Here is a 51,683-nt window from a genome sequence, read left to right as displayed (position 1 = left end):
CCCCCCCCCCCCCCCCCCCCCCCCCCCCCGACCTGGTAGGCCGCAGGGCCTACTTGGCCTTCTCGAGGATCTCCACCAGGCGCCACCGCTTGGTCGCGGACAGCGGGCGGGTCTCCATGATAAGGACGAGGTCACCGACACCAGCAGCGTTCTGCTCGTCGTGGACCTTGACCTTGCTCGTGCGTCGGATGACCTTGCCGTAGAGCGGGTGCTTGACCCGGTCCTCGACCTCGATCACGACGGTCTTGTCCATCTTGTCGCTCACCACGTAGCCGCGCCGCGTCTTGCGGTTGGCGCGCTGCTCAGCGGCCGTCTCGGTCACCGGTGCGGCGTTCGTTGCGTTCTCGCTCATTCCAGCCTCACTCACTCACGCTCGGTGCGGTACGGATACCGAGCTCGCGCTCGCGCAGGATCGTGTAGATCCGCGCGATGTCGCGGCGCACGGCCTTCAGGCGACCGTGGCTCTCCAGCTGGCCGGTGGCCGACTGGAAGCGGAGGTTGAAAAGCTCCTCCTTGGCCTTCTTCAGCTCGGCGACGAGCTTCTCGTCGTCGAACGTGTCAAGCTCGCTCGAAGCCAGTTCCTTGGTTCCGATAGCCATCAGTTGCCACCACCCTCGCGCACCACGAAACGGCACTTCATCGGGAGCTTGTGGATCGCGCGGCGCATGGCCTCGCGAGCCAGGGGCTCCGGGACACCGGCCAGCTCGAAGACGATGCGGCCGGGCTTGACGTTGGCGATCCACCACTCGGGCGAACCCTTACCAGAACCCATGCGGGTCTCCGCCGGCTTCTTGGTCAGCGGGCGGTCCGGGTAGATGTTGATCCAGACCTTTCCGCCTCGCTTGATGTGACGGGTCATCGCGATACGAGCAGCCTCGATCTGGCGGTTCGTGACGTACGCAGGCTCGAGAGCCTGGATGCCGAACTCGCCGAACGCGATCTGGTTGCCACCCTTCGAGGCGCCGGAGCGCGAGGGGTGGTGCTGCTTACGGTGCTTCAGCCTGCGCGGGATCAGCATGCTCAGGCCTCCGTTCCGGACTCAGGAGCCTTCTCGGCGACAGGTGCCTCCGCCCCTGCAGCTGCAGGTGCCTCGGACTGTGCCGGACGCTCGTTGCGACGGCCGGCGCCACGACGGTCTCCACCACGGTCAGGACGGTCGCCACCGCGGGGGCCACCACGGCCCTGGCGGGGAGCGGCGGTCGCCTGCTGCGCAGCGAACTCCTTCTCGGTCATGTCGCCCTTGTAGATCCACACCTTGACGCCGATACGGCCGAACGTGGTGCGGGCCTCGAAGAAGCCGTAGTCGATGTTCGCGCGGAGCGTGTGCAGCGGCACACGGCCTTCGCGGTAGAACTCGGAGCGGCTCATCTCGGCGCCGCCGAGACGGCCCGAGCACTGGACACGGATGCCCTTGGCGCCGGCGCGCTGCGCGGACTGCATGCCCTTGCGCATCGCACGGCGGAAGGACACGCGGCTCGCGAGCTGCTCGGCGATCCCCTGGGCCACGAGCTGAGCATCGATCTCAGCGTTCTTGACCTCGAGGATGTTGAGCTGGACCTGCTTGCCCGTGAGCTTCTCGAGCTCGCCGCGGATGCGGTCTGCCTCTGCGCCACGGCGGCCGATGACGATGCCCGGGCGTGCCGTGTGGATGTCCACACGCACACGGTCACGGGTGCGCTCGATCTCGACCTTGGAGATGCCGGCACGCTCGAGGCCGGTGGCCATGAGCTTGCGGATCTGCACGTCCTCACGGACGTAGTCGCGGTACCGCTGTCCGGGCTTGGTGCTGTCGGCGAACCAACGCGACCGGTGGTCGGTGGTGATGCCGAGGCGGTACCCGTGCGGGTGAACCTTCTGTCCCACTATCGGGCCCTTCCCTTCGTGTCTTCGCGCGGAACGAGAACCACGGTGATGTGGCTCGTCCGCTTGAGGATCTGGCTCGCGCGCCCCTGAGCGCGAGGCCGGAACCGCTTGAGGGTCGGGCCCTCGTCCACGAACGCCTGGGCAACGACGAGCTCCTGCTCGTCGAATGCCACGCTCGCGCGGTCGGCCTTCACCCGTGCGTTCGCGATCGCGCTCTCCACGACCTTGCGGATCGGCTCACTCGCGGCCTGCGGTGCGAACTTCAGCACCGCGACGGCCTCGGTGGCCTGCTTGCCACGGATGAGGTCCACGACGCGCCGGGCCTTCTGGGGCGTGACACGGACGAACCGCGCCTGCGCCTTGGCTTCCATTGCTGTCCTGCCTTCTTGTCTCGTCATGACGTTCGGAGTCGTCGTCTCGTGATCTGCGTCTGCACGCAGATCAGCGACGACGGCCCTTCTTGTCGTCCTTCACGTGGCCGCGGAAGGTCCGGGTGGGTGCGAACTCGCCGAGCTTGTGGCCAACCATCGACTCGGTGACGAACACCGGAGTGTGCTTGCGCCCGTCGTGCACGGCAAAAGTGTGACCGAGGAAGTCGGGCGTGATGACCGACCGACGGGACCAGGTCTTGATGACGTTCTTGGTCCCCTTCTCGTTCTGGACGTCCACCTTCTTCTGAAGGTGTCCGTCGACGAAGGGGCCCTTCTTCAGGCTGCGTGGCATCTGTCAGGCTCCTATCAGCGCTTCTTGCCGGTACGGCGACGACGCACGATCAGCTTGTCGCTCGGCTTGTTGGGACGGCGGGTACGGCCTTCAGGCTGGCCCCAGGGGCTCACCGGGTGGCGTCCACCGGAGGTCTTGCCTTCACCACCACCGTGCGGGTGGTCGATCGGGTTCATGGCGACACCACGGACGGAGGGGCGCTTGCCCTTCCAACGCATACGGCCAGCCTTGCCCCAGTTGATGTTCGACTGCTCGGCGTTGCCCACCTCGCCGACCGTGGCGCGGCAGCGCAGGTCGACGTTGCGGATCTCACCGGACGGCATACGCAGCTGGGCGTAGGGACCGTCCTTGGCGACGAGCTGCACCGACGCACCAGCCGAACGGGCGATCTTCGCGCCGCCACCGGGCTTGAGCTCGATGGCGTGGATGACCGTACCGGTCGGGATGTTGCGCAGCGGCAGGTTGTTGCCGGGCTTGATGTCGGCGCCTGCGCCGTTCTCGATGACGTCGCCCTGCTTCAGCTTGTTCGGCGCGATGATGTAGCGCTTCTCGCCGTCCGCGTAGTGCAGGAGCGCGATGCGTGCCGTGCGGTTGGGGTCGTACTCGATGTGAGCGACCTTCGCGGGCACGCCGTCCTTGTCGTGACGACGGAAGTCGATGACTCGGTATGCGCGCTTGTGGCCACCACCCTTGTGACGGGTGGTGATGCGACCGGTGCTGTTGCGGCCACCGCTCTTGGTGAGCGGACGGACCAGCGACTTCTCCGGCTGCGAGCGCGTGATCTCGACGAAGTCGGCAACGCTCGAGCCGCGGCGGCCGGGCGTCGTCGGCTTGTACTTACGGATTCCCATGGGGATCTGTCCTCAATCTGCTCTCGTCCGGCCTCAGCCGACCGGCCCGCCGAAGATGTCGATCGTGCCCTCGCGGAGGGTGACGATCGCACGCTTGGTGTCCTTGCGCTTGCCCAGCCCGAAACGCGTCCGCCGGGTCTTGCCCTTGCGGTTGATCGTGTTCACGGAGGCAACCTTGACCGAGAAGATCTGCTCGACGGCGATCTTGATCTCGGTCTTGTTGGCCCGCGGGTCCACGAGGAAGGTGTACTTACCCTCGTCGAGGAGCCCGTAGCTCTTCTCGGAGACCACCGGCGCGAGCAGGATGTCGCGGGGGTCCTTCGTCACGGCGGTCACTTCGCGGCCTCCTCGGCCTCGTCAGCTGCTTCCGACTCGGACGCGACGGCCTTGACCGAAGAGCCCGTGGCGGGTCCGGCGAGGAACGCAGCAAGTGCGCCCTCGGTGAAGACCACGTCGTCGGAGACGAGCACGTCGTAGGTGTTCAGCTGGTCAGCGACCAGGAGGTGCACCTGCTCCGCGTTGCGGAGGGACTTGCTCGTCAGCTCGTCGCCGCGCTCCAGCACCACGAGCACGTGCTTGCGGGGAGAGAGGTTGGCGAGCGAGTTGATCGCGGCCTTGGTCGACGGCTGGCCGTCGATCCCGAAGCCGGTCACGACGTGGACACGGCCGGCACGAGCCCGGTCGGAGAGGGCGCCGCGCAGTGCAGCAGCCTTCATCTTCTTGGGGGTGCGCTGGCTGTAGTCGCGCGGCGTCGGGCCGTGAACGACCCCACCACCGGCGAACTGAGGTGCACGGGTCGAACCCTGACGGGCGCGGCCGGTGCCCTTCTGCTTGTACGGCTTGCGTCCACCACCGCGGACCTCGCCGCGGCTCTTGGTGTCGTGCGTGCCCTGACGGGCTGCAGCGAGCTGCGCGACGACAACCTGGTGGATCAGCGGGACGTTCGTCTGGACGTCGAACACCTCGGCGGGAAGGTCGGTGGTGCCGGCCTTCTTGCCCGTGGCGTCGAGGACGTCGACAGTGAGAGCTGCCATGAGTGTCATGCTCCCTTCACGGCGCTACGCACGAGGACGACGCCGCCCTTGGGGCCGGGCACTGCGCCCTTGACGAGCAGCAGACCCTTCTCTGCGTCGACCGCGTGGACGGTCAGGTTCTGCGTGGTCTGACGGTCGAAGCCCATCCGACCAGCCATGCGCACGCCCTTGAAGACTCGCGACGGGGTCGAGGCCCCACCGATCGAACCAGGCTTGCGGTGGTTGCGGTGCGCACCGTGGGAGGCACCCACGCCGTGGAAGCCGTGACGCTTCATGACACCGGCGGTGCCCTTGCCCTTGGTGGTGCCCACGACGTCGACCTTCGCGCCGGCCTCGAAGGCCTCCGCGGTGATCTCCTGGCCGAGGGTGTACTCACCGGCATCGGTGGTGCGGATCTCGGTCACGTGACGGCGCGGCGTGACGCCGGCCTTCTCGAAGTGGCCCTTGAGGGGCTTCGTGACCTTGCGCGGGTCGATCTGGCCTGCGGCCAGCTGGACCGCGGCGTAACCGTCGGTCTCCGCGGTGCGGACCTGGGTCACGACGTTCGTGCCCACGGCGACGACCGTGACGGGGACCAGGCGGCCTGCCTCGTCCCAGAGCTGGGTCATGCCGAGCTTCGTGCCGAGCACGGCCGTGACGGGCCGCTCGTTCTGCTGGGGCGTAGTCATGTTGTCCTCCCGCCTCAGAGCTTGATCTCGATGTTCACGTCCGCAGGCAGGTCGAGACGCATGAGCGAGTCGACGGCCTTCGGCGTGGGATCGATGATGTCGATAAGCCGCTTGTGCGTGCGCATCTCGAAGTGCTCGCGGCTGTCCTTGTACTTGTGAGGCGACCGGATGACGCAGAAGACGTTCTTCTCCGTCGGCAGCGGCACCGGGCCCACGACCGTTGCACCAGCGCGGGTGACAGTGTCGACGATCTTGCGCGCCGAGCTGTCAATCACCTCGTGGTCGTAGGACTTGAGCCGGATGCGGATCTTCTGTCCCGCCATGGCGTCGTCTGACTCTCTCTCTCGAACCGCTAGCTGTCCGACCCCCGCGCTCGGGCGTGTCGCCTATCGCGACCTACCGAGCGCACGCACCGAGAACGGTGCAGGGCCGTTGGATATGTGAACCGCTGACACATCGGGCCAACTGCTGGCGCCCGACGGCGTCACCGCCGTTCACAACGTTGTCGAGCCTGTGCAGAACCTGAGCTCCGCGGGGTCCTCGATCTGTGTCGACAGAGAGTTCAACCCGCGGCAACCTCGGAACACCGAGGTCCGCATGCTTAGCGGTTCAACACACTGTTCGACACATGAAAGAGCGCACCCGTAACAGGCAACCTGAACAGTCTGCCACAGGAATCCGTGGAAGACCAATCGTCGTGCGTGAGGCACCAGCCGCTCGGGCCGACCGTCACGCGGCGACCGACGTGCTCACGCGTCGAGCGGGGCACGTCGTTCATCCAGGGTAACCGCACGTGGCGCTCTCGCCGAACTCTGTGACCAGAACCACCGGCCGACGGGACGCGGCAAGACCTGCCGGCTCACTCCGGCACGGCGGTCCGCACACCCCTCACCAGCACGGATGCCCGCTCGGGCGCTTTCCGGGCATCACCACGCTGAAGCACTTCGCCGATCACAGATTCTCGGCTCGACCGGACTTCGCTCCGCTCGCTCCTCCGCCCGGAAGGCGCCCGATCTGGCGAGCACCGAGCGAGCCCCGTGCGCCGCTCGACCCTGCGACCGCCGCGGGCGCACCCGAAGACCTCGGCGAGCGGCGCCGTCGGGCACGCATCCGCCCCGGAACGGGCGCCACTCCCCCGCAGCCCTCCGTGCCGCTGCCCGGCAGGGCAGGGCAGGCCACGAGACGCGCGGCGTCCGTGCACCACGAGGGCACTCCCCGGGGCGACGAGCGGCCCCGCGCCCTCGCTGCCGCGCCTCCCGTGCGGGGCGACCCCGCGGGAGCCCCCGCCCCGACCGCGTCCTGCTCCCCCGGGTACGCCGAAGGGCCCGGGTACCTTGCGATACCCGGGCCCTTCGGTCCATCCTCCCCGGGCCCCCGAGCGCGAGGCTCAGGTGCTGCCGGGATGGATCAGGAGATCAGAAGATCACTTGATGATCTTCGTGACACGGCCCGATCCGACCGTACGGCCGCCCTCACGGATGGCGAAGCCGAGGCCCTCCTCCATGGCGATCGGCTGGATCAGCTCGACCGTCATCTCGGTGTTGTCGCCGGGCATGACCATCTCGGTGCCCTCGGGCAGCGTGATGACGCCGGTGACGTCCGTGGTGCGGAAGTAGAACTGCGGGCGGTAGTTCGAGAAGAACGGGTTGTGACGCCCACCCTCGTCCTTGCCCAGGATGTAGACCTGAGCCTCGAAGTCGGTGTGCGGGGTGATCGAACCCGGCTTGACGACGACCTGGCCGCGCTCGACGTCCTCGCGCTTGATGCCGCGGAGCAGCAGACCGGTGTTGTCGCCGGCCTGAGCCTCGTCCATCTGCTTGTGGAACGTCTCGATACCCGTGACCGTGGTCTTCTGCGGGTTGCGGATGCCGACGATCTCGACCTCGGAGTTGACCGCGAGGGTGCCGCGCTCGACCTTGCCGGTGACGACGGTTCCACGACCGGTGATCGTGAAGACGTCCTCGACGGGCATGAGGAAGGGCTTGTCGAGCTCACGGACGGGCTCGGGGACGTTCTCGTCCACGGCCTCCATGAGCGCCTCGACGGACTTGACCCACTCGGGGTCGCCCTCGAGAGCCTTCAGACCGGAGACGCGGACCACGGGGGCCTCGTCACCGTCGAAGCCCTGCGAGGAGAGGAGCTCGCGCACCTCCATCTCGACGAGCTCGAGGATTTCCTCGTCCTCGACCATGTCGGACTTGTTCAGCGCGACCAGCAGGTAGGGGACACCCACCTGGCGGGCGAGCAGAACGTGCTCACGCGTCTGAGCCATCGGGCCGTCGGTGGCGGCGACCACGAGGATCGCGCCGTCCATCTGAGCAGCACCGGTGATCATGTTCTTGATGTAGTCGGCGTGACCGGGAGCGTCGACGTGAGCGTAGTGACGCTTCTCCGTCTCGTACTCGATGTGCGCGATGTTGATCGTGATACCGCGCTGCTTCTCTTCCGGAGCCTTGTCGATCTCGTCGAACTTGAACTCGGGGTTCACGTCCGGGTACTTGTCGTGCAGCACCTTGGAGATCGCTGCCGTCAGCGTGGTCTTACCGTGGTCGACGTGACCGATGGTTCCGACGTTGACGTGCGGCTTGGTCCGCTCGAACTTGGCCTTCGCCACTGGGGTCCTCCTGGGACTTGGGTAGTTGTGCCGAACGATGCAGATGCGCAAGACATCTGCGGGGCGTGCGGGTCGCTACAGGTTGATGGTTGTTACAGGGTCTTCGACCTGTGGGGACTCACTCGCCCCGGGTCTTCTTGATGATCTCTTCGGCAACGTTCCGAGGGACCTCGGCGTAGCTGTCGAATGACATCGAGTACACAGCGCGACCCTGGGTCTTCGACCGCAGGTCACCGATGTACCCGAACATCTCGGACAACGGTACTTGAGCACGGACGACCTTGACACCCGTCGCGTCCTCCATGGACTGGATCATGCCGCGACGAGAGTTGAGGTCGCCGATCACGTCGCCCATGTACTCCTCGGGCGTACGCACCTCGACCGCCATGACCGGCTCCAGCAGAACCGGGTCCGCCCGCTTGACGCCCTCCTTGAGGACCATCGAGCCGGCAATCTTGAACGCCATCTCCGAAGAGTCGACATCATGGTACGCGCCGTCGATGAGCGTAGCCTTCACGCCCACGAGCGGGAAGCCGGCGAGGACACCCAGCTGGAGGGCGGCCTGGATACCGGCGTCGACCGACGGGATGTACTCACGCGGGATGCGACCACCGGTGACGGCGTTCTTGAACTCGTAGAGCTCGCCGCCCTCGGTCAGGTCGAGAGGCTCGAAGGTGACCTGCACCTTGGCGAACTGACCCGAACCACCGGTCTGCTTCTTGTGCGTGTAGTCGATCTTCTCCGCGGTACGGCGGATGGTCTCGCGGTACGCGACCTGCGGCTTGCCGACGTTGGCCTCGACGTTGAACTCGCGACGCATGCGGTCGACGAGGATGTCGAGGTGGAGCTCGCCCATGCCGCCGATGACGGTCTGGCCGGTCTCCTCGTCGAGCTTGACGCGGAAGGTCGGGTCCTCCTCGGCGAGCTTCTGGATGGCGACCGAGAGCTTCTCCTGGTCGGCCTTCGTCTTGGGCTCGATGGCCACGTCGATGACGGGCTCCGGGAAGGTCATCGACTCGAGGACGACGGGGTTCGCGATGTCACACAGGGTGTCACCGGTCGTCGTGTCCTTGAGGCCGATGAACGCGTAGATGTGGCCGGCGCTGCCGAGCTCGACCGCGTTCTCCTTGTTGGAGTGCATCTGGAAGATCTTGCCCAGACGCTCCTTCTTGCCCTTGGTCGCGTTGAGCACCTGGGTGCCCGGCGTGACCTGGCCGGAGTAGACGCGGACGTACGTCAGCTTGCCGAAGAACGGGTGCGAGGCGACCTTGAACGCGAGGGCCGAGAACGGCTCCGTGGCGTCGGGGTGGCGCTCGACGACCTTCTCCTCGTCCTTGACGTCGTGGCCGTTGATGGCCGGGACGTCGAGGGGCGACGGCAGGAAGTCGATGACCGCGTCGAGCATGGGCTGGACGCCCTTGTTCTTGAACGCGGAGCCGCAGAGCACCGGGAAGGCCTCGCCCGAGACGGTGAGCTTGCGGATCGCGGACTTGATCTCCGCGACCGTCAGCTCTTCGCCGTTGAGGTACTTCTCGAGGAGCTCCTCGTCGGCCTCGGCGACGTTCTCGACGAGCTCGGCACGGTAGGTCTGCGCCTTCTCGAGGAGGTCCGCGGGGATCTCCTCGATCTCGTAGGCCTCGCCCATCTTCGTCTCGCCGCGCCACACGAGTGCGCGCATCTCGAGCAGGTCGACGACGCCCGTGAACTCGCTCTCGGAGCCGATCGGCAGCTGGATGACCAGCGGCTTGGCCTTGAGGCGGTTCACGATGGTGTCGACCGTGAAGTAGAAGTCCGCGCCGAGCTTGTCCATCTTGTTGACGAAGCAGATGCGCGGGACGTTGTACTTGTCGGCCTGGCGCCAGACGGTCTCGGACTGGGGCTCGACGCCCTCCTTGCCGTCGAAGACAGCAACAGCGCCGTCGAGCACACGCAGGGAGCGCTCGACCTCGACCGTGAAGTCCACGTGGCCGGGGGTGTCGATGATGTTGATCTGGTTCTTGTTCCAGAAGCAGGTCACGGCGGCAGACGTGATCGTGATGCCGCGCTCCTTCTCCTGCTCCATCCAGTCGGTCGTCGATGCGCCGTCGTGCGTCTCACCGATCTTGTAGTTCACCCCGGTGTAGAACAGGATGCGCTCGGTGGTCGTGGTCTTACCGGCATCGATGTGGGCCATGATGCCGATGTTGCGGACCTTGTTCAGGTCGGTCAGCACGTCAAGTGCCACGGGTACTTCCCCTTTGTGTGGGTTGAGTCGGGGGCGCTGCTTCTACCGAAGCCGGCCGGACCCGCCGACGGCCCCGGGGGTGAACCCCCAGGGCCGGTCGGGCGGACTACCAGCGGTAGTGCGCGAAGGCCTTGTTGGACTCGGCCATCTTGTGCATGTCCTCACGACGCTTGACCGCGGCACCGAGGCCGTTGCTGGCGTCGAGGATCTCGTTCATGAGGCGCTCGGTCATGGTCTTCTCGCGACGAGCGCGCGAGTAGTCCGTGAGCCAGCGCAGCGCCAGCGTCGTGGAACGCGTGGGGCGCACCTCGACGGGGACCTGGTAGGTCGCGCCACCGACACGGCGCGAACGGACCTCGAGGGCCGGGCGCACGTTCTCGAGAGCACGCTTGAGGACGACGACGGGGTCGCCGTCGGTCTTCGCGCGGACACCCTCGAGGGCACCGTAGACGATCGCCTCGGCGGTCGACTTCTTGCCGTCCAGGAGGACCTTGTTGATGAGCTGGGTGACGACCGGGGAACCGTAGACAGGGTCGACGATGAGCGGCCGCTTCGGGGCGGGGCCCTTACGAGGCATTAGCTCTTCTCCTTCTTGGCACCGTAGCGGCTGCGAGCCTGCTTGCGGTTCTTGACGCCCTGGGTGTCGAGTGCGCCACGGACGATCTTGTAGCGGACACCGGGGAGGTCCTTCACACGACCGCCGCGGACGAGCACGATGGAGTGCTCCTGGAGGTTGTGGCCGACACCGGGGATGTACGCGGTGACCTCGATCTGGGACGAGAGCTTCACGCGTGCGACCTTGCGCAGTGCGGAGTTCGGCTTCTTGGGGGTGGTGGTGTACACACGCGTGCACACACCACGCCGCTGCGGGGAACCCTTGAGGGCGGGAGTCTTGGACTTCCCTGCCTTCGAGGTCCGCCCCTTGCGGACGAGCTGCTGGATCGTAGGCACTACGTCTCCGTGTCTTCTCGAGCTGGACCGGGGTGATCCCCGGCGGTGGTCTCAACGGGCTGTGGGCGCCGACGGCAAACGGCACCTGCGACGCAGAGCGTCGCAATCGCCACGTACCACCGGCTCGATGGTCCGGGCTGGGCTCGCGACCGATCCGAGGATCGGCCGAAGAGATCAGCTCCGGAATGCTCGCGCACTCACATCGGCACGCTGGAATCGACACAGCGTGCACGACGGCGCGGGCACGGTTTACTACGTTACCTGCCACGTGGCAGGTAGTCAAAGAGCGAGGGGGTGATCCCGGCGCGTCCTGCGCGCCGGAACCACCCCCTGTGCTACTCGGTCCGCCGTGACCCGACGACGCAGGGTCGCCGGGTCATGGCACCGGGATCAGCGGTAGTCGCCGAAGTCCAGGTCCTCGAGCGGGATCGCCTCGCCGGAGCCCATGCCGAGCCCCTGGAAGTCGATCTCGTCGTAGCCGAAGCTCGGGTAGAGCTCCGTCTTGGCCTGCTCGGTCGGCTCGACCTCGACGTTGCGGTAGCGGGGCAGACCCGTACCGGCCGGGATGAGCTTACCGAGGATGACGTTCTCCTTGAGGCCGAGGAGCGGGTCACGACGACCGCTCATCGCCGCCTCGGTGAGGACGCGCGTCGTCTCCTGGAAGGAGGCCGCCGACAGCCACGAGTCCGTCGCGAGCGACGCCTTCGTGATGCCCATCAGCTCGGGACGGCCGGAAGCCGGCTGGCCACCTTCCGACACCGCGCGACGGTTGGCGTCCTCGAAGCGGCCACGCTCGGCGAGCTCGCCCGGCAGGAGCTGCGAGTCGCCCGAGTCCAGCACGGTCACGCGACGCAGCATCTGCCGCACGATGACCTCGATGTGCTTGTCGTGGATGTCCACGCCCTGGGAGCGGTAGACCTCCTGGACCTCGTCCACCAGGTGCTTCTGGGTGGCGCGGGGGCCGAGGATGCGCAGGACCTTCTTCGGGTCCACGGCGCCCTGGACGAGCTGGGTGCCGACCTCGACGTGGTCGCCGTCGCTGACGAGGAGGCGCGAACGCTTCGTCACCGGGTAGGCCAGCTCCTCGGAGCCGTCGTCGGGGGTCAGGACGATGCGGCGCGTGCGCTCCGCCTCGTCGATCGTGATGCGACCCGAGAACTCCGCGATGGGGCCCTCACCCTTCGGGGTACGTGCCTCGAAGAGCTCGGTCACACGGGGCAGACCCTGCGTGATGTCGTCCGCGGAGGCCACACCACCGGTGTGGAAGGTACGCATCGTCAGCTGCGTGCCGGGCTCACCGATCGACTGGGCCGCGATGATGCCGACGGCCTCGCCGATGTCGACGAGCTTGCCGGTGGCCAGCGAGCGGCCGTAGCACTTCGCGCACGTGCCGACGCGGGACTCGCAGGTCAGGACCGAGCGGACCTTGACCGTGTCGATCCCGGCCGCGAGCAGGGCGTCGATGACCAGGTCACCGGCGTCGTCCCCCGCCTTGGCGATGACGTTGCCGTCCGCGTCCTCCACGTCGGAGGCGAGGGTGCGCGAGTAGATGCTCGTCTCGACCTTGTCGTGACGGACCAGACGGTCGCCGATCTTCTCGCCCACGGGCAGCGTCAGGCCACGCTCGGTGCCGCAGTCCTCCTCGCGGACGATGACGTCCTGCGACACGTCGACCAGACGACGGGTCAGGTAGCCCGAGTCGGCGGTGCGCAGAGCGGTGTCGGCGAGACCCTTGCGGGCACCGTGCGTCGCGATGAAGTACTCGAGGACCGAGAGGCCCTCGCGGTAGTTGGACTTGATCGGGCGAGGGATGATCTCACCCTTCGGGTTCGCCACGAGGCCGCGCATACCGGCGATCTGACGGACCTGCATCCAGTTACCACGAGCTCCCGAGCCGACCATCGTGTAGACGGTGTTGCGCTCCGGGAAGCTCGCACGCATCGCGGTCGCGACCTTGTCGGTGGCCTGCGTCCAGATCTCGATGAGCTCCTGGCGACGCTCGTCGTCGGTGATCAGACCGCGGTCGTACTCCTGCTGCACCTTCAGGGCACGAGCCTCGTGCTCCTCCAGGATCGCCGCCTTCGCCGCGGGGGTCGCGACGTCGGAGATGGCGATGGTGACACCCGAACGGGTGGCCCAGCGGAAGCCGGCCTCCTTGAGCGCGTCGAGCGAGGCTGCGACCTCGACCTTGGGGTAGGTCTCGGCGAGCTCGTTGACGATCGTCGAGAGCTTCTTCTTGTCGACGATGCCGTTCACGTAGCCGTAGCTGACGGGCAGCGTCTCGTTGAAGAGCGCGCGGCCGAGGGTCGTCCCGAAGACGAAAGGCTCTCCGGGGACGAAGCCCTCGGGGGCCTCGCCCTCGGCGAAGACCAGACCGTCCATGCGGATGCTGACCTCGGCGTTCAGGTCCAGCGAGCCGGCGTCGAAGGCCATGATGGCCTCGGCGACCGAGCTGAACGCGCGCCCCGCGCCCTCGGCGTCCTTCTTGTCGTTCGTCAGGTGGTACAGACCGATGATCATGTCCTGCGAGGGCATGGTCACCGGACGGCCGTCCGACGGCTTCAGGATGTTGTTGCTCGAGAGCATGAGGATGCGCGCCTCGGCCTGGGCCTCGGCCGACAGCGGCAGGTGCACGGCCATCTGGTCACCGTCGAAGTCCGCGTTGAACGCGGCACACACGAGCGGGTGCAGGTGGATGGCCTTGCCCTCGACCAGCTGGGGCTCGAAGGCCTGGATGCCGAGACGGTGCAGCGTGGGTGCACGGTTGAGCAGCACGGGGTGCTCGGTGATGACCTCTTCGAGGACGTCCCACACGACCGGACGGGCACGCTCGACCATGCGCTTGGCGCTCTTGATGTTCTGCGCGTGGTTCAGGTCCACGAGGCGCTTCATCACGAAGGGCTTGAAGAGCTCGAGGGCCATCTGCTTGGGCAGACCGCACTGGTGCAGCTTGAGCTGCGGGCCGACCACGATGACCGAACGGCCCGAGTAGTCGACACGCTTGCCGAGCAGGTTCTGACGGAAGCGACCCTGCTTGCCCTTGAGCATGTCGGAGATCGACTTCAACGGACGGTTGCCGGGGCCCGTGACCGGGCGACCACGACGGCCGTTGTCGAAGAGCGAGTCCACAGCTTCCTGCAGCATGCGCTTCTCGTTGTTGACGATGATCTCCGGAGCGCCCAGGTCGAGCAGACGCTTGAGGCGGTTGTTCCGGTTGATCACGCGGCGGTACAGGTCGTTCAGGTCCGAGGTCGCGAAGCGGCCACCGTCGAGCTGCACCATGGGGCGCAGGTCCGGCGGGATGACCGGGACGGCGTCCAGCACCATGCCCGTGGGCGAGTTGGTGGTGGTCAGGAACGCGTTGACGACCTTGAGGCGCTTGAGCGCACGGGTCTTCTTCTGGCCCTTGCCGCTGCGGATGATCTCGCGCAGGAGCTCGGCCTCGGCGACCAGGTCGAAGTCCTGGAGACGCTTCTGGATCGCCGCGGCGCCCATCGAGCCCTCGAAGTAGTTGCCGTAACGGTCCTGGAGGGCGCGGTAGAGCATCTCGTCGCCCTCGAGGTCGGCGACCTTGAGGTTCTTGAAGCGGTCCCAGACCTGGTCCAGGCGGTCGAGCTCGGCGTCGGACCGCTTGCGGATCGACGCCATCTCGCGCTCGGCCGAGTCGCGGACCTTGCGGCGGGCGTCGGCGCGAGCGCCCTCGGCCTCGAGCGCGGCCAGGTCGGCCTCGAGCTTCTGGGCACGGGTGTTGATGTCGTTGTCGCGACGGTCCGTGATCTCCTTCTTCTCCAGGTCGATCTCGTTCTGGAGGTTGGGGAGGTCTTCCTGACGGCCCTCGACGTCGACCGACGTGATCATGTAGGCGGCGAAGTAGATGACCTTCTCGAGGTCCTTCGGCGCCAGGTCGAGGAGGTAACCGAGGCGGGAGGGCACACCCTTGAAGAACCAGATGTGCGTGACGGGGGCGGCGAGCTCGATGTGGCCCATACGCTCACGGCGCACCTTCGAGCGCGTCACCTCGACGCCGCAGCGCTCGCAGATGATGCCCTTGAAGCGCACGCGCTTGTACTTGCCGCAGTAGCACTCCCAGTCCCGGGTGGGGCCGAAGATCTTCTCGCAGAAGAGTCCGTCCTTCTCGGGCTTGAGGGTGCGGTAGTTGATGGTCTCAGGCTTCTTGACCTCGCCGTGAGACCAGTCACGGATGTCGTCTGCCGTGGCCAGTCCGATACGCAGCTCGTCGAAGACATTGACGTCGAGCAAGGTGGTCCTACTTCCTTCGTCTGCCGGCCTGTCCGGGGTTCGTCCCGGCCGGCGCGGTGGAGGTGCTACAGAGTGTCGGGTGGCGGTGGGGGCGTTCGTTCACGCCCGCCCCCCCCCCCCGCTTCCGAGATCAGATCTCGTCGATCGTGGATGCTGCGTTGGGGCGACGCGACAGGTCGATGCCGAGCTCCTCGGCAGCGCGGTACACGTCGTCGTCGGACTCACGCATCTCGATGGAGACACCGTCGCTCGAGAGCACCTCGACGTTCAGGCACAGCGACTGCATCTCCTTCAGGAGAACCTTGAAGGACTCCGGGATGCCCGAGTCGGGGATGTTCTCGCCCTTGACGATCGCCTCGTAGACCTTCACGCGGCCCGGGACGTCGTCGGACTTGATCGTCAGCAGCTCCTGGAGGGTGTACGCCGCGCCGTATGCCTCGAGCGCCCACACCTCCATCTCGCCGAAACGCTGTCCACCGAACTGTGCCTTACCACCCAGCGGCTGCTGCGTGATCATCGAGTACGGGCCGGTCGAGCGGGCGTGGATCTTGTCGTCCACCAGGTGGTGGAGCTTCAGGATGTACATGTAGCCCACGGAGACCGGCTCCGGGAACGGCTCGCCGGAGCGGCCGTCGAACAGACGTGCCTTGCCGTCGCGGCCGACCATGCGGTTGCCGTCACGGTTCGGGAGCGTCGTGGAGAGCAGACCCGTGAGGGCCTCCTCCTCGAGCCCGTCGAAGACCGGCGTCGCCACGGGGCGGCCCGGCTCGGACGAAGCAGCGACCGCAGGGACGTGCTCCTTCCAGGACAGGTCGCCCTCGCCGGCTGCGCCGTCGGTCTGCGAGATGTCCCAGCCCTGCTTCGCGACCCACCCGAGGTGGGTCTCGAGGACCTGGCCGACGTTCATACGACCGGGGACACCCAGCGGGTTGAGGATGACGTCCACCGGGGTGCCGTCCTCGAGGAAGGGCATGTCCTCGACGGGGAGGATCTTCGAGATGACACCCTTGTTGCCGTGACGGCCGGCGAGCTTGTCGCCGTCCGTGATCTTGCGTCGCTGCGCGATGTACACGCGGACCAGCTGGTTCACGCCGGCGGGCAGCTCGTCGCCGTCCTCGCGGTTGAACTCGCGGACGCCGATGACGGTGCCGGACTCGCCGTGGGGAACCTTGAGCGACGTGTCGCGGACCTCGCGGGCCTTCTCACCGAAGATGGCGCGCAGGAGGCGCTCCTCGGGGGTCAGCTCGGTCTCGCCCTTGGGCGTGACCTTGCCGACGAGCACGTCGCCCGCGCCGACCTCTGCACCGATGCGGATGACACCGCGCTCGTCGAGGTCCGCCAGGACGTCCTCGGAGACGTTCGGGATGTCCCGCGTGATCTCCTCGGGGCCGAGCTTCGTGTCGCGGGCGTCGACCTCGTGCTCCTCGATGTGGATCGAGGACAGGACGTCGTCCTGCACGAGGCGCTGCGACAGGATGATCGCGTCCTCGTAGTTGTGGCCTTCCCAGGACATGAACGCGACGAGCAGGTTGCGGCCGAGCGAGAGCTCGCCCTCGTCCGTCGCGGGGCCGTCGGCCAGCACGGAGCCGACCTCGACGCGAGCGCCCTCGTCGACGACGACGCGCTGGTTGTACGACGTGCCCTGGTTCGAGCGGCGGAACTTCGCCGCGCGGTAGCTCGTCGTGGTCGCGTCGTCGTTCGCGACGACGATCAGGTCCGCGGAGACCTCGGTGACGACACCGGGCTTGGTGGCGACGATGACGTCACCGGCGTCGATGGCTGCACGACGCTCCATGCCGGTACCCACGAGCGGGGCCTCGGAACGGACCAGGGGCACGGCCTGACGCTGCATGTTGGCACCCATGAGTGCGCGGTTCGCGTCGTCGTGCTCGAGGAACGGGATGAGGGCGGTCGCGACCGACACCATCTGGCGCGGCGAGACGTCCATGTAGTCGACCTCGGTGCCGAGGACGTCAGCCGTCTCGCCACCCTTGGTGCGGACCAGGACGCGCTCGGCACGGAACGAGCCGTCGGCGTTGAGCTCGGTGTTCGCCTGGGCGATGACGTAGCGGTCCTCGTCGTCGGCCGTCAGGTAGACGACCTCGTCGGAGACCTTGCCCGCCTCGACCTTGCGGTACGGCGTCTCGATGAACCCGAACGGGTTGATGCGCCCGTAGGAGGCGAGCGAGCCGATCAGACCGATGTTCGGGCCCTCAGGGGTCTCGATGGGGCACATGCGGCCGTAGTGCGACGGGTGGACGTCACGGACCTCCATGCCGGCACGGTCACGGGACAGACCACCCGGGCCCAGCGCGGACAGACGACGCTTGTGCGTCAGGCCGGCGAGCGGGTTGTTCTGGTCCATGAACTGCGAGAGCTGCGAGGTGCCGAAGAACTCCTTGATCGACGCCACCACGGGGCGGATGTTGATCAGGGTCTGCGGCGTGATCGCCTCGACGTCCTGGGTCGTCATGCGCTCACGCACGACGCGCTCCATGCGGGACAGGCCGGTACGGACCTGGTTCTGGATGAGCTCGCCCACGGCGCGGATACGACGGTTGCCGAAGTGGTCGATGTCGTCGGTCTCGACGCGGATCTCGACGGGCTCGCCGGCACGCGTGCCGGGGAGGGTCGTGACCTCGGCGTGCAGGGCCGCGAGGTACTTGATCGTCGCGACGATGTCCGTGACGGACAGCGTGGAGTCACCCAGGGGCGCGTCGACGCCGAGCTTCTTGTTCGCCTTGTAGCGGCCGACCTTCGCGAAGTCGTAGCGCTTGGGGTTGAAGTAGAAGTTCTCGAGGAGCGAGCGACCGGCCTCGACCGTGGGCGGCTCGCCCGGACGGATCTTGCGGTAGAGGTCGACGAGCGCCTCTTCCTCGGTGTGGACATGGTCCTTCTCGAGCGTGTCGAGCACCGACGGGAAGTCAGCGAACTCCTCGCGGATCTGCGACTCGGTCAGGCCGAGGGCCTTGAGCAGGACCGTGACGGACTGCTTGCGCTTGCGGTCGACGCGGACGCCGACGGCGTCGCGCTTGTCGATCTCGAACTCCAGCCACGCACCGCGCGACGGGATGATCTTCGCGGAGTAGATGTCCTTGTCGCTGGTCTTGTCGGCCTGGCGCTCGAAGTACACACCGGGCGAACGGACGAGCTGCGAGACGACGACGCGCTCGGTGCCGTTGATGATGAAGGTGCCGCGTGCGGTCATGAGCGGGAAGTCGCCCATGAAGACCGTCTGGCTCTTGATCTCACCGGTGTTGTAGTTCACGAACTCCGCGGTGACGAAGAGCGGCGCGGCGAAGGTGAAGTCCTTCTCCTTGCACTCCTCGGCCGAGTACTTCGGGGGCTCGAAGCGGTGGTTGGAGAAGGAGAGAGACATGGAGGAGCCGAAGTCCTCGATCGGGGAGATCTCCTCGAAGATCTCCTCGAGACCCGACGTCGCGGGGACGTCCTGGCGACCGGCGGCGGCCGCGGCGTCGACGCGTGCGCGCCACGCCGGGTTGCCCAGCAGCCAGTCGAAGCTCTCGGTCTGGAGCCCGAGCAGGTCGGGCACCTCGAGAGGCTCGTAGATCTTGGCGAAAGATACGCGCCGGGAAGCGGTGCGGTTCGCGATAGCGTCGGCGGACGGAGCAGAAGGGGTGCGCGAGGCAGCCAAGAGGGGTCCTTCCCTGCAGATCGATTGCACGCTGTACGCTGCGTGGCTGGAGGACCTCTTCCCCCTGAGGCTGCCGTGGTGCACGATGGACGCACACCGAAGACGGTCCGGGCAGTTCAGAGGGTGCCGAGGGCACACGCGAGCGCAAAGCGCTAGCATACCCGGCCCAGTCAAGCGTGTCCAGCGACGCGAAATCGCGGCCTGTCAAGACCGTCGTCACGCCCACTGCACTCCCCCACCGGGCCGGTGAGGACATCTTCTCGGTGGCCGCCATATGCCGCCCAAGAACACGAAGAAACTCCCTGCCCGACGGCGTCCGCCACCTTCCCGTGGAAGGTGAGCTCCGGCGTCGGGCCGGGAGACGAAGAGGCGACGAGAGGCCCGCACCCCGGGGGGTACGGGCCTCGTCGCCTGTGCTACCTGTCAGGCCGCGCGAGGCGACCTGTCATGCGATACCGCCCCGAAGGGCAGTGATCACTTGACGGTGACGGTTGCGCCGGCGCCCTCGAGGGCAGCCTTGGCCTTGTCAGCAGCGTCCTTGGCAACGTTCTCCAGGACGGGCTTGGGGGCGCCGTCAACGAGGTCCTTGGCCTCCTTCAGGCCGAGGCTCGTGAGGGCACGCACCTCCTTGATGACCTGGATCTTCTTGTCGCCGGCAGCCTCGAGGATGACGTCGAACTCCGTCTTCTCCTCGACCTCCTCGGCGGCAGCGGCCGCGGGGCCTGCAACGGCGACGGCGGCCGGAGCGGCCGCGGTGACCTCAAAAGCGTCCTCGAACGCCTTCACGAACTCGGAGAGCTCGATGAGGGAGAGGCCCTTGAACTGCTCGATGAGCTCTTCGGTGCTGAGCTTCGCCATGATGGCGGTCCTTTCGGTTGGTGCTCGGCAGCAGCCCTGTCAACGATCCACAGAGCCCTGCTGGAAGCAGAGGGGGTGGGTGCGTGCTGCGTGATCCTCCGAGGAGGGTCAGGCGGCAGCGCTCTCCGATTCCTGCTTGAGGCGCAGGGCATCGATGGTGCGGACGGCCTGCGAAGCGGGCGCGTTGAACAGGTATGCCGCCTGGTAGAGCGGCTGCTTGAACGCGCCGGCCAGCTTGGCCAGCAGGACCTCGCGGGACTCGAGGTCCGCGAGCTTGGTGATGTCCGCAGCGGTCAGGGAGCGTCCGTCGAGGACACCGCCCTTGATGACCAGTGCGGGGTTCGCCTTGGCGAAGTCACGCAGGCCCTTGGCCGCCTCGACCGGGTCACCGGTCACGAAGGCGATGGCCGAGGGGCCCTTGAAGTCGGCGTCGATCTCGATGCCGGCTTCCTTGGCCGCGATGGCGGTCAGCGTGTTCTTCACCACGGCGTAGGTTGCGTTGCCGCTGAGCGACCGACGCAGCTGCTTGAGCTGCGCGACGGTGAGCCCGCGGTACTCGGTCAGCACGGCCGCGTTCGACTCGCGGAAGTTCTCCGTGAGCTCTGCGACTGCGGCTGCCTTGTCCGGCCTCGCCATGGCAATCCTTCCGGTGGTGGTGCCACCGGTCTCCGCAGGGCGGGGGCCCTGGGGGGTGAGGTCCTGCGGAGACGAGAAGAGCCCCGCGCAGGCGCGGGGCTCGAAGTGCAGGCTCTCGCCCGCTCCGTGAACTCTCACCTGCGCTGGCCTCCGCACTTCTGCGGGACTTCGGTCCGGACTGCAACTGACGAGTCAGTGGGCAGGACGGTACGACCGGCGGTCTTGGGTACTGGAACAGGGTACGTGAGGTCGGCGCCTGGTCCAAATCCGGTCCGACAGCGCCGCAGGGCGCCGCGCTGTGCGGCGCAGCGCCCGCAGTCGGGGCGCCGAAGGACACGCCTCCGCGCAGGCCCCCTCAGACCGCGAGCGGCCCGAAGCAGACCAGGGGAACCGGTTCCTCCTCGCTCGCGACCGCGGCCGCGAGCGCGTCCCCCGGCGTGGCCCCCGCCCGCAGCTCGCCGTGAAACTCGGGCATGACCCGCGCGGCGACGTCGTCCCGCAGCGGGGCGACGCTCGACACGACGGCCGCTGCCCCCAGCCGGAGCAGGACGCTCGTGAGCCCCAGCGGCTCACCACCGATCCGGACCGTCGACAGCCCCGCCTCGCAGGCCGAGAGGACGACCACGGCGCCTCGGAGGTCCACGCCGTCGAGCTCGTGCGCGAACAGGGGGCCGTCCGCGAGCCGCAGCGAGGAGAACAACGGGTTGTCGGTCTCGTGCCGGCCGTGCGTCGCGAGGTGGACGACCGCGGCCGACGGGAGCCTCTCGACCGTGGCCGAGCAGGTGGCCTCCTCGCCGGTCAGGACCGTGGCGCTCTCCCACGTCCTCGCCACGGCCTCGGCCTCGGCCTCCGCCGCCCGTAGTCCCGGTCCCGCCACGACCACGACGTCGGGCTTGGTCTGCTCGACCGTCGACTCCTGCAGGTCGATCCACGAGTTGACCCACGTCCGGCGTCCCGCGCGTGAGGGCAACGAGGACCACGGCACGGCGAGCAGCAGGTCGCGCGCGGCGATGTGCAGGTCGCCCTGCGCGTCGATCGGCGCGAGGACCTCGCGGTCGAGCCACGCCAGGCTCCGGTCGAGCGACGCCCGGGCGGCGGCCCGCATGGGCGCCGGGATCAGCCCGTTCGACAGGACGTCGAGGTCCGCACGCGCACGCCGGATGCGCTCGCCGACCTCCACCATCGGGGCCAGCCGGATCATGCTCAGCCCCGAGGCGTCCGCCCGCAGGACGCGGAGCGTCTCGTCCGCGACGACGAAGTCCGCGACGACCGTCGACGCGCTCGCCGTCGACAGCGCGCGGCGCAGGCGGCGTGCGGTGACCGCGGTCGGCGTCTGCGCTCCCCCTCCGTCCTGCCAGGCCCGACGCCGAGCAGCCTCCTGCAGCCGTCGCGCCTCGCTCAGGTGCGCACGCCGGCGCTCGAGACGTTCACCCGAGGGGTTCGCCCCCAGGAGCCTCGCAGACTCGATCTCCTGGCGCGCACGGGTGAGGAGCTCGGCGGACTCGGCGTCGGACGGCGGCACGACCCTCCCGCTGCCGGCGACGGTCGCACGTCCACGCTCGACGGCGTCGAGCAGCGCCGCGGCGCGGCCGGTACGCAGGGCCGCGGCCACGTCCACGTGCCCCAGGCGCACCCCGTGGACCGCGGAAGCCGTCACGGCGTCGACCGACCCCAGCCCTTCGCGGTGCTCCGCCAGCATGCGCTGCCCCTTGCGCACGGCACGGAGCGCAGCGCCACGCTCCCCGGTGGCGAACGCCAGCTGGGCCGCCACTGCCTGGTGCTGCAGACGCAGCGGCAGCGCCACCCGCCCGAGGTGCCCCGGGACCCGCGAGAGGACCTCGCGCGCGCCCGCCGGGTCCTTCGCCGCCAGGAGCCACTCTGCCGCGAGGAGCTGTGCGGGGACGGTCACCCCACGCCCACCGGCCTCACCGAGCGCGGCCCCCACGTCCGCGAGAGCGAGCGCACGGGCCGCCCGACGGCGTGCCACGCCGACCGAGAGGCCCGCCGAACGGTCCTCGGCGAGCCGCGCCTGGAGCTCGGCGACCCGAGCCCGGGCAGCCCAGGGGTCGTTGCCGATCCGGTCGAACCTGGCCGCGGCCGCGCGGGCCTGACGCTGCGCCTCGGTGTAGCGGCGGAGCCCCACGAGGCACTGTGCACGCAGCAGCTCGACCTCGGCGACGTCCCTGACCATCCGGTTGCGGACGAGGTGCTCGCGCGCCTCGGCGAGCGTCGAGTCGGCGTCCGAGAGCAGTCCGGCCTCGAGAAGAACCTGCGCCTTGTCGATGAGGCCCACGGAGGCGTGCCGTTCGGGAGCACCGCGCTCCGCCTCCTCCATGGCGCGCAGGGCTGTCGGCAGGTCGCCGCCGAGGTACTTCGCGTAGCCGAGGTTGTGCTGCGCCTTGGACGCGAGCAGCGCGTCCCCCATGTCCTCCGCGCGCCGCACCACCTCGGCAAGGTCCGCCTCGGCCCGATCGAGGTTGCCCAGCTCGAGGTGCAGCGACCCCCGGTTCAGGAGGAGGACGGCGGCGTCGAGCGGCGTCGCCACGTCGATGAACCGAGCGGCAGCGTCCATCTCCTCGACCGCCTCGACGACCCGGCCGGTGCGCAGCCGGAGCAGGCCACGCTGTCCGCCGACCACGAGCTGCAGGTCCTCGGGCCCATGGGCCTCTACCCACGCCTGGGCCTGCTCGAGCAGCTCGAGCGAGCGATCGACGTCACCCTCGTACTCGAACCTGGAGATCGCCAGACCGATCAGCGCACGGACGTGGGCGTAGCTGTTGTCCGGGTCGTCCGCGAAGGTCGGTTCCTCGAGATCCGCGAGGATGGTGCGGAAGAGCTGGGCGGCCCGGGCATGACGCCCCCGCGCGTTGGTCCCCGACGCGAACTCGAGGCGTGCGCGCAGGGTCCGGCCACCGCTGCGCGCCACGCCGTCACCTCATTCCGCGGTCACCTCCGTGGGGACCAGTCCAGTGGCCAGGGTAATGGACTGCCACAGCCATGCGCAGCGTCCGGGCGCTCCTTCACCCGGTACCACGGCGCTCGGCGACGTCGGGTCGGCCGCGGCGTCGTCGAGCAGGTAGGACGCGAGCTCGCCGGCCAGCACGGGCCCTGCGAAGGACGTACCGCTCCAGGTAGCGAACCCGCCCTGAAACCCCTCGGGGTCGATCGTGGCCCGGTTGCCGTCCGACCAGAGCTCCTTGAGCCATCGGCTGGGGGCCACCGCGCCGTCCATCGTCGTCGGCGCCGTCGAGACGAGAGCGGCGCCGGGACGCACGCACGTGACCCATGGCCCGTCGTTGCTGAACAGGGCGGTGGTCCCGTCCGGGTTCTGCGCCCCGACCGTGAGCACCGGCGGCTCGTCGCGCAGGAGCGTGACACCCTGCAGCGGCACGGGCGGCGTCTGCCGACGGTCGATGCGCGGCGCGAACGCCGCAGGGTAGCTCGGCCTGGTCTGCCCGTCGTTCCCGGACGAGACGACGACCAGCACCCCGTAGCGCCGGAGCGCCCGCAGGACGGTGCCGAAGGGAGCGTCGAAGTCCGCGTCCTCGGGGCGCTCGTGGTAGTACCCGAGCGAGAGGACCAGGACGTCGATCGGCGCGTAGCCGTCCCGCCCGACGAGTCCCAGCACGTGCCACAGAAGCACACGACGCAGGGAGCGCAGGAGGTCTCGTTCGGGGATGACCCCGGCACCGCCGTAGAGACGAGGAGCCAGGATGACCGCGTCGGGGCACTTCTGGTGGACGAGCCCGGCGATGAACGTGCCGTGCCCGGCGACCGGGTCGAGCGGGCCCGTCAAGGGAGAGATCGACACCCCTCCGATCTCGGGGTCCTCGTACTCGTACTCCGTCTCCGGGAGGACGGACAGCGGCTCTCCGAGGAGCTCGGGGTCTCGCACGACGATCGTCCCTCGAGTCTCCGGGGCGGCGTCGAACCAGGGGTGCGCGCCCACCCCGGTGTCCAGGACCGCCACGACGGGTCGGCGGGTCCCGTCCGCGGCGGTGAAGTCGTCGGCACCGACGGCGAGCCGCCGTGCGGGGACGGGACCGACCCAGTTCACGGGGGTCCGCCCGCCCGAGCCGGGTGTCGCGTACTCCGCGGTTCCCGTGACGGGGAAGGGCTGGGTGTAGGGGAACGGCTGGGTGTAGGGGAACGGCTGCGTGTACGGGAACGGCTGCGTGTACGGGAAGGGCTGCGTGTACGGGAACGGCTGCGTGTACGGCTGGCCACCGATGGCGGGCCCCGCCGCGGGCGCGATCATGTGGTCGAGGCCCACCCGCGGGCTGCACCTGTCATCGGGACACAGGCGTCCACCGAGCTTCTCGATGACCTTCCAGGCGTCGGGGAGCTCCCCCTCGCTGCCGCCCTTCTGCCGCAGGCGCGCCGACAGCCCGAAGACGCGTCGCAGGTCACGGGTCGTCTCGCGGTCCAGCCCCGCCCGGGTGATGAGCTCCGCGTCACTCCTGCTGGCCTCCTCGACCTCGACCGTCAGGTCGAACTTCGCCGCGGCCTCCTCGAGCCAGCGCAGCGAGCGGTTGCCGGTCAGGTCGTCCGGAGACTCGGGAACCAGGACCCGGTCCCCCACGTACCAGGTGGGGTGCGGCGAGGACTGCCCGGCCCGACGCGGTGCGGTGATCGGGTCGAGGGTCCGCGTCCGCCACTGCAGCCGGTTCGGTCGGTCTCCGAAGGGCCGCCCGCCCGGCGGGACAGGCGGCGTGGCCGACTGCTCAGGGGTCTCACTCATCGGTGCTCCAATGCACGAAGGGGACTACCGTCGGGTCGATCGGCCCGGCGTGCCGAGATGACGAAGGGGCGGGGCGGCTAGAGCTCGATGATCGGTGTCGTCACGGCGTCGCCGCCAGCACCCGGGGCTCGCAGCAGCAGGCTCGCCGGACCAGGCCCGACGGCGTCGAACACGAACCGGCCGTCCTCGTCGGCGACGGTCGAGACCATCCCGTCCGGGCGGTGCAGCTCGACCGTCAGCTCGCCGGCCGGGGCGGCCCATCCGTCGATGCGGATCCGGCCGTCGTCACGAGCGGACAGCGTGATCATGACGGTCAGGGACTCGGCCGTGAAGGTGATGGTGCGCGCCTCGATCGGCGGCGCCTCGCCCCGGACCGACATCTCCGGCACACGGACGTACTCGAGCTCCATGACCTCGGCCTCCAGGCCTGCGAGCGTGATCGCGAACAGCGACCGCTCGACGAGCCCGTCCGGTACCGGGTCGAGCATCGTGTGGATACGGGCGAGATCCGCCAGGATCTCGAGGTCGACGGCGTCCAGTGGTTCCTCGGGGCTGTACCCCGACGGTGCGCTCATGATGTTTCCCATGTCCTGTCCCCCTGCTCGCTCTCGATGATGTCGCGGAGCTTTGCCAAGCACCGCCCACGGTTGGACCCGATGCTGCCCACCGGCATGCCGATGGCGCTCGAGATGTACTTGTAGTCGGGTCGGTCCGCCAACGAGATCAGCCGGAGGAGCTGCTGACAGCGGTCCGGCAGCTGGAGGACAGCGCGCCACAGGTAGCGGTCGCGCTCCACCTCGAGGACCTGGGTCTCGGGGGTGGGGTCGGAAGAGGGAAGGGTGCCCGTGGGCCCGTCGAGCATGTCGTCGGGCAGCTCGGTCCGGCGCTTCTGGTCGTCACGGTGCTTGCGGACGGCCTCCCACGCGCCGCGCTTGGCGGTCACGAGGAGCCACTTGAGCACGGCGTGCGGCTCCTGGATGGTGTGAGCGTTGCGTACGAGGGCCATCCAGGTGTTCTGGACGATGTCGTCCGCCTGCTCGCGGACGACTCCCTGGGCCCTGACCGTGTGCCACAGCAACGGCGTGGCCTCTCTCACGAAGTCGGCCAGTGCCTGGTGCTTGCCCTCGCGGTAGTCGAGCAGGGCGGCCGCGGCACGATCCCCGAGGCTCACCTCCGGCTCGTCGACTTCCGGGACGTCCTCGGTGATCCGTGTCATGGCTGGGTGCGCCGTCTGCTCTCGGTCGTGCTCGGGTACTTCGGGGGAACCCGAGTCTAGGGGCGTCTGCCCAGGTGGGACAAGCATTTCCGCCACCGCAGGACCTCCCTCCGGCCCGTGCTCACGCACGCTCGACGCACCGGGCCGGTGGTGCACCGGACCCCTTCCTGCCGGGAGAGAGGAACGGGCGCCGCGTTTGATACACGCGTCCGGAGGTTCTTCCCGGACGTCCGTCGTGTGCTTCGGCGACCCGCACCACGCGACCCGCGCGACGACGTCGGGCGACGGGAACCCGCACGTACGGGTACGCGACACGTAGGGGGATCCCCGTACCGTCCGTAGGCAGAGAGTGGTGAAACCCCTCATCACAGGCGTGACGCGGCTCACGTAGCGTCGGCATGGCCGACCCAGATCGGCCACTCGGACGGTCCCGGTGAGACGACGACGTCCCGGACCCCTTGCTAGAGGAGCACCACGTGAGAACCCATCGCCACCCCGCCGACGGCGCCCGCCGTCCGGCCCGCCTGCTCGCGGCACTGACCGCCGCCACGGTCGCCCTCGGCGGGCTCGCGCTCGCCGGCACGAGCGCTCAGGCCGCCCCGCAGCCCGCCGCCCAGCCCGCGACCGTCGCAGCAGCCGCCGCCCCGGGCCACCAGTGGCTCACGGGCTACTGGCACAACTTCAACAACGGCTCGGTCGTCATGCCGCTGAGCGACATCCCGCCCGCCTACAACCTGGTCGCCGTCGCGTTCGCCGACAACCTGACCGGCACGCCCGGCGGGATCACCTTCAACCTCTCGACCGCCGAGCTGAACGGGTACACCGTGCCCCAGTTCAAGGCCGACATCGCCGCGATCCGGGCCCAGGGCCGCAAGGTCATCCTGTCGGTCGGCGGCGAGAAGGGGAACGTCATCGTCTCCAACGCGACCGAGGCGAAGAACTTCGCCGACACCGCGTACGCCCTCATGCAGGAGTACGGCTTCGACGGCGTCGACATCGACCTCGAGCACGGCATCAACGCCACGTACATGTCGAGCGCGCTGCACCAGCTCTCGGCCAAGGCGGGCCCGAACCTCATCATCGCGATGGCCCCCCAGACCATCGACTACCAGGCCACCTCGATGGGCTACTACCAGCTCACGCTCGCCATCAAGGACATCCTCACGATCGTCAACACCCAGTACTACAACTCGGGCGCGATGATGGGCTGCAACCAGCAGGTCTACAGCCAGGGCAGCATCGACTTCCTCACCTCGCTCTCCTGCATCCAGCTCGAGATGGGCCTGCGGCCCGACCAGGTCGGCATCGGTGTCCCCGCCGTCCAGGCCGCGGCCGGCGGCGGCTACCAGCCCGTCGCGAACGTCATCAAGGCCGTCGACTGCCTCGAGACGGGGACGAACTGTGGCGCCTTCAAGCCCGCGACGCCGTACGGCAAGATCGGCGGTGTCATGACCTGGTCGATCAACTGGGACAAGAAGAACAACTACGCGCTCGCGACGGCCGTCGGTGCGCGCCTCGGCACGGGCTCCGGCGGGGGCACGACGGGCGGAACGACCGGCGGCACCACGGGTGGGACCACGGGCGGAACGACCGGCGGCACCACCGGCGGCACCACGGGCGGGACCACGGGCGGAACGACCGGCGGCACCACCGGCGGCACCACCGGTGGCACGACCGGCGGGACCACGGGCGGAACGACCGGCGGCACCACCGGCGGCACGACCGGCGCCACCTGCTCGGCCGCCCCCTGGAGCGCGACGACCATCTACACGGGCGGCAACACCGTCTCCCACAACGGCCGCACGTGGCAGGCCAAGTGGTGGACCCGCGGCGACGCTCCCGCCCCCAGCGACTGGGGCGTGTGGAAGGACCTCGGCGCCTGCTGAGGCCCCTCGCGAGGCCGACGGCCCCTCGTACGACCCGAGCCGTTCGGCTCTCCACCCTCGCCCAGGGAGTGGAGAGCCGAACGGCTCGGTGCTTGTTCGCCGACCCGTGGCCAGTGAGCCGGGACCCCGCGAACAGCAGGTCAGTCGACGGGGAAGAGCGACATCGTCAGCGTCGCACCGTACGCACCCGGCGCCGTGTCGGCCGGGAGCTCGAGAGCGAGGTCGGCCGTGACGTCGGACGTGCCCTTGCGACCGATCGCGTCGGCGCCGACGAGGGTCTGCGGGACCGACAGCCCCGCTCCCCCGCCCAGCACCGAGGAGACACGCTGCCCGACGACGACACCCGGCTTGCCCAGCACCAGGCGAGGCGTCCAGCCGAGCTGCTCGGCACCGAACGTCGTCGTCCCCGTGGAGAACGCGGTCGACTGCCCGGACACCGCCCAGCCCGCGGCCTCGAGGCGGGTGTCGGAGACGCTCACCACGGGCAGGGCCGCGGTGTAGGTCAGGTGGTCACCGTCGAGGCCGCCTTCGAGCGTCACGGGTGCGCCGTCGCTCGCCACCGTCATCGAGAGCCTGCCCTCGGCGACGGGCTCCTCGACGACCGCCTGGAGCGCGACGCCCTCCGAACCGGCTGGGTCGGTCTCGCCCTGCGCCGCGAAACGCACCTGGTCGAGGGCCCAGAACCAGTCGTTCGTCCCGCTGTAGTGGAACCGGTACTGCGCGGTCCTCGTCCCGGCCGGGACGTCCGTCACGATCGTGCGCTGCCCGTTGTCGCTCGCAGGGAACGCCGCCACCTGGACCGGTGCACCGCCGTCGAAGCTCACGAGGACCTCGGCGACCTGCACACGGTCGTGACGGTAGGAGTGCTCGAAGCTCAGCACGGCCTGCTCCTTGCCCGCCACCGAGTACGCCGGCGTCACGAGCGTCGAGTCGAACTTTCCCGCACCGTGGCTCTTGTCGTCCCACTCGTCGGAGTCCGCGACCGCGATCACGTCACGTCCGCGCGTGAAGTTCTCGCGCGCCTGACCCGGCTCCGCCGCGGACCAGAAGGGCTGCGTCGTGAACGACCAGCCGCGCCACTCGGTCACACCACCTGACGGCATGGCCGAGTTGTCCACGCTCCAGCCGGACGGCGGCGTGGTCGTGAAGCCGAGCGTCCCCGCGGGGACGCCCGTCTCGTCGACGCGTCCCGAGAGTGCGGGGCGCAGGCTGTCGAAGTCGTCCGTGACGTCGTCGCCGATGGAGGTGCCGTCGAGGCCCCATGCGGGGTCCACGGTCACGCCTGCCTGACGCATCACGGTCGGGGCGATGTCGGTGATCGCGAGGTTCTCCTGCCTGCCCCGCGCCTCGATGCCGTCACCCGCCGCGATGACGAACGTCGCGCGCTCGGTCTGGGCCCGGCCGCCGTGACCACCCGTGGGAAGGTGCCCGTGGTCGGCCGTCACGATGACGTTCCAGTTCTCCGCCGCGCGGGAGGGGCGAGCCTCGATGGCGGCGAGGATCCGCCCGATGCGAGCGTCCTGCACCTCGAGCTCGGCCGTGTACTGCGCCGCGTCAGCGCCGTGGCTGTGGCCCGCGCCGTCGATGTCGTCGAGGTGGATGAAGCTCACGTCCGGGTTCTGCGTCCCGAGGTGCGTGATCGCGGCCTGCTCGGTCTTGACGTCCGAGCCTGTCGCGAGGCGAAGGTCGATCCCGGCCGAGACGATGTCCCCGTTGCTCGCCGACGACGTGATCGGCGCCCAGGTCGAGGCCGCGAAGGTCGCGATGCTCGGGTCGACCTGCTCGAGACGGTCGAGGAAGCTCGGGTACTGCGCGTAGTTCTTGCCCGCGAACGAGTTGTCACGGACATTGTGCTTGTCCGTCCACACGCCCGTCAGGATCGTCGACCAGCCCGCGCCCGACACCGTCTGGGCCCCGCGCTGGCTCACCTCTGGTGCGTCGCTCGTGGCGTACAGGAGGCTGTGCCCGTACGTCCCGCGCTGCATGAGCGCGTGCAGGTTCGGGGTCGACGCGGCCTCGATCTTGTCGAGTCTGGCCCCGTCCAGGCCGATCACGAGCGTCTTGTCCGTACGAGTTCCCTGCAGGACGGGGGCGTCTCCCTCGGCCGCGAACGCGGCCGCCGGCACGAGGAACGTCCCTGCCGCCAGGCTCCCGGCGAGTGCCAGGTGTGCGATCTTGCGCATGTCCAACCCTTCAGTCGTCATGGTGCACGTCATGGATGTGATGTCCGGACGGCGTCGCGAGACTCACTTGTCCAGACAGGCATCACTCTGACCGCACCAAGCAGACCGGTGATGAACCGGGACGATCGGGACAGTGAACGTCTCCGGCCGACACCCTGCAGATCGCGTCACCGGAGGGACAGACCCGGCATATCGATCCTCCGGTGCCCAGGTCACCGCGCCCGGCAGACCACCTGCAGGCACCAGGACGACAAAAGACCGACGGCGCCCCTCCCCGTGAAGGGGAGAGACGCCGTCGGGCAGAAGAGCGAGGCGATCAGGCCGCGTCGTCCTCGAGGAGCTTCGAGACCTTGGACTGGTCCAGCGGGATGCCGGGGCCCATCGTGGTCGAGAGCGTCGCCTTGGTGATGTAGCGGCCCTTCGAGGAGGACGGCTTCAGACGCAGGACCTCTTCGATCGCTGCGGCGTAGTTCTCCACGAGCGCCTTCTCGTCGAACGAGACCTTGCCGATGATGAAGTGGAGGTTCGCGTGCTTGTCGACGCGGAACTCGATCTTTCCGCCCTTGATGTCCTCGACGGCCTTCGCGACGTCCATCGTGACGGTGCCGGTCTTCGGGTTCGGCATCAGACCACGGGGGCCGAGGACCTTACCGAGACGACCGACCTTGCCCATGAGGTCCGGGGTCGCGACAGCGGAGTCGAAGTCCGTGAAGCCAGCGGCCACCTTCTCGATGAGCTCGTCGCCACCGACGATGTCGGCGCCGGCTGCACGAGCCTGCTCCGCCTTCTCGCCGTTCGCGAAGACCAGGACGCGAGCGGTCTTGCCCGTGCCGTGGGGGAGGTTGACCGTGCCACGGACCATCTGGTCCGCCTTGCGGGGGTCGACACCGAGACGGAACGCGACCTCGACGGTTGCGTCGTACTTGGTGGGCGAGGTCTCCTTGGCGAGACGAACCGCCTCGAGCGGCGTGTAGAGCTCGTCGCGGTCGATCTTCTCCGCTGCGGCGCGGTACGCCTTGCTGCGCGTTGCCATCTGCTTCTCCTTCTCGAGCAGTCGTGGTCTACGGGTCCGCGCGGACCCTGCCACTGTCCCGGCGGGCGAACCCGCCGGGACCTGATGATTCATGACTGGCCGGCCAGGAGGCCGACCGGAGGACCGGTCAGGACCGGTCCGGAGGGGGTGGTGCTCAGCCCTCGACCGTGATGCCCATCGAACGGGCGGTGCCCGCGATGATGAGCGACGCAGCGTCGAGGTCGTTCGCGTTGAGGTCCTCGAGCTTGGTCTGAGCGATCTCGCGCACCTGCGCAGAGGTCAGCTTCGCGACCTTGACCGTGTGCGGCGTGGGCGAACCCTTGTCGACGCCCGCAGCCTTCTTGATGAGCTCGGCGGCCGGCGGCGTCTTCGTGATGAAGGTGAAGGAACGGTCCTCGTAGACCGTGATCTCCACGGGGATGACGTTGCCGCGCTGCGACTCGGTCGCCGCGTTGTAGGCCTTGCAGAACTCCATGATGTTGACGCCGTGCTGACCGAGCGCGGGGCCGATCGGCGGGGCGGGAGTTGCAGCACCGGCCTGGATCTGGAGCTTGATCAGCCCAGAGACCTTCTTCTTGGGAGGCATGAGTGTTCCGTGCTTTCTGTGTCTGGGCCGACGCCGTGGGCGATGACCCGGTTGCAGGTGCTGTCGAGCAGGATCAGATCTTGGCGACCTGGTTGAACGACAGCTCGACCGGGGTCTCCCGGCCGAAGATGGAGACGAGGACCTTGAGCTTCTGGCCCTCGGCGTTGATCTCGGAGATCGTCGCGGGGAGCGTGTCGAACGGACCGTCCGTGACGGTGACCGACTCGCCGACCTGGAAGTCGACCTCGAAGGGTGCCTTGGCCGTCGCGGCAGGCTTGCCCGCCTCGGCCTTGGGCTCGATCGTCGGGGCCAGCATGGAGAAGACCTCGTCGTGCGTCAGCGGCACGGGCTGGTGGGTGTGGCCCACGAAGCCGGTGACACCAGGCGTGTGGCGCACCGCGCCCCACGACTCGTCGGTCAGGTCCATGCGTACCAGGACGTAGCCGGGGATGCGGACGCGACGGACGATCTTCTTCTGCGCGTTCTTGATCTCCGCGACCTCTTCCATGGGGACCTCGATCTGGAAGATGAAGTCCTCCATGTTCAGGCTCTGGATGCGGTTCTCCAGGTTGGCCTTCACACGGTTCTCGTAGCCCGCGTAGGAGTGGATGACGAACCAGTCGCCAGGCTTGGTGCGCAGGTCCTTCTTGAACTCCTCGACCGGGTCCAGGTCGTCGAGGACGTCGCCGTCCTCGTCGACGCGGGACTCGTCGTCAGCCTCGGCCGACTCCTCGTCCTCCACCTCGACGTCCGGGGTGTCCTGCGCCTCTGCGTCCGCCTCGACCTCGTCGATGGCAGCCTCGGGCGCGTCGAGCTCGGCCTCGGCGCCTTCGGCGACGGGCTCGGTGGGATCGACGTTCTCCGCCTGGTCCAGCGACTCCTGGGACACGAACGAACCTGCTTTCTGCTGACTACGCGAACATGCAACTGACGGGACCGGTACCGGTCCATACGCTCCGGGCGCGAACTGCTCCGGTGCTGCGAGAAGCTCGCGGCACGGGGCGCCCTCCGGGGATCAGCCCCCGAAGACCCACAGGACGGCCTTGCCGATCCCGAAGTCGAGCACCGTCACGAACGCCATGACCACGGCCACGAAGACGAGGACGACGGTGGTGTAGGTGATCAGCTCGGAACGAGTGGGGGTGACGACCTTCTTGAGCTCGGCGATCACCTGGCGGACGAAGAGCGCGATGCGCGAGAAGATGTTGCCCTTCTTCGCGTCGCCCTTCTTCTTGTCACCGCCGGCGCGCACGCCTTCAGCACCCAGCGCCTCTGATGGCGATTCGCTCACTGTTCATCCCCACTACGTGACGTTGAAACCGAAACCGATGCTGACCTCTCGTGGTGTAACCCGTTACCGGACTACGCGCACGTCCCGGGAGGGACGACGCCTTGCAGGGCAGACAGGGCTCGAACCTGCAACCTGCGGTTTTGGAGACCGCTGCGCTACCAATTGCGCCACTGCCCTTCGTGATCGGCACCGCCCGTGCACCTGCCGTGAAGGCAGAGAACATCGGGTGGACACCTGCCACCGAAGGAATACTGTACGCGAACCGAGCGCCGTGGTCGAACCGGCCTCGGCGTGCACCTCCCGGCGCCGCGTCCAGCGACCTTCGTCGCTGTTCCTTCACCCCCAGCGTAGAGGACCCTCCTGTCCTGTCACCCCCGGCGTCCACGGTTCGGGCCCGCCGTCACTCTCGGCGGGCGGGAGCGTCGCCCTCGGCAGGCGGGAGCGTCACCCTCGGCGTCCACCGGTCGGTGGACCCCACGTCCCCCCGACCGGTCGTCGCGCCGCAGGGACCTCGCCGACCAGGCTGGAGCCATGAGCAGAGACACGACACCTCCCCGAGCAGGAACGGGCACCCCAGCCATCGAGGTCCGGGGGCTCACCAAGCGGTACGTGCAGCGCGGCGGCGTCGTGAAGCAGGCCGTCGACGGCCTGGACCTCACGGTCGAGCGCGGCGAGATCTTCGCGGTCCTGGGACCCAACGGTGCGGGCAAGACCACGACGGTCGAGATCCTCGAGGGCTTCCGCAAGCGCGACGGCGGCGAGATCCAGGTCCTGGGCGAGGACCCCGCGCTCGCAGGGCGCGCATGGCGCAGCCGGATCGGCGTCGTCCTGCAGGACTCGCGCGACCAGGCCGAGCTCACGGTGCGCGAGCTCGTGCACCACTTCGCGACCTTCTACCCGGCCCCGCGGGACCCCGAGGAGGTGATCGCCGCCGTCGGGCTGCTGGAGAAGGCGTCCACGCGTGCCCGCCAGCTCTCGGGCGGTCAGCGCCGCCGCCTCGACGTCGCCCTCGGGATCATGGGCGACCCCGAGCTGCTGTTCCTCGACGAGCCCACGACCGGGTTCGACCCGCAGGCGCGTCGCAGCTTCTGGGACCTCGTCCTGGCCCTGCGCGAGGGCGGCACCACGATCCTCCTGACGACCCACTACCTCGACGAGGCCGCGCACCTGGCCGACCGCGCCGCCGTCGTGCGCGACGGGAAGGTCGTCGCCCTCGGGGCGCCGGCCGACCTGGGCGGGCCAGGTGCGCTGCGCCCCGTCGTGCGGTGGGTGTCCGACGGCGTCGCGCGCGCCGAGCGGACCGACCACCCGACCGCGCTGGTCACCTCGCTCGCGGCCACCCTGGCCGGACCCGACGGCGAGGTGCCCGGCCTGCGCGTGCTCCAGCCGAGCCTCGAGGACGTGTACCTCGAGCTCATCGGAGCCGCGCCCGTCGCCCCGTCCGGTTCCCCCTCCGGCTCGGCCCCGTCCGCCGCAGCGCCGCCCGGAGCCCCGCACGACGCCCCGACCTCTGCCGTCCTGTCCGCTCCCGTCGCCGAGGAGGCCTCCCGATGAGCACCCAGACGTCGCCCACCCGTGCGCTGCCCGCCGGGCGACCCCTTCCCGGCGTCCTCGGCACTGGCCTGCGGCGGACCTGGATCGAGATGCTCGCGTTCCTGCGCGAGCGCGACGCGGTCGTCTTCATCCTGGCCTACCCGCTCATCATGATGGCGATCTTCGCGACGGTGTTCGGGCAGGAGGAACAGGGCAGTGCCGCAGGATCCGTGCCGTACGCGCAGTACTTCCTGCCGGGCATGGTCGCCACGGGCGTCATGCTCACGAGCTTCCAGAACCTCGCGATCTCGATCGCGGTCGAGCGCGACGACGGCACGCTCAAGCGCCTGCGGGCGACGCCCCTGCCCGCGACCTCCTACTTCCTGGGGAAGATCGGGCAGGTCCTGCTCGTCACGACCGTCCAGACCGCCGCCCTGCTGCTGCTCGCCACCACGGCGTTCGACGTCCCGATGCCGACCACCGCCGCGGCCTGGACGACGTTCGCGTGGGTGTTCGTGCTCGGCACCGCGACCGGCTCGGTGCTGGGCGTCGCGTTCTCCTCGGTCCCCCGCTCCGGGAAGTCCGTGAGCGCCGTCGTGGCCCCGATCGTGCTGGTGCTGCAGTTCATCTCGGGTGTGTTCTTCGCGTTCTTCGCCCTCCCGTCCTGGATGCAGCAGATCGCCTCGGTGTTCCCCCTCAAGTGGCTCGCGCAGGGCATGCGCTCGGTGTTCCTGCCGCCCGAGGCCGCGGCCCTCGAGACGGGCGGGTCGTGGCAGCACGGGGCGACGGCTGCTGTACTGGTGGCGTGGCTCGTCGTGGGCCTCGTGGTGGGGGTCCGGACGTTCAGGTGGAGGCGGCGTGACGACGGCTGAGAGCCCGGTGGACCGGCCGGCGACGGAGCGCGCGGCGGGCGGTCGCCCCGTGCACCCCGCCGCGGGCCAGGGCCCGTCGACCGGCTCTGCGCTGGACAGCTTCGAGTCCTCGTGGGACCACGTGGTCGTGTGGTGGGACGTGGGCTTCTACGTCGTCGTGCTCCTGAGCGCGGTCGCGCTGCTCCTGGCCGGGATCGAGCCTGACCGGCTCGCCCTGGCCCTGGGTGCGATCGGCGTGATCCTGCTCGCGTACACGTTCCTCGGCAGGCCGGCGGCGCGGAACCGCGACCAGCGTCTGGCGGTCTCCTACCTGCTGATCCTGATCGTCGCGACCGACGTCGCCGTGATCCAGAACCAGCTCGGGACGTTCCTGCTGTTCGTCGCGTTCACCCAGATCTGGATGCTCTCGGAGCGCCGGTGGGTCAGCCTCGCGCTCTCGACCCTGCTCGCGGTCGGCACGACCCTCGCGCTCACGGCCGCGTCCGGGTTCTCCCGCGAGGCCCTCACGAGGGCCGCACCGCAGATGGGGGTCGCGCTCGCCTTCTCGATCCTGCTCGGGATCTGGGTCGGCCAGACGATGCTCCAGACCGCACGCCATGCCCAGCTCGTCGACGATCTCAACGCCGCGCAGGCAGAGCTCGGTGCGGTGCACCACGCGGCGGGGGTCGCGGCCGAGCGCGAGCGCATGGCCCGCGAGATCCACGACACCCTGGCACAGGGGTTCACGAGCATCGTCATGCTCGCCCAGGCCGCGAGCGCCGACCTCGACCGCGACGACGTGGGTGCGGCCCGGGACCGGCTCGCACTCGTCGAGACGACGGCGCGCGACAACCTGGCCGATGCCCGGTCCCTCGTCACGGCGTTCTCCCCCGTGCCGTTGCAGGGCGCGACGCTCGTCGAGGCGATCGAGCGCCTGGCCGGCCGCTTCGAGGACGAGTCGGGGGTCGCGGTGACGCTGCGGCTGTCGGTCGTCCCGGGGCTGGGCAGCGCCGAGGACGTCGTCCTGCTGCGGTCCGCGCAGGAGGCCCTGGCCAACGTGCGCCGGCACGCGCAGGCGAGCTCCGTCGTCGTCTCCCTGGGCGAGGGGGCGGGGCCGGGCGGCCGGGAGGGGTCGGCACCCGACGGCGCCACGGTCGTCCTCGAGGTCACGGACGACGGTCGGGGGCTCGGACCGGGCGTCGTGGAAGGGTTCGGTCTGCGCGGCATGCGTGAACGCGTCGCCGAGGGTGAGGGCACGGTGCGCGTCCTGTCGCCCCCGGGTGGTGGGACGAGCGTCCGGGTCGAGCTGCCCGTGCCCGCCGACCACCCCGCCGGTGCCCCGCCCCATCCCGCCCCTCTCCCCCGGAGCCACCCGTGACCTCGACCGCCGACCGTCCGTCCTCGTCGCCCACCCGCCCCAGGACGACCGTCTCGGCGACCGGGACCGGGGCGCCCTCGTCGGCTCCCACGGTCCGCGTCCTCGTCGTCGACGACCATCCCGTGGTGCGCTCGGGGCTCGTCGGGATGCTCATGGCCGAGCCGGACCTCGTCGTCGTCGGCGAGGCGGGCGACGGCCGCGAGGGCGTGACCCTCGCGCACGAGCTGGGTCCCGACGTCGTGCTCATGGACCTGCGCATGCCCGTGCTCGACGGCGTGGGCGCGACGACCGAGATCCTCGCCTCCTCCGCGGCGGGGGCGAGGCGCCCGCGCGTCGTCGTGCTCACGACGTACGAGACCGACACCGACATCCTGCGGGCCGTCGAGGCCGGCGCGACGGGCTACCTGCTCAAGGACACGCCGCGCGAGACGCTCGTCGCGGGCATCCGCGCCGCGGCCCGCGGCGAGACGGTCCTCGCACCCACGGTCGCGACGCGGCTCGTCACGACCGTGCGGGGCGCGGGCGAGCGCCTGACGGCGCGCGAGGCCCAGGTCCTGGCCCTCGTCGCGCGTGGTCTGAGCAACCCGGCGATCGGGCGCGAGCTCTTCATCTCCGAGGCCACGGTCAAGACGCACCTGCTGCGGGCGTTCGCCAAGCTCGGGGTCGACGACCGCACGCGCGCCGTCACGGTCGCGATCGAACGGGGCATCCTGCCGGGGGCGTGATCTCACCCGGTCAGGGCCGACCGACGGCCGGACCGGGCCCTCGGCCGGTGACTGCAGGGTGCGAGACTGCCTCTGTGCGTGATCTGGCGAAGCTCCCCAAGGCCCACCTCCACCTGCACTTCACCGGTTCCATTCGACCGGCGACGCTGCACGACCTCGCCGCGCAGTACGGCGTACGGCTCCCGTCGGCCCTGCTCGACGGAGACCCGTTGCGCCTGCCCGCGACCGAGCGCGGCTGGTTCCGGTTCCAGCGCCTGTACGACGCGGCGCGCGCGTGCGTCCGCTCCGAGGCCGACATGCGCCGGATCGTGCTCGAGGCCGCGCAGGACGACGCCGCCGAGGGGTCGGGTCGTCTCGAGATCCAGGTCGACCCGACGTCGTACGCACCCTTCGTGGGCGGCATCTCGCCCGCCGTGGAGATCGTGCTCGACGCGGCGCGGGAGGCCAGCGCGGCGACCGGGACGGAGGTGGGCGTGATCGTCGCGGCGTCGCGCATGCGCCACCCGCTCGACGCGCGGACCCTCGCACGTCTCGCGGCCCAGTACGTGGGCGACGGCCCGGGCGAGGTCCTGGGCTTCGGGCTGAGCAACGACGAGCGGCGCGGGGACACCGCTGCCTTCGCCCCGGCGTTCGCGATCGCACGTCGTGCGGGACTCGCGCTCGTCCCGCACGGGGGCGAGCTGCTCGGCCCCGACCACGTGACCGAGGTGCTCACGGACCTCGACCCCGACCGGATCGGGCACGGGGTGCGTTCGGTCGAGGACCCGCGGGTCCTCGAGCAGGTCGTCGAGCGCGGGGTCGCGCTCGAGGTGTGCCCCGCCTCGAACGTGTCCCTCGGGGTGTACGACGACGGCGCGCAGGTCCCGCTCGGGGCGCTCGTCGACGCGGGCGCCCAGGTCGCGCTCGGCGCCGACGACCCGTTGCTCTTCGGCTCGCGCCTCGTGGCGCAGTACGAGTCCGCGCGGACCGAGCACGGGTTCTCCGACGAGGACCTCGCAGACCTGGCCCGGTCCTCGATCCGCGCGAGCCGCGCCGGCGCTGCCACGCGGGCCCGGCTGCTCGCGGGCGTCGACTCCTGGCTCGCGCAGGATCCCGCAGCGCCGGCGGGCGTCCCCGCCTCAGGTGACGGGCGGTCGGTGCGGTGACACGAGGGGCCGGCGACGGGGCGGACGGCGCGGCCCCGGGTGACACACGCTCTCATCCGTCTCTCATGCGTACCCGAGATACTCGCGCCATGCGACGGACGACGGTGTGGGTGATCACGCTCGTGCTGGTCGCACTCGGTGCGGGTGCGGGCGCCGTCGCCATCGTCTCCGCGAGCCCCCCGGACCGTGACCTGCGGGGGCTCGTCGTCCTCGCTCCCGCACCCACCCCCCAGGAGACCACCCTGCCGTCTCCGACCCCTACGCCGCCGCCCGACGAGACCGACGACGAGCCGGACGACGACGACAACGACGGCGGTGGCGAGGACGAGCCGGTGACCCCGAGCTCGCCGCTCGTCCCCGTGCAGCCCGCGCCGCCCCGCAGCGGGGCGGACACGGTCGGCAAGACCCCCGAACAGCCCTACGACGACGGCATGTACCACCCGGGCGACCAGTACGACGACGGCATGTACCGCCCGTCCGACGAGTACGACGACGGCATGTGGACCCCAGACACAGGGAACGGATGATGGCGCAGCACACCCAGGGCACCGAGCCCGCGCCCCGCCGGGCGCCGTCCAGGCTCCAGACGGTCCGCGCCCGGATCCTCGGGGCGGTCCTGGCCCTGGCCGCGCTCGGCCTGATCATCGCGGGCGGGGTCGCCTACACGGCCCAGCGCGCGCACGTGGACGACCGCATGGACCAGTCGCTCATGCGCTCCCTCGAGGAGTTCGAGGCGCTCGCCCACGAAGGCGTGCACCCCGCGACCGGTGAGCGCTTCACGTCGTCGGACGACCTCGTGAACACCGCGATGCGACAGACCGTCCCCGCCCCGCACGAGGGCATGGTGGGCTTCCGCGCGGGACGCGCCCAGTGGATCGCGGCGTCGCCCGTGCCGCTGCGGCTCGAGGACGACGAGGTCCTCATGGACGCGCTCGAACCCCTCACGACCGGGCAGAAGGTGGTGCTGCGCGAGATCACGACCCCGCGCTCGAGCTACCGCGTCCTCGTCGTGCCCGTGACCGACGGCGACGTCCCGTCCGCGCTCGTCCTGGCGTTCGACCGCAGCGCCGAGCACGCCGAGTTCGACCAGGTCTTCCGCACCTACGCGGTCATCGCCGTCGTGGCACTGCTGCTGATCGCCGGGGTGGGCTGGCTCGTCGCAGGCCGCCTCCTGCGCCCCGTGCGGCTCCTGGGCCAGACCGCCCGGCGCATCAGCGACACCCACACGTCCGAGCGCATCCCCGTCACGGGCAACGACGACGTCTCGGAGCTCACGCACGCCTTCAACGAGATGCTGGACCGCCTGGCCGCGGCCTTCGACGCCGAGCACGAGCTCCTCGACGACGTCGGGCACGAGCTGCGCACTCCCCTGACGATCGTGCGGGGGCACCTCGAGCTCATGGACCCCGACGACCCGGAGGACGCCGCGAGCACGCGCGACCTCGCTCTCGACGAGCTCGACCGGATGCACCGGCTCGTCGACGACCTCATGACCCTCGCCACGGCGGGCAGCCCCGGGTTCGTGCGGCTCGAGGAGACCGACCTCGGTCGGCTCACGGACGACATCCTCGACAAGGCGCGCCTCCTGGGCGACCGCCGGTGGACCGTCGACGCGCGCACCGGGGCCACGGCCCACGTCGACGAGCAGCGCCTCACGCAGGCCTGGTTGCAGCTCGCGTCCAACGCCGTGAAGTTCTCCGCGCCCGGCACCAGGATCACCCTGGGGTCCTCGGTCCGCGACGGTCGGATCCGCCTCTGGGTGCGCGACGAGGGCATCGGCGTCTCCCCCGACCAGCTCGAACGCATCTTCGTCCGCTTCGCGCAGGCCGAGCGTGAGCCGGCGTTCCGCGACGGCGCGGGGCTCGGCCTCGCGATCGTCAGCGCGATCGCCGGAGGGCACGAGGGACGGGTCGAGGTCTCCTCGACCCGGGGGTTCGGTTCGACCTTCACGCTCGACCTCCCGCTCGACCCCGGGCACGCTCCTCCGGTCCCCGAACCGGCCGACCACGGCAGCACGGGGGGAGCCCCCGTCGTCCCGAGGCCGCCGCTCGCCACCACGACCGAGACCCCTCTCACCATGGAGATCCCGGTCACCTCTCGGGCACGTCAGGGTGAAAGGACATCGTTGTGAGCCAGATCCTCGTCGTCGAGGACGAGACCCGGATCTCGTCGTTCGTGACCAAGGGGCTGCGTGCCGCCGGCTACGCGAGCGCGGCCGTGACCACCGGTCGGGAGGGGTACGACCTGGCCCAGACCGGGGAGTACGACCTGATGATCCTCGACCTGGGCCTGCCCGACCAGGACGGCTTCACCGTCCTGCGCCGCCTGCGCGCGTCCCGCAGCACCATCCCGGTCATCATCCTCACGGCCCGCTCGTCCGTGACGGACACCGTCGCCGGTCTCGAGGGGGGCGCCGACGACTACATGGTCAAGCCGTTCCGCTTCGAGGAGCTCCTGGCCCGCATCCGGCTGCGTCTGCGCACGGAACCCGCCGGGGAGGTCACGGTGCTCTCGCACGGTTCGCTCAGCCTCGACCTGCGCACCCGCCGGGCCCGCACCGAGGATCGCGAGGTCGACCTGTCCGCCCGCGAGTTCGCGCTGGCCGAGACGTTCCTGCGGAACCCCGGTCAGGTCCTGAGCCGTGAGCAGCTGCTGTCGCGCGTGTGGGGCTACGACTTCGACCCCGGTTCCAACGTCGTGGACGTGTACGTGCGGTACCTGCGCAACAAGCTCGGTGCCGAGCGCGTGGTCACGGTGCGTGGCATGGGCTACCGGCTGGCGGACCCCGCGGCCTGAGCCCTGCGGGGTCGCGTGGTCGGCCTGGCGGGAGCACCGGAGCACCGGAGCACCGGAGCACAGGACGACGAGAGGGCGGAGGCCCGTGTGCCTCCGCCCTCTCACGTACGGTCGGTGACGCGCCGACCGCCGAGTCGCCCCGTCAGGGCGCCTCCCCCTAGGGGGTCGGCGCCGACGGGGACGTCTGTGCCGAGACCGGGCTCTGCGCGCTCACCGGGCTCGGTGGCGTGTTCGCGGTCTGTGCGGAGACCGCGGTGCTGGTGGACACCGTCGTCGTGGAGCTCGACGGGTCCAGGTCCGAAGGGCTCGGGCTCGGGCTTGCGCCTGGCGCCGTCGTCGCGTCGTCACCGGACTCGACGACCGCCGGGGCGTCGACGTCGGCGCGCGCTTCCGCTGCGGCCATCGTCGCGCCGAGTCCGACGCCGAGCACTCCGAGCGTTCCCGTGGCGATCCAGATCCTGCGTGCGTCCATGTCTTCCAACCTCCTCAGACGATGAGCGGCCGAGCTGCCGCCCCGTCGTCACGACAGTCGCTGCCCGACGTGAGAGGAGCAGGAGCCGGACGTGAGAGGACTCTCAGACGCGTCTCTGCTCCCGCGAGGAGCTCCTCGGCCACACCGAGCCAGGCCTCCGCGAGCGCCTCGCGGGGAGCGCCCGGCAGGAGCGACAGGACGACGCCGGCGCTGCGCGCACGCAGCCCGATCGGGTCGGTGGCCTCGCCGAACACCGCGAGGCAGCGGTCGACCAGGCCCTGGACGCCCGGGTAGACCTGGGGTGCGAGGGTCTCCAGGACCGCGAGGTGGCCCGTCATGCACGCCAGGTCGTCGATGCGGTGGCCGGGGCCCAGGGTGTCGACGTCCAGGACTGCGGCGACACGACGGCACCCGGCTCCGCCGACGAGCAGGACGTTGGCCTCGTAGAAGTCGCCGTGCGTCGCGACCACGGGTCCGGGGTCGCGGTCGGCCACGATCCGGCGCAGGGAGCGTTCGAGGGCCTCGATGCGCCCGGCATGGCCAGGAAGTCGCCCGACGGCGGCGCGCGCGTAGTGCTCGGACCGTTCGGCCCACGCGACCCGGCGCTCGAGCAGGGCCGCGTCCTGCGGGAGAGCGACGAGGGCGCGAAGGAGCTCGTGCGGGTCGATCGTCAGCGGCTGCTCGTGCCGCGGGGTGGATGCGATCGCGGAGGCCAGCGTCTCCTCGGGCCGTGCGGCGAGCACGAGGATCCCCTCGCCGAGCGAGGCGAGCACGCGCGGGGCCGCGGGCGGCGCCGACAGCGTGTAGCCCATGGGGGCCGCCTCCGCGACGAGGAAGAGGTCGTGGCGGATGCGGAGGTCCGTCACCCGGTCCGGGCGGACCACCTTGAGGTAGACGTCACCGTCGGTGGTGTGTGCCCGGAGCACCGCGCGTCGCAGCGGACGGTAGGTCACGAGGTCGAGCCCCAGGACGAGGGGCGCGTGCGGGTCGAGCGAGCGCCACCGGTCGGTGAGCACCGCGGGGTCGCAGGCCGTCGCCAGACCGGGGAGCAGCGGGTCCACGGGGTGACGCCACACGTGGACGGTCTGCTCGCCGTCCACGAGGCGCAGGATCCCGCGCCGCTCGACGACGTCCGGAGGGAGGTCCGCGGTGGTGGCCACGAGGTACTCGGGGCGCCCGGGCGGTGTGCGGGCGCCGTCGGTCTCGCCACGGACCGTGACCTCGTACCCCACGCTCACCTCCGCGCCAGGGCGGGCGTGCACCTGGTGCACCCGCCACGACCCGAGGGTCACGTGGTCGATCGCGAGCGCCGCCTCCAGGAGGTCACCCGCCCGGGGGCCGGTGAGGAGCTGCGCGGCGGTGTCCATGGGAGCAAGGACATCGGCCGGGAGTGATGCCCACATGAGGACTGCGTGAGAGTCCTCTCACGCAACCGTTGACACCGGCCGCAGCATCCTGTCATTGTATCGACATGGTGACACAAACCATTCTCTCGGAGTCGTTCATGCCGCCCGCCTACGACATCGCCTGGTCCGTCGTCTTCATGCTCGGGCCCCTCCTCGTCGTGCTCGGGGGGACGTTCGCGCTGGCCCTCGCGCTCGCGACACGCGCGACGCGCCGCCGGGCCGCTGCCGCCAGTTCGCCGCTCGCCGCCGCCACGATCCTGGCGGCGGCGCGTGCGACCACCGCGCACGTCGTCGCCTGGCTGGTCGCCCTCCTGACCACGGTGGCCCTCCTGACGGTCGGCGGCATCGCCCTCGGCCCCCTGCTGATGCCCCGGTTCGCCGACTACGCACCCGACGCGGACTACTGGGCAACCGGCTGGAACCCCGTCCCGCTCGCGCTCGCCCCGGCAGGGATCGCGTTCGCCTACCTCGCCGTCCTGCTCGTCGGGGAAGCCACGTGGCCCTCGTCGGACGGCACGGTCAGACGAGCCGGGCTCGCCGCCCGCACCACGGGCTCGATCGCCCCGGCGGCGCTTCGGACCGTGACGTGGGCCTGGTCCGCGCTCCTCGTCGCCGCAGCCCTGACGGGCGGCCTCACAGCCACCCGTCCCGGGACCTTGCAGCGCAGCGTCGCGGCTCCCCGTCCCGGCCGCGAGAACCTCGTCGAGCTGGTCACCGCGACGCCCTACCCCTCTTGGCAGGCGGCCGTGCCGCTCGCGGCGGGAGCGCTCGTCCTGGTGCTTGCCGTCGAGATCGTGCTGCGCCGTGTCACGAACCGCCCAGCCGTCGAGGGCGTCGACGCCACCTGGGACCTCGCACTGCGGCGGCTGACCGCCCGTCGGGTCCTACGCCTGCCCCAGCTCGTCGCAGGACTCACGCTCTGCCTCGTCCTCCTCTGGCTGGGGAGCTCCTTCGTGACCGTCGAGGAGCCCGTGACCGGGTGGTCGCTGGTCGTCCTGGGCTCGACGGCCGGCGTGGTCGCCCTCGCCCTCGCCGTGGTCCCCGGGCGCCCCCTGCCCCGGGTCGCTCCGGACGCCCTCCCCGTGCCTCGCCCGGCCCGGGCCCCCCAGGAGGCCTGAACGTGTCCTCCACCGAGCGCCCGCCCGTGGGCGGCGGGCTGCACCTCGAGATCGACCTCGCCTCGGGCGTGCCGCCGTACGAGCAGATCCGGTCGCAGATCGTCGCGCACGTCGCCTCCGAGCGCCTCCTCGTCGGCGACCGCCTCCCGACGATCCGTGCGCTCGCGGCCGACCTCGGGCTCGCGGCGGGCACCGTCGCGCGCGCCTATCGCGAGCTCGAGGCGGCGGGCGTCACCACGACGAACCGGCGCGCGGGAACGGTCGTGTCCGACGGCGTGGCGCCCGCCGACGTCGTCACCCGGCAGGCCGCGCGGGCTTTCGTGGTGTCCGTGCGCGAGGCAGGTCTGGACGACGACGCGATCCTCGACCTCGTGCGCGGGGAGCTCCTGCACCGGCACGGCGACTGAGTCGCGCGGGTCCCGGCGACGCCCGCGTGCCGGGCGGCCCGGCAGCGGGCCCGGGTCCGCCGCACCGCACCCCGGGCCGGGTTCACAACGATTCCGCAACCCCTGCTCCCTGGGCACGCCACGCCCCGCGACGCCGTGGGACCGTGGTCACAGCGGGTTCGCGGAGGACCCCACGTCGAGGGGGAACGTGCATGAGGGATCGATCGACCCGGAAGACCTGGGCAGCCGCGACGGCCGCGCTGCTCGCGATGCTGCTCGTCAGCGGGTGCGACGCGCTCGGACCGCGGGTCGACGGCGGGCCGGGCGCGGCAGGGTCGGTTTCCCCGGAAGCCTCCCCCCGCGCGACTCCACGGCCCACCACGACACCGAGCGCGCCGCCCTCGCCGTCCCCCGAGGTCCTCGCTCCGACCCCCACCCCGACGGTCGAGCCTGCCCCTCCCGCGGTCGAGCCACCGCCCGTCGAGCCGCCCCCGGTCGAGCCCGCGCCGGACCCGGCGACCGTCGAGCTCGTCCGCGGGAGCACGGGGGAACGGGTGACGGCGCTCCAGCAGCGGCTCGTCGACCTGGGCTACTGGGGCGCCACCCCGGACGGCGACTTCGGCCCCGGCACCCAGCAGGCCGTGTGGGCGCTGCAGAAGGCCGCGGGCATCAGCCGGGACGGCCGTGTGGGCCCCGCGACACAGGCCGCGCTCGACCAGGGCGTCCGGCCCTCGGCGCAGAGCACGTCGGGCCACGTCATCGAGATCGACATCGACCGCCAGCTCGTCCTCGCGGTCGACGACGGGCACGTCACCAAGGTCTTCAACGCATCCTCGGGCAACGGTGAGCGGTACGAGGCCAAGGGCAGGACGTACACGGCCCGGACGCCCAGCGGCACGTTCCAGGTGGGGCGGCAGGTCGACGCGAACTACGAGTCGTCGCTCGAGCTCGGCAGCATGTGGCGGCCGAAGTTCTTCACGGGCGGCATCGCGGTGCACGGCTCCGGCTCGGTGCCGCCGAGCCCCGCGTCGCACGGGTGCGTGCGCGTCACGAACGGCGCGATGAACTGGATCTGGGACTCGTGGGGCGCGCCGCAGGGCACGACGGTGCTCGTCTACTGAGACCGCGGTCCGCCAGGTAGAGGGTCGGCGCCGAGGGAGGAGGTCATGGCCCTCACTCTCGACGGGCTCCCGCTACCTCGCGGTGTCCGCGCGAGGCCTCAGAGCGCGACGCCCACCAGCACGGGCTCGGGGACGAGCTCGATCCCGAAGGTGTCGAGCACGCCGTCGCGCACTGCCCGCGCGAGCTCGACGATCTCCGCCGCGCTCGCCCCGCCACGGTTGGTGAGCGCGAGCGTGTGCTTGGTCGAGAGCGTCGCAGCGCTCGCCGGGCCGTGCACCCCGAAGCCCTTCGTGAAACCGGCGTGCTCGATGAGCCAGGCCGCCGACGTCTTGACGAGCGTCGGGTCGATCTCGCCCAGGCTCGGGCCGGTCGTGCGGGACGGGAGCGCGGAGCGGACCGGGAAGCGTGGCGCGTCGGCCGGCAGCAGGTCGGCCTGGTCCGCGGCGACGACCGGGTTGGTGAAGAACGAGCCCGCGCTCCAGCGGTCGTGGTCGGGGGCCGTCGGGTCGTCGAGCAGCATGCCCTTGCCCCCGCGCAGCTCGAGCACCGCGGCGCGCACCTCGGCGCTCGGCGCCCGCTCGCCCACCTGGACGCCCAGGCGGCGCGCAAGCTCGGGGTAGGCGATCGGGGCGGACAGGGTCCCGAGCCGCATCTGGAGGTTGACCTCGAGCACGACGTAGCGCGGGGACGGGTACCAGATGTCGCCGCCCTCGGGCGAGGCGTGCATGCTCCGCTTGAGCAGCGAGGTGCGGTAGCCGAAGGCGAGGTCGATCAGCGGGAGGTTCCGGATCCTCGACTCCGCGCGGTCCCACACCCGCACCGAGGCCACGACCCCGGCGACCTCCTGGCCGTACGCGCCGATGTTCTGGACCGGGGCCGCCCCGACCGTGCCGGGGATGCCGGACAGCGCCTCGATCCCGACCCACTCCTGGGCCACTGCCCGCTCCACGAGCTGGTCCCAGTCCTGGCCCGCGGTGACGGTCATGCTCCCGCCGCCGCACGTGTCCTCGGCGTCGATGCGGATCTCGGCGCGCACGTCCCGCACCACGACGCCGCCGAAGCCCTCGTCGCTCACGAGCAGGTTGGACCCGCCGCCGATCACGAGGAGCGGCTCGCCCGCGTCGTCGGCCGCGCGCACGGCGTCGACGAGCTCTGCCTCGGTCGTGGCCTCGACGTAGGCGTCCGCCGGGCCGCCGACGCGCAGGGTCGTGAGCTCGGCGAGCGCCGGTTGGTCGAGCACCTCACCTGCCCCGGAGGCGCCGCCCTCGGCGACGGCTTCGACGGCGGACACGCGGCGTGCAGGGGTGGCGGTCATGGGTCCAGCCTAGTTCGCCGGGTCTCGCCGTCCGGCGGGCAGGACCCGGGGTGCTCAGTGCGCCGCTGCGCCCCCGCCGCCCGCGGCCGTCGGCAGCGGCTTGGCCGCGTTGACGACGAGCAGCCCGATCACGAGCGGCACCGCGATGACCAGCAGCGCCGGACGGTAGCCGCCGATGTGCTCGGCGAGGAACCCGATGAGCGGGGGCCCGACGAAGAAGGCCGAGTAGCCGATCGTCGAGACGACGCTGACCCGGACCGCGGCGTGCGCGGGGTCGTCCGAGGCCGCGCTCATCCCGACGGGGAAGCCGAGCGCCGCGCCCATGCCCCACAGGACCACGCCGACGAGCGCGACCCACAGGGTGGGCACGAGCGTGAACACGAGCAGGCCCACGAACGCGAGGCCCGCGGAGATGCGCAGCACGGCCACGCGTCCGAAGCGGTCGAGCAGGCCCGTGCCGAGCAGTCGCATGCCCGTCATGGCCGTCAGGAAGATCCCGAGCCCCACGGCGCCCATCGCGTCCGACGTGCCGAAGCCGTCGACGACCGCGAGCCCGACCCAGTCGTTCGCCGCGCCCTCGGTCAGGGCCGCGGCCAGGACGACGAGGCCGATCAGCAGGGTCCGCGGCTCGCGCCAGGCCGCGAGGGCGCTCCGCGCGCCCTTCGACGAGTGGACGGCGGTCGCCGGGTCCTCGCCCGCGGCGTCCTCAGCGCCCGACGGCGGCGCGTCGGTCTGGACGTCGCCTGCGGGCAGGAAGGAACGCACGCACCACACGACGCCCAGGAGGCTGAGCGCGAGCGCGGCTGCGAGGTGCCACTGGACGGGCACGCCCGCCAACGCGGCCAGGGCGCCGACGCCGGCTCCCGCCATGGTGCCGAACGAGAAGCCCGCGTGGAAGCGGGGCATGATCGCCTTGCCGAGACGCTGCTCGACCGCCGCTCCCTCGATGTTCATGGCGGCGTCCCAGACGCCGGTCCCGATCCCGAAGAGGAACAGTCCGGCTCGCACGACGTCGACCGAGCCCTGGGACACCCCGGTCACGGCGACGACGAGACCGGCCACGTTGACCGCGGCGAAGAGCAGGACCGCACGCGACGCGCCGATGCGTTGCACGACCATGCCCGCGAGCGGCAGCGCGAGGAGCGACCCGACGGCGGCGAAGAGCAGCAGGAGGCCCATGCTGCCCTCGCTGAGCCCGAGCGCGTCGCGGACCGCCGGCAGGCGCGAGGCCCAGCTCGCGAAGTTGAACCCGTTGAGGAAGAACACCGCGAAGACGGACCAGGTGGCCGCCTGGACGGCTCGGGCAGCGCTCACGGTGCTCTGGCCGGGGAGCGGCGAGGGCGGGGTGGTCATGCGGAGGTCTCCTCGCGTCGGTGGGAGGTCGGGCTGGTCGGTGCGGGCGGAGCCGTCGGAGCGGGGTCGGCAGCGGTGTGCCGTCGGACCGACCGGCGCCGGCGGGCGCGCACGGTCGACGGTACCGGGTGATTGCTTACCACGCGGTCAGACTCCGCTCGCTGGACGTCGGAGGTGTGGCCGCCCTCGCCGACCGTCCGCACGACGCGACCCGGCCCGGGTACGGGCGCGCCGTCGTCGGGCAGGGGGTGCGACGAGGCGCTCGGGGAGAGCGGCGCGACCTTGGTCGAGAGGAGCACGCTGACGACCATCGCGACCACGATGAGCACGAGCGCGTGCCGCGCCCCCATGGTCTCCGCGGCGATGCCGAGCAGCGGCGGCGCGGCGAGCGAGGCCATCGACGAGAACGCCGAGACGACCGAGACGCGGCTCGCAGCCTGGAGCGGCTCGTCGGACGCCGCGGCGATGCCGATCGGGACCGCGAGGGCCGCCCCCAGGCCCCACGCGAGCACGCCGACCCCGGCCAGCGGCAGGTTGGGGGCAAAACCGAAGAGCAGCAGGCCGCCGATCGAGGCCACACCCGAGAAGCGCAGCACGACGACGCGCCCGTAGCGGTCGATGAGGCGCGTCCCCAGCAGTCGCATGACCGTCATGGCCCCGACGAACGCGCCGAACACCACGGCGCCGACGGCCTCGGTCTGGTCGAACCCGTCGACGACCGCGAGGGACAGCCAGTCGTTCGCGGAGCCCTCGGAGAGCGCCGCGGCCATGATGACCAGGCCGATCAGCAGGGTGCGCGGCTCGCGCCAAGCACTCAGCGCGGCGCCCAGGCGCACGCGCCGCGAGCGCGGGTGCAGGGCGGCGGCGGCCTCGACGCCGTCGGGGCTCGCGTCGCCCAGGCGGCCGTCGACGCGGGGGCGCGGCGGCGTCGCGTGGATGAACAGCGGGATGCTCACCAGGCGCCAGACCGTCGCGACGACCGCCGTGCCCACGAACTGCACGAGGACCGGGACGTCGCCCGCGGCGCACGCCGCACCGACGAGCGACCCGACGACCGCGCCGATGCTGAAGGCCGCGTGGAACTGGGGCAGGATCGTGCGCCCCGTGCGGCGCTCGACGCTCGCGCTCTCGACGTTCATGGGGACGTTGCCGAGCGAGAAGGCCACCCCGTTGAGGAAGATGCCCGCGGCGAGCAGCGCGACCGAGCCCGTCGCCGGGCCGACGCCGAGCAGCACGAGCGCCGCGGCGAAGAAGGCCGTCGAGGCGAGCATGGTCGCCTTGCCGCCGAAGCGGTTGACGATCGGGCCGGCCAGCGTGACGGTCATCAGGGCGCCGATCGCGCCGGCGAGCAGCACGAAGCCCAGGTCCTTGGGCGTCATGTCGAGCGCGTCGCGGACGGACGGGATGCGGGCGAGCCAGCTCGACATGGTGATGCCGTTGAGCAGGAAGATCCCCAGGAGGGACCAACGGGCACGGGAGAGGCCGGGGTCGAGCACGGGTCGAATCGATTCGATTCCTGCGTCGGGGGTGGCCTTCGAAACGATTCGAGACATGGGGTCAATTCTGCGGGTAGTCTGGCCGCGCCGTCAAACACCTTTCCGCGCGCCACGCCGGATCCGAGAACGTCCAGAAGACCGGCAGAGGGGCAACGATGACCGAGACCGAGCAGGCACCCAGGCCACCAGGCCGCCCGACCCTCGCCCGCGTCGCCGCGCTCGCCGGGGTGTCCGTCTCCACCGCGTCCCTCGCCTTCTCCGGCGCGGGCCCCATCACCCCCGAGACCCGCGACCGCGTCATGGCCGCGGCCGACGAGCTCGGCTACACCGGCCCCAACCCGCTCGGACGCCAGCTGCGCTCCGGGAAGTCCGGGATCGTCGGCGTCGTGATCGGCGACCAGCTCAAGCGCGCGTTCCGCGACCCCGTCGCCGTCCAGGTGCTCGACGGGCTGGTCTCCACGCTCGGTACCAGCGGCCTCGGCGTGCTCCTCATCCCCGGCATCCCCTCGGACGACCCGTCCCGCGCGGTTGACCCCCTCATCGAGAGCGCAGCGATGGACGTCGCGGTCCTCGTGTGGGGGGTCGGCACCGACGACGCGACCCTCGCCGCCCTCCAGCGCCGCGGCGTGCCCGTCGTGATCGGCGAAGGACGCCCCGTCCCCGGCACGCCGCTCGTCGGCATCGAGGACCGGCGCGGCACCGCCGAGGTCGTCCGCCACCTCGTCGACCTCGGCCACACGCGCATCGCCGAGATCTCGCTCCCCCTCGACAACTCGCGGCGCAGCGGAGTCATCGACGCCGAGCGCCTCGCCCAGGCAGACCGCACCCCCACCCTCAACCGGCTCACCGGGGTGCGCGACGTCGTCGAGCCTCTCATCTCCTGGGAGACCGAGGCGTCGCTCGTCGAGCACGGGCACGCGGCCGCCGTCGAGATCCTCGGCACGTGGGTCCCCGCCGACGAGCGCCCGACCGCGATCATCGCCCACTCGGACCTGCTCGCCGCGGGCGCGATCCTCGGCGCCAAGGAGCTCGGGCTGCGCGTGCCCGAGGACCTGTCGGTCGCCGGCTTCGACGGGCTCGACCTCCCCTGGCTCAGCCCCGACACCCTCACGAGCGTCCATCAGCCCCTCGCCGAGAAGGGCGCGCAGCTGGGGAACGCGGTCGTCGCACTCCTCGCCGGGAAGGAGCCGGAGACCGTCATGCTCGACGTCGAGCTCGTGCCCGGCACCACGACCGGGCCCGCGCCGAGCGCCTGACCCTCCGCCCTCCCACGACGCGGCCCGCGACGCACGAAGGGCGCCTCTCCCCTCCGGG

46 protein-coding genes and 1 tRNA gene are annotated in these 51,683 nt (G+C 70.4%); 13 read left to right on the top strand and 34 right to left on the bottom strand.

Translation table 11 applies throughout. From position 1 onward, the window contains the following. Positions 1 to 49: 49 nt before the first annotated feature. From rpsQ to H9652_RS08735, 23 genes are all read right to left on the bottom strand, one after another. A complete protein-coding gene (gene rpsQ, locus H9652_RS08845) occupies positions 50 to 352 on the bottom strand; it encodes a 30S ribosomal protein S17 (RefSeq protein ID WP_030151931.1) in 303 nt (100 codons plus the stop codon). A gap of 7 nt (positions 353 to 359) precedes the next feature. Further along, positions 360 to 599, bottom strand: coding sequence for a 50S ribosomal protein L29 (gene rpmC, locus H9652_RS08840; protein ID WP_030151932.1), 240 nt, complete (start codon positions 597 to 599; stop codon positions 360 to 362). Next, entirely contained in the window at positions 599 to 1,018 is a 420-nt protein-coding gene (gene rplP, locus H9652_RS08835) for a 50S ribosomal protein L16 (RefSeq protein WP_030151933.1), read from the bottom strand. The genes rpmC and rplP overlap by 1 nt, the downstream gene beginning before the upstream one ends. Before the next feature lie 2 nt (positions 1,019 to 1,020). Next, positions 1,021 to 1,863 carry a 30S ribosomal protein S3 gene (gene rpsC, locus H9652_RS08830; protein ID WP_030151934.1) on the bottom strand — a complete coding sequence of 281 codons (843 nt, stop codon included), beginning with the start codon at positions 1,861 to 1,863 and terminating at the stop codon, positions 1,021 to 1,023. Continuing rightward, positions 1,863 to 2,234, bottom strand: coding sequence for a 50S ribosomal protein L22 (gene rplV, locus H9652_RS08825; protein WP_030151935.1), 372 nt, complete (start codon positions 2,232 to 2,234; stop codon positions 1,863 to 1,865). Before rplV ends, rpsC begins: the two co-directional genes overlap by 1 nt. A 70-nt stretch (positions 2,235 to 2,304) precedes the next feature. After that, positions 2,305 to 2,586, bottom strand: a complete 282-nt coding sequence (gene rpsS / locus H9652_RS08820; protein WP_012867940.1) for a 30S ribosomal protein S19 — start codon at positions 2,584 to 2,586, stop codon at positions 2,305 to 2,307. Positions 2,587 to 2,600: 14 nt separating this feature from the next. Then, complete coding sequence (rplB, locus tag H9652_RS08815; protein WP_030151936.1) at positions 2,601 to 3,437, bottom strand: 50S ribosomal protein L2; 837 nt, start codon at positions 3,435 to 3,437, stop codon at positions 2,601 to 2,603. A 33-nt stretch (positions 3,438 to 3,470) separates the two neighbouring features. Next, positions 3,471 to 3,773, bottom strand: coding sequence for a 50S ribosomal protein L23 (rplW, locus tag H9652_RS08810; RefSeq protein ID WP_030151937.1), 303 nt, complete (start codon positions 3,771 to 3,773; stop codon positions 3,471 to 3,473). Then, a complete protein-coding gene (rplD, locus tag H9652_RS08805; RefSeq protein ID WP_138825547.1) occupies positions 3,770 to 4,471 on the bottom strand; it encodes a 50S ribosomal protein L4 in 702 nt (233 codons plus the stop codon). Before rplD ends, rplW begins: the two co-directional genes overlap by 4 nt. Positions 4,472 to 4,476: 5 nt before the next feature. Beyond that, on the bottom strand, positions 4,477 to 5,139 hold the full coding sequence (gene rplC / locus H9652_RS08800) for a 50S ribosomal protein L3 (protein WP_030151939.1): 663 nt from the start codon (positions 5,137 to 5,139) through the stop codon (positions 4,477 to 4,479). A 14-nt stretch (positions 5,140 to 5,153) separates the two neighbouring features. Then, positions 5,154 to 5,462 (bottom strand): 30S ribosomal protein S10, encoded by a 309-nt coding sequence (gene rpsJ, locus H9652_RS08795; RefSeq protein ID WP_012867945.1) that lies wholly within the window; start codon positions 5,460 to 5,462, stop codon positions 5,154 to 5,156. 1,100 nt (positions 5,463 to 6,562) lie between these two features. After that, positions 6,563 to 7,753: an elongation factor Tu gene (tuf, locus tag H9652_RS08790; RefSeq protein WP_138825549.1), complete on the bottom strand. Its 1,191-nt coding sequence runs from the start codon at positions 7,751 to 7,753 to the stop codon at positions 6,563 to 6,565. 118 nt (positions 7,754 to 7,871) lie between these two features. After that, a complete protein-coding gene (gene fusA, locus H9652_RS08785; RefSeq protein WP_191795917.1) occupies positions 7,872 to 9,977 on the bottom strand; it encodes an elongation factor G in 2,106 nt (701 codons plus the stop codon). A 106-nt stretch (positions 9,978 to 10,083) separates the two neighbouring features. After that, entirely contained in the window at positions 10,084 to 10,554 is a 471-nt protein-coding gene (gene rpsG, locus H9652_RS08780) for a 30S ribosomal protein S7 (protein WP_030151942.1), read from the bottom strand. Next, complete coding sequence (gene rpsL, locus H9652_RS08775) at positions 10,554 to 10,928, bottom strand: 30S ribosomal protein S12 (RefSeq protein WP_030151943.1); 375 nt, start codon at positions 10,926 to 10,928, stop codon at positions 10,554 to 10,556. Before rpsL ends, rpsG begins: the two co-directional genes overlap by 1 nt. Before the next feature lie 390 nt (positions 10,929 to 11,318). Then, complete coding sequence (locus H9652_RS08770) at positions 11,319 to 15,188, bottom strand: DNA-directed RNA polymerase subunit beta' (RefSeq protein ID WP_138825553.1); 3,870 nt, start codon at positions 15,186 to 15,188, stop codon at positions 11,319 to 11,321. 130 nt (positions 15,189 to 15,318) lie between these two features. After that, complete coding sequence (gene rpoB, locus H9652_RS08765; RefSeq protein ID WP_191795916.1) at positions 15,319 to 18,843, bottom strand: DNA-directed RNA polymerase subunit beta; 3,525 nt, start codon at positions 18,841 to 18,843, stop codon at positions 15,319 to 15,321. Between the two features lie 474 nt (positions 18,844 to 19,317). Further along, positions 19,318 to 19,701, bottom strand: a complete 384-nt coding sequence (gene rplL, locus H9652_RS08760) for a 50S ribosomal protein L7/L12 (RefSeq protein ID WP_030151946.1) — start codon at positions 19,699 to 19,701, stop codon at positions 19,318 to 19,320. A gap of 108 nt (positions 19,702 to 19,809) precedes the next feature. After that, complete coding sequence (gene rplJ / locus H9652_RS08755; protein WP_030151947.1) at positions 19,810 to 20,337, bottom strand: 50S ribosomal protein L10; 528 nt, start codon at positions 20,335 to 20,337, stop codon at positions 19,810 to 19,812. A gap of 355 nt (positions 20,338 to 20,692) precedes the next feature. Next, the gene (locus H9652_RS20275) at positions 20,693 to 23,263 is read right to left on the bottom strand and encodes a CHAT domain-containing protein (protein WP_191795915.1); all 2,571 of its coding nucleotides are present in this window, start codon (positions 23,261 to 23,263) and stop codon (positions 20,693 to 20,695) included. A gap of 9 nt (positions 23,264 to 23,272) precedes the next feature. Next, positions 23,273 to 25,078: a S8/S53 family peptidase gene (locus H9652_RS08745; RefSeq protein ID WP_191795914.1), complete on the bottom strand. Its 1,806-nt coding sequence runs from the start codon at positions 25,076 to 25,078 to the stop codon at positions 23,273 to 23,275. Positions 25,079 to 25,155: 77 nt separating this feature from the next. After that, the gene (locus H9652_RS08740) at positions 25,156 to 25,653 is read right to left on the bottom strand and encodes a peptidase associated/transthyretin-like domain-containing protein (protein ID WP_191795913.1); all 498 of its coding nucleotides are present in this window, start codon (positions 25,651 to 25,653) and stop codon (positions 25,156 to 25,158) included. Beyond that, complete coding sequence (locus H9652_RS08735) at positions 25,650 to 26,294, bottom strand: RNA polymerase sigma factor (protein WP_138825563.1); 645 nt, start codon at positions 26,292 to 26,294, stop codon at positions 25,650 to 25,652. The genes H9652_RS08740 and H9652_RS08735 overlap by 4 nt, the downstream gene beginning before the upstream one ends. A gap of 476 nt (positions 26,295 to 26,770) precedes the next feature. Between H9652_RS08735 and H9652_RS08730 the strand changes: the two genes are divergently transcribed. Beyond that, positions 26,771 to 28,180 (top strand): glycosyl hydrolase family 18 protein, encoded by a 1,410-nt coding sequence (locus tag H9652_RS08730; protein WP_318244062.1) that lies wholly within the window; start codon positions 26,771 to 26,773, stop codon positions 28,178 to 28,180. 140 nt (positions 28,181 to 28,320) lie between these two features. Here the strand turns inward: H9652_RS08730 and H9652_RS08725 are convergent, their stop codons facing one another. From H9652_RS08725 to H9652_RS08700, 6 genes are all read right to left on the bottom strand, one after another. After that, positions 28,321 to 30,363 (bottom strand): alkaline phosphatase family protein, encoded by a 2,043-nt coding sequence (locus H9652_RS08725; RefSeq protein WP_191795912.1) that lies wholly within the window; start codon positions 30,361 to 30,363, stop codon positions 28,321 to 28,323. Positions 30,364 to 30,679: 316 nt separating this feature from the next. Next, a complete protein-coding gene (rplA, locus tag H9652_RS08720) occupies positions 30,680 to 31,396 on the bottom strand; it encodes a 50S ribosomal protein L1 (protein WP_191795911.1) in 717 nt (238 codons plus the stop codon). A 154-nt stretch (positions 31,397 to 31,550) separates the two neighbouring features. Further along, complete coding sequence (gene rplK / locus H9652_RS08715; RefSeq protein ID WP_056653726.1) at positions 31,551 to 31,982, bottom strand: 50S ribosomal protein L11; 432 nt, start codon at positions 31,980 to 31,982, stop codon at positions 31,551 to 31,553. Between the two features lie 73 nt (positions 31,983 to 32,055). Continuing rightward, positions 32,056 to 32,871 (bottom strand): transcription termination/antitermination protein NusG, encoded by an 816-nt coding sequence (gene nusG, locus H9652_RS08710; protein WP_138825571.1) that lies wholly within the window; start codon positions 32,869 to 32,871, stop codon positions 32,056 to 32,058. 126 nt (positions 32,872 to 32,997) lie between these two features. Then, positions 32,998 to 33,273, bottom strand: coding sequence for a preprotein translocase subunit SecE (gene secE, locus H9652_RS08705; protein ID WP_138825573.1), 276 nt, complete (start codon positions 33,271 to 33,273; stop codon positions 32,998 to 33,000). Between the two features lie 104 nt (positions 33,274 to 33,377). After that, positions 33,378 to 33,450, bottom strand: a tRNA-Trp gene (locus H9652_RS08700). A 354-nt stretch (positions 33,451 to 33,804) separates the two neighbouring features. On the opposite strand from H9652_RS08700, the gene H9652_RS08695 reads away from it, so the two are divergent. From H9652_RS08695 to H9652_RS08660, 8 genes are all read left to right on the top strand, one after another. After that, a complete protein-coding gene (locus H9652_RS08695) occupies positions 33,805 to 34,827 on the top strand; it encodes an ABC transporter ATP-binding protein (protein ID WP_191795910.1) in 1,023 nt (340 codons plus the stop codon). Then, complete coding sequence (locus H9652_RS08690; protein WP_191791564.1) at positions 34,824 to 35,678, top strand: ABC transporter permease; 855 nt, start codon at positions 34,824 to 34,826, stop codon at positions 35,676 to 35,678. Before H9652_RS08695 ends, H9652_RS08690 begins: the two co-directional genes overlap by 4 nt. Beyond that, on the top strand, positions 35,665 to 37,035 hold the full coding sequence (locus H9652_RS08685) for a sensor histidine kinase (protein ID WP_318244061.1): 1,371 nt from the start codon (positions 35,665 to 35,667) through the stop codon (positions 37,033 to 37,035). The genes H9652_RS08690 and H9652_RS08685 overlap by 14 nt, the downstream gene beginning before the upstream one ends. Beyond that, complete coding sequence (locus H9652_RS08680) at positions 37,032 to 37,760, top strand: response regulator (protein WP_191791566.1); 729 nt, start codon at positions 37,032 to 37,034, stop codon at positions 37,758 to 37,760. The genes H9652_RS08685 and H9652_RS08680 overlap by 4 nt, the downstream gene beginning before the upstream one ends. A gap of 74 nt (positions 37,761 to 37,834) precedes the next feature. Then, on the top strand, positions 37,835 to 38,905 hold the full coding sequence (locus H9652_RS08675; protein WP_191795909.1) for an adenosine deaminase: 1,071 nt from the start codon (positions 37,835 to 37,837) through the stop codon (positions 38,903 to 38,905). An 89-nt stretch (positions 38,906 to 38,994) separates the two neighbouring features. Further along, positions 38,995 to 39,432 (top strand): hypothetical protein, encoded by a 438-nt coding sequence (locus H9652_RS08670; RefSeq protein ID WP_191795908.1) that lies wholly within the window; start codon positions 38,995 to 38,997, stop codon positions 39,430 to 39,432. Then, the gene (locus H9652_RS08665) at positions 39,432 to 41,036 is read left to right on the top strand and encodes a sensor histidine kinase (protein ID WP_191795907.1); all 1,605 of its coding nucleotides are present in this window, start codon (positions 39,432 to 39,434) and stop codon (positions 41,034 to 41,036) included. Before H9652_RS08670 ends, H9652_RS08665 begins: the two co-directional genes overlap by 1 nt. Beyond that, positions 41,033 to 41,701, top strand: coding sequence for a response regulator transcription factor (locus tag H9652_RS08660; protein WP_138825584.1), 669 nt, complete (start codon positions 41,033 to 41,035; stop codon positions 41,699 to 41,701). Before H9652_RS08665 ends, H9652_RS08660 begins: the two co-directional genes overlap by 4 nt. A 157-nt stretch (positions 41,702 to 41,858) precedes the next feature. Here the strand turns inward: H9652_RS08660 and H9652_RS08655 are convergent, their stop codons facing one another. Then, the gene (locus H9652_RS08655) at positions 41,859 to 42,173 is read right to left on the bottom strand and encodes a hypothetical protein (RefSeq protein WP_191795906.1); all 315 of its coding nucleotides are present in this window, start codon (positions 42,171 to 42,173) and stop codon (positions 41,859 to 41,861) included. A gap of 14 nt (positions 42,174 to 42,187) precedes the next feature. Continuing rightward, complete coding sequence (locus H9652_RS08650; RefSeq protein ID WP_191795905.1) at positions 42,188 to 43,540, bottom strand: phosphotransferase family protein; 1,353 nt, start codon at positions 43,538 to 43,540, stop codon at positions 42,188 to 42,190. Positions 43,541 to 43,644: 104 nt separating this feature from the next. On the opposite strand from H9652_RS08650, the gene H9652_RS08645 reads away from it, so the two are divergent. The 3 genes from H9652_RS08645 to H9652_RS20055 all read left to right on the top strand — a co-directional run bounded on the left by H9652_RS08645 (position 43,645) and on the right by H9652_RS20055 (position 46,204). Next, positions 43,645 to 44,697 carry a hypothetical protein gene (locus H9652_RS08645; RefSeq protein WP_191795904.1) on the top strand — a complete coding sequence of 351 codons (1,053 nt, stop codon included), beginning with the start codon at positions 43,645 to 43,647 and terminating at the stop codon, positions 44,695 to 44,697. Between the two features lie 2 nt (positions 44,698 to 44,699). Further along, complete coding sequence (locus tag H9652_RS08640; protein ID WP_318244060.1) at positions 44,700 to 45,104, top strand: GntR family transcriptional regulator; 405 nt, start codon at positions 44,700 to 44,702, stop codon at positions 45,102 to 45,104. Between the two features lie 191 nt (positions 45,105 to 45,295). Further along, positions 45,296 to 46,204: a L,D-transpeptidase family protein gene (locus tag H9652_RS20055; protein WP_191795903.1), complete on the top strand. Its 909-nt coding sequence runs from the start codon at positions 45,296 to 45,298 to the stop codon at positions 46,202 to 46,204. Positions 46,205 to 46,302: 98 nt separating this feature from the next. Here H9652_RS20055 and H9652_RS08630 read toward each other — a convergent pair whose 3' ends face one another. Genes H9652_RS08630 through H9652_RS08620 form a run of 3 tightly spaced genes read right to left on the bottom strand, consistent with a single transcriptional unit; the run spans position 46,303 to position 50,369 of the window. Then, on the bottom strand, positions 46,303 to 47,520 hold the full coding sequence (locus H9652_RS08630) for a UDP-N-acetylmuramate dehydrogenase (protein ID WP_191795902.1): 1,218 nt from the start codon (positions 47,518 to 47,520) through the stop codon (positions 46,303 to 46,305). A 54-nt stretch (positions 47,521 to 47,574) separates the two neighbouring features. Then, a complete protein-coding gene (locus H9652_RS08625; RefSeq protein ID WP_191795901.1) occupies positions 47,575 to 48,873 on the bottom strand; it encodes an MFS transporter in 1,299 nt (432 codons plus the stop codon). Continuing rightward, positions 48,870 to 50,369 (bottom strand): MFS transporter, encoded by a 1,500-nt coding sequence (locus H9652_RS08620; RefSeq protein ID WP_318244059.1) that lies wholly within the window; start codon positions 50,367 to 50,369, stop codon positions 48,870 to 48,872. The genes H9652_RS08625 and H9652_RS08620 overlap by 4 nt, the downstream gene beginning before the upstream one ends. Positions 50,370 to 50,524: 155 nt before the next feature. Between H9652_RS08620 and H9652_RS08615 the strand changes: the two genes are divergently transcribed. Then, complete coding sequence (locus tag H9652_RS08615; protein ID WP_138825600.1) at positions 50,525 to 51,625, top strand: LacI family DNA-binding transcriptional regulator; 1,101 nt, start codon at positions 50,525 to 50,527, stop codon at positions 51,623 to 51,625. Positions 51,626 to 51,683 lie beyond the last annotated feature (58 nt).

The sequence above is a fragment of the Oerskovia rustica genome (assembly GCF_014836555.1).
GTDB classification, from domain to species: Bacteria; Actinomycetota; Actinomycetes; order Actinomycetales; family Cellulomonadaceae; genus Oerskovia; species Oerskovia rustica.
This window is presented reverse-complemented; position numbering and strand designations above follow the sequence as displayed.

Coding starts and splice junctions, on each gene's coding strand:
- rpsQ (WP_030151931.1), bottom strand. CDS start 352: ATGAGCGAGAACGCAACGAACGCCGCACCGGTGACCGAGACGGCCGCT.
- rpmC (WP_030151932.1), bottom strand. CDS start 599: ATGGCTATCGGAACCAAGGAACTGGCTTCGAGCGAGCTTGACACGTTC.
- rplP (WP_030151933.1), bottom strand. CDS start 1,018: ATGCTGATCCCGCGCAGGCTGAAGCACCGTAAGCAGCACCACCCCTCG.
- rplV (WP_030151935.1), bottom strand. CDS start 2,234: ATGGAAGCCAAGGCGCAGGCGCGGTTCGTCCGTGTCACGCCCCAGAAG.
- rpsS (WP_012867940.1), bottom strand. CDS start 2,586: ATGCCACGCAGCCTGAAGAAGGGCCCCTTCGTCGACGGACACCTTCAG.
- rplB (WP_030151936.1), bottom strand. CDS start 3,437: ATGGGAATCCGTAAGTACAAGCCGACGACGCCCGGCCGCCGCGGCTCG.
- rplD (WP_138825547.1), bottom strand. CDS start 4,471: ATGGCAGCTCTCACTGTCGACGTCCTCGACGCCACGGGCAAGAAGGCC.
- rplC (WP_030151939.1), bottom strand. CDS start 5,139: ATGACTACGCCCCAGCAGAACGAGCGGCCCGTCACGGCCGTGCTCGGC.
- rpsJ (WP_012867945.1), bottom strand. CDS start 5,462: ATGGCGGGACAGAAGATCCGCATCCGGCTCAAGTCCTACGACCACGAG.
- rpsG (WP_030151942.1), bottom strand. CDS start 10,554: ATGCCTCGTAAGGGCCCCGCCCCGAAGCGGCCGCTCATCGTCGACCCT.
- rplL (WP_030151946.1), bottom strand. CDS start 19,701: ATGGCGAAGCTCAGCACCGAAGAGCTCATCGAGCAGTTCAAGGGCCTC.
- rplJ (WP_030151947.1), bottom strand. CDS start 20,337: ATGGCGAGGCCGGACAAGGCAGCCGCAGTCGCAGAGCTCACGGAGAAC.
- H9652_RS08745 (WP_191795914.1), bottom strand. CDS start 25,078: ATGAGTGAGACCCCTGAGCAGTCGGCCACGCCGCCTGTCCCGCCGGGC.
- H9652_RS08740 (WP_191795913.1), bottom strand. CDS start 25,653: ATGAGCGCACCGTCGGGGTACAGCCCCGAGGAACCACTGGACGCCGTC.
- H9652_RS08735 (WP_138825563.1), bottom strand. CDS start 26,294: ATGACACGGATCACCGAGGACGTCCCGGAAGTCGACGAGCCGGAGGTG.
- H9652_RS08725 (WP_191795912.1), bottom strand. CDS start 30,363: ATGCGCAAGATCGCACACCTGGCACTCGCCGGGAGCCTGGCGGCAGGG.
- rplA (WP_191795911.1), bottom strand. CDS start 31,396: ATGGCAACGCGCAGCAAGGCGTACCGCGCCGCAGCGGAGAAGATCGAC.
- rplK (WP_056653726.1), bottom strand. CDS start 31,982: ATGCCTCCCAAGAAGAAGGTCTCTGGGCTGATCAAGCTCCAGATCCAG.
- H9652_RS08695 (WP_191795910.1), top strand. CDS start 33,805: ATGAGCAGAGACACGACACCTCCCCGAGCAGGAACGGGCACCCCAGCC.
- H9652_RS08690 (WP_191791564.1), top strand. CDS start 34,824: ATGAGCACCCAGACGTCGCCCACCCGTGCGCTGCCCGCCGGGCGACCC.
- H9652_RS08670 (WP_191795908.1), top strand. CDS start 38,995: ATGCGACGGACGACGGTGTGGGTGATCACGCTCGTGCTGGTCGCACTC.
- H9652_RS08665 (WP_191795907.1), top strand. CDS start 39,432: ATGGCGCAGCACACCCAGGGCACCGAGCCCGCGCCCCGCCGGGCGCCG.
- H9652_RS08655 (WP_191795906.1), bottom strand. CDS start 42,173: ATGGACGCACGCAGGATCTGGATCGCCACGGGAACGCTCGGAGTGCTC.
- H9652_RS08650 (WP_191795905.1), bottom strand. CDS start 43,540: ATGGACACCGCCGCGCAGCTCCTCACCGGCCCCCGGGCGGGTGACCTC.
- H9652_RS08645 (WP_191795904.1), top strand. CDS start 43,645: ATGGTGACACAAACCATTCTCTCGGAGTCGTTCATGCCGCCCGCCTAC.
- H9652_RS20055 (WP_191795903.1), top strand. CDS start 45,296: ATGAGGGATCGATCGACCCGGAAGACCTGGGCAGCCGCGACGGCCGCG.
- H9652_RS08630 (WP_191795902.1), bottom strand. CDS start 47,520: ATGACCGCCACCCCTGCACGCCGCGTGTCCGCCGTCGAAGCCGTCGCC.
- H9652_RS08625 (WP_191795901.1), bottom strand. CDS start 48,873: ATGACCACCCCGCCCTCGCCGCTCCCCGGCCAGAGCACCGTGAGCGCT.
- H9652_RS08615 (WP_138825600.1), top strand. CDS start 50,525: ATGACCGAGACCGAGCAGGCACCCAGGCCACCAGGCCGCCCGACCCTC.